This window comes from Litoreibacter ascidiaceicola, from assembly GCF_900129235.1.
Classification (GTDB): domain Bacteria; phylum Pseudomonadota; class Alphaproteobacteria; order Rhodobacterales; family Rhodobacteraceae; genus Litoreibacter; species Litoreibacter ascidiaceicola.
Genome location: NZ_FQUV01000007.1, coordinates 1 through 55,784 on the forward strand (window position 1 = coordinate 1; position 55,784 = coordinate 55,784).

Below are 55,784 nucleotides of genomic sequence, written 5' to 3' on the forward strand. Positions count from 1 at the left end.
AGCCCGGTAGCTCGTCAGGCTCATAACCTGAAGGTCGTAGGTTCAAATCCTACTCCCGCAACCAAAACTAATACCCCAGAAATACCATAGTTTACAAACCGCCCTCGGGTGGCTTGCACAGTGATGTTGGAATGATGCGTCGGGCAAGCACGCCACCGACAAAACGGTGACGCGTCCCTAACGAAACCCTGAGCGGGTTAAGCGCTAACGGCGGACAAGCCGGCGTCGAGCGCTTCCAATATGGTCGCAACTTCACCTTCGGAAATGATGAGTGGTGGTGACATCAGCAAATTGTTCCCGCCGATACGCACCATTGCACCAGCTTCATAGGCCACATTGAACACTTCCGAGACCGTGGACGGTGCGGCAGGTGATTTGGCGTTTGCATCTGACACCAACTCCAAAGCAGCCATCAACCCATGGCCACCACGCACGTCGCCAACGATATCATACTTGTCTTTCAAGGCCAGCAGGCCGTTGAACAGCTGCGATCCGCGCGGAGCCGCGTTCTCGTTGATCTTCATCCGTTGGGTTTCTCTGATGCACGCCAAAGCAGCGGCCGAACCGACGGGATGCGCCGAATATGTGTAGCCGTGGAAGATGGCCGCGAGGTCTGGGTCGCCGGACTCGAAAGTTTCGGCCACTGCTTCGGACACCATACAAGCACCGAAGGGGAAGTAGCCGGAGGTGATACCCTTGGCCATCGTCATCATGTCGGGCTGAACACCCCAGTGGCGCGAACCGGACCAGTCGCCGGTTCGACCAAAGCCGGTAATGACTTCATCAGCGATCATCAGGATGCCGTAACGGGTGCAGATGTCGCGCATCAGACCCATAAAGGTGGCATCCGGTACGATGACGCCGCCAGCGCCCTGGATCGGTTCCATGATGAAAGCCGCGATGGTGTTGGCCCCCTGAAACTCGATCTCATCAACCATCGCTGCCGCGCAAAGCTGTGCCAGATTGGTGGGGTCGCTCTCGTTGAATGGATTGCGATAGGGGTAGGGCGAGGGAATGTGAAAGCAGCCCGGCAAAAGGGGCTCGTAATTGATGCGGAAACGATTGTTGCCGTTGACCGAGGCACCGCCAAAATGCGTGCCATGGTAGCCCTTCTTCAAGGACAGGAATTTGGTGCGGGACGGCTCTCCACGCACCTTATGATACTGTCTCGCCAAACGTAGCGCGGTTTCCACAGCGTCGGACCCACCTGAGGTAAAGAACGCCCGCCCCATTCCATCGGGCGCGAACATTTCGCGCAGCTCGTAGCTTAGTTCAATGGCTGGCTCGTTGGAGGTTCCAGCGAAGGCGGAGTAGTAGGGAAGCACCTGCAATTGATCGGCGATGGCCTTCTTGATCGGATCACATGAGTAGCCGACATTCACGCACCAAAGGCCCCCAACGCCATCCACAACCGTCTTCCCGCTCATGTCGGTAATGGTCGAGCCTTGCGCCGATGAAATGATGCGCGGCGGGTGAGCTTGCATGGCGCCCGGGTGGCCCATTGGATGCCACATGTGGCGCGCGTTGTTTTCGTTGAGGAAGTTAGAGTCTTTCATTTGGCGTCTCCCGAAGCTGTTGGCCAAGGGTTGCGCCAAAAGGCAACGCCTGCAAGCCCGTTTCCGACATCGCCCTTGTTTGGAACGGAGGGGGGCTCTACATGGCTAGGAATGAAACGTTTTATTCCTTTTGTGAAGTCGCCGCCGACGGTCAACGTCGTCGCGATGAGCGGTGTGATCGCGGCTGGCGGTCGGGGCGGCAATCTTAACGACGCGGGGTTGGCGTCGATCCTGCACAAAGCCTTCAAAAAGGGTAAACCGGCTGCTGTTGCCCTGCAGTTAAACTCACCCGGTGGCTCTCCCGCTCAAAGCTCTCTGATCGGCGCGCGCATCCGGCGTTTGGCCGATGAAAACGATGTACCCGTCTTCGCGTTTGTCGAGGACGTGGCGGCGTCGGGGGGATACTGGCTCGCCGCGAGTGCGGACCACATCTATGTGGATCACAGCTCTATCGTCGGTTCTATTGGTGTGATCTCTGCAAGCTTCGGGTTTCACGAGTTGATGCAACGCCAAGGCGTCGAGCGTCGCGTGCATACAGCGGGCAAGGACAAATCGATGCTTGATCCGTTCCGGCCGGAGCGGCCCGCCGACATCAAGCGCTTGAAGGCGTTGCAGGCGCAAATCCACGACACATTCATCGCGCATGTCAAATCCCGCCGGGCGGCCAAACTGTCCGACGATAGCGACTTGTTTACGGGTGAGATTTGGGTGGGCGAGAGAGCGATAGAGGTTGGCCTTGCAGACGAAGTCGGCCACTTGGTGCCGGTGATGAAAGATCGGTTTGGCGACAATGTCCGCTTCAACACCTTTGGGCCAAAACGCTCCCTGTTTCAACGGTTTGGGGCGCGGGTTCTGACGGACACGATTGATCAGCTCGATGAAAAAGCGCTTTGGGCGCAGTTCGGGCTTTGACCTCATGATATTCAAGATCATCACATTGTTTCTTGTCGGCATGGCTGTGTTGGCGATGTTTGGTAAGCTTAAGTTCCCAAAAATTGGCCCGAAACTGGGAGCGAAAACCGCGTTGAAATGCAGCAAATGCGGAAGTTACAGAATAGGCAAGGGTCCGTGCCCCTGTCAGAAAAAGGGCTAAGGCATGCTTGAAGTTCTAGGGGCGCTCGGCGGGCTGATTATCCTGCTGTTGGCTGGCGATGCCCTTGTGCGTGGCGCGGTAAACTTGTCTTTGCGGCTTGGCATTCCGGCATTGATCGTAAGCCTTACCGTCGTTGCCTTCGGCACGTCAGCGCCAGAGCTTCTCATTGCAATTCAAGCGGTGATTGACGGTGTTCCCGGTTTGGCTTTGGGCAATGTTGTAGGCTCGAACACGGCCAACGTGTTGCTGGTGTTGGGTATACCCGCGTTGTTTTACGGGCTTCCGTCAAGCCAGTCACGTACGCAAAAAAGCTACCTCCAGATGATCGCGGCGACACTCCTCTTCATTGCTGTCAGTTTCTTCGGACCAATCACATGGGTGCACGCTTTGGTGCTGCTAGCGGGTATGGCGCTGATTCTGACGGATCAGTTCCGCGACGCGCTTAGTGGCCGTGCCGCCGCAGCGCAGGAGGAACCGGAGGGTGCAGACCCTACGATGCGCGGTTGGAAAATCGCGGCCTACCTGATTGTGGGCCTTATTGGACTTCCGCTCGGGGCGAGTCTTTTAGTTGAAAACGCCAGCGCGATCGCGACCCGTATGGGGGTGTCTGATACTGTCATCGGCCTGACCCTCGTCGCCGTTGGCACCTCACTTCCGGAACTCGCGACCACTGTGGTTGCCGCAATGCGCAAGCACGCCGATGTGGCTTTGGGCAACGTGATCGGGTCCAACATATTCAACCTACTTGTGATTATCGGCATTGCTGGTTTGGTTGGCCCGCTCCCTGTTCCACCCGCGTTCCTACGCTTTGATTTGTGGGTGATGTTGGCCTCATCATTGATCCTGTTTCCAGTTGTGTTCTGGCACAAAGATCTGGGCAAACGTTGGGGCTTCGCGCTGTGCGCGTTATATGTCATCTACATTGTGATTGTGTTGGGCGCAGAGGCGTAAATGACGAACGGGCGGGCATTGGTAACAGGGGCATCGGACCGGCTGGGTCGCGCTATGGCGCTGAAGCTGGCCGATATGGGGTTTGATGTAGCGGTGCACTACGCCTCGTCCTCCGAAGCCGCCGCAGAGACTGTCGCGCTGATAGAGGCGAAGGGGCGCAAAGCCGTGGCTTTGCAAGCAGACCTGCTGGACATGGACGCAGCAGAGGAGTTGGTTCCCGCCGCTGCCAAAGCAGTGGGGCAACCGCTGACAGTCCTCATCAACAACGCCTCGATATTCGAGTACGACACTCTTCACTCTGCCACCCGCGAGGGGTGGGACCGCCACATGGGGTCCAACTTTCAGGCGCCGTTTCTTCTGACGCAGGCCTTTGCCAATCAGGCACCGCAAGTGGGTGAAGATCAAAACGGTGAACGGATAGCGCAGGCAGTGATCATAAACATGATCGACCAGCGCGTTGAGAAACTGACACCTGAATTCATGACCTATACGCTCGCCAAGATGGGGTTGTGGGCACTCACACAGACCAGCGCACAGGCACTAGCCCCGGCGATCCGCGTCAACGCGATTGGACCCGGACCGACATTGCAAGGCGCACGGCAGTCGGATGATCACTTCGCGCGTCAGCGTGCTGCAACCATTCTGGAGCGCGGATCAAACACCGACGATATCACGTCTGCGGTGGAATATATTGTCAGATCACCGGCGCTGACGGGGCAACTTTTATGCATCGACGGGGGCCAACATCTTGGATGGCGCACTCCCGACGTTCTGGGCGTTGAATAGAGGAAAAGTACTAGCTTTTTGCCGTATCGGGATTGACTTGTCCACGTCAGCGATTGCCGTCACGAATCTGTTACTAAAAGCTTAATGTTTTCAGATGTTTGCCAAAGTTGATAAAAAATAACATTTAAAAACAATGCCTTAATTTACTGCCTAATTTTTGTGCAACTAGCTGGTGGCCCCGAAAACTAACGATAATTTCCAGCTCACCGCATTTCCCCCACAAGGTTATCCACAGGAACAGTGGAAACCTTTTATCTTGAACCCATCTGCGCGACATTGCAGCGAAGGTAAGGAATCACGCAGTACTCATGACTGACGCTAAGTCACCCTCAGACGCCACCCCCGAAGCTTCCGTAACGTTAACGGGGCATGCCTGCGTGCAGTCCTATCTCAAGACGCTCGACAACTCTCCGGGCGTGTACCGAATGCTCGATGCGCAGCAACGCGTGCTTTACGTTGGCAAAGCGCGGTCACTGAAGAAGCGCGTGTCCAACTACGCCAATCCCAACGGCCACAGTCCGAGGATCGAGCGGATGATTTCGGAAACATCGTCAATGATGTTTCTGACGACAAAGACCGAAACGGAGGCGCTGCTGCTGGAGCAGAACCTGATCAAGCAGCTGAAGCCGAAATTCAACGTGCTGCTTCGTGACGATAAAAGCTTCCCGAATATTCTGGTGACCAGCACGCACAAGTTTCCGCAGATCAAAAAACATCGCGGCGCTAAACGCGAGAAGGGGGATTATTACGGCCCCTTCGCGTCTGCCGGCGCGGTGAACCGGACGTTGAACCAATTGCAGCGCGCGTTTTTGCTGCGCAATTGTTCCGACAGCGATTTCGAGACGCGGTCGCGTCCGTGCCTGCAATACCAGATCAAGCGGTGTTCAGCGCCCTGTGTTGGGAAGGTCAGCGAGGCTGATTACGAAAAGCTGGTGCGCGATGCGCAGAAGTTTCTTTCAGGTCGCTCTACCGACATGCAGGAGACCTTGGCAAAACAGATGCAACAAGCTTCCGAGGATATGGAGTTCGAACGCGCCGCCGCCCTGCGCGACCGCATCCGCGCGTTGACCCAAGTGCAGACCACACAAGGCATCAATCCGCAAACGGTGGCCGAGGCCGACATCATCGCCCTGCATCTGGAACACGGGCAGGCCTGCGTGCAGGTCTTCTTCATTCGCGCCAACCAGAACTGGGGCAATCGCGACTTCTATCCCAAGACCGCAAACGCGGCGGAGCCCGAGATTTTGCAAGCCTTCTTGGGGCAGTTCTATTCTGACAAAGAGCCACCTCGCCAGATCATCCTGTCGCACGGGATCGAAGACCCTGACCTGATGGCGGAGGCCTTGGGGCAGAAAATCGGGCGCAAGGTTGAAATCTTGGTCCCGCAACGTGGCGAGAAGCAGGAGCTGGTCACCAGTGCCCTGCGAAATGCGCGCGAAAGTCTGGCGCGCAAGATGTCCGAAAGCGCGACCCAAACGAAACTTCTGAAAGGCGTGGCCGAGGCGTTCGATCTGCCGGAGCCACCGAAGCGGATCGAGGTCTACGACAACTCGCACATCCAAGGAACCAATGCCGTCGGCGGCATGATCGTCGCGGGCGAGGAGGGCTTCCTGCGCAACCAATATCGCAAGTTCAACATCAAGGGAGAGGAGCTGGTGCCTGGCGACGACTTTGGCATGATGAAGGAAGTGCTGCAAAGACGCTTCAAGCGCCTGCAAAAGGAAGACCCGGAGCGTAAGACCGACATGTGGCCCGACCTCCTGCTTATCGACGGTGGCGCGGGGCAGGTGTCAGCTGTTCGCGAGATCATGCGAGAAATGGATGTAGAGGATATCGCCATGATCGGCGTCGCCAAAGGCGTCGATCGCGACGCTGGCAAAGAGGAATTCCACCGCACCGGCAAGCGCCCCTTCGCGCTGCGCCACAACGACCCCGTGCTTTACTTCATCCAGCGTCTGCGCGACGAAGCGCACCGTTTCGCAATCGGAACCCACCGTGCCAAACGCGCCAAGTCGCAATTGAAGAATCCGCTAGACGAGGTCGAAGGCGTGGGACCGAAGCGTAAGAAAGCACTGCTTTTGCATTTCGGATCCGCCAAAGCAGTGGCCCGCGCGAACTTGAGCGATCTGACAAGTGTTGAGGGCGTGTCGGAAGCGATGGCCCGCGCAATCTACGATCATTTCCACGAAAAAGGATAAGGGGCGGGTCGCGCGCACTTGGCAGACACTCCGGTTCTCCATAGCTTGTCAGGTATGAAGACTGACACAGCATTGAGCACCCGTATCGACGCAAAGCGTGACGATCTAATTGCGCTCACCCAAGAGTTGGTGCGCATCCCGACCTTGAACCCGCCGGGCGAGAACTACCGCGAGATTTGCGAATACCTAAAGCAGCGGCTAGAGGCGCGCGGATTCACCTGCGACCTGATCCGCGCCTTTGGGACCCCCGGCGACAGCGAAAAATATCCGCGTTGGAACATTGTCGCCCGATATGACGGCAAGCGTGCTGGCGATTGCGTCCATTTCAACAGTCACACAGATGTGGTCGAAGTCGGGGCCGGCTGGACCAAGGACCCGTTTGGCGGCGAGCTGTTTGACGGAAAAATCTACGGACGCGGCACCTGCGACATGAAAGGCGGCCTTGCCGCATCTATCATCGCGGCCGAGGCGTTCATCGAGCAGCACCCCGATTTTTCTGGCAGCATCGAGATCAGCGGTACCGCCGACGAGGAAACCGGCGGCTACGGCGGCGTGGCCTATCTGGCAGAGCAGGGCCACTACAAAAACGTCCAGCATGTGATCATCCCGGAGCCGCTTCAAAAGGACCGGATTTGCCTAGGCCACCGTGGCGTCTGGTGGGCGGAGGTCGAAACTCATGGCGAGATCGCCCATGGCTCCATGCCCTTCCTTGGCGACTGCGCCGTGCGCCACATGGGCGCGGTCCTGCACGAGATGGAAGAGAGCCTGTTTCCTGCCTTGGCGCAGAAAAAGACGGCGATGCCTGTGGTACCGGTCGGCGCGCGGTCGTCCACGATGAACATCAACTCGCTGCATGGCGGGCAGGCGGAACCTGAGGCGGACTTTACCGGACTGCCCTCTGCTTGCGTCCCCGACCACGCCAAGATGATCATCGACCGCCGCTACCTCATGGAGGAAAGCAAGGGCGAGGTGGAGAGCGAGATACGCGCGATCCTTGAGAAGGTGAAATCAGAGCGCGAAAACTTCCGCTATGACTTGAACGAGATCTGGTCTGTGGAGCCGACCATGGCCCCGAAAGATGCACCGGTAGTGACGTCCGTGGCGAAGGCCATCGGTGATGTTTTGGGGGTCGAAGCCGAATACGTAGTGTCACCCGGTACCTATGACCAGAAACACATCGACCGGATCGGCAAGCTTGATAACTGCATCGCCTACGGGCCGGGCCTGTTGGAACTGGCGCATAAACCTGACGAATACGTCGGGGTAGACGACATGCTCGACAGCGCCAAGGTCATGGCGCTGGTTCTGGTGGATTTGCTGGTGCCCAAGGCGTAGCTAGGAATTCATCCGTTTGTCCTGCGGACGAAGCACAGTTTTGCTATGCCTTTTGTCCACGTCGAATTTCACCGCGCCAAAAAACCAATATTGGCATCAGTATCGCTGTGACCACTTCAGCAAGCATAATCAGAAAAAACAGACCAATGTTCGCTCCGCCCGTGCGATTCTGGGTTTGGTAGAAATAGCCGTCTATAGAGAGCCACACAAAGAACGCCGTCAGAATGGCTAAGCCAATTCCGGCGATGCGCCATGCAGTTGCCCGTGGCAAATCTACAAACAGTGTTGCTATCGCGCCTAGAATAAATGGGACGGCGGGGGTCGACATTCTTTGCAACAATGCATCGTCCATCCATGATCGGTCTGTATCTCCGATAGCGATCCATGTCAGCACATCAAGGGCGAGAACGATGGCTGCTGCTATGATTGCAGCAAAGACGAATATCTTAGTTTCAGATCGCACGTGTCAACTCCTTGAACGCCGTTCATATTTTACTAATCCAGATATGGGCTTTGGCAGAAATATAAAAGGGTTACCCCAGAAATAGCTGCCATGGCTGCATCGCATGGTTTTGGAAAAGCTGATCCCGAGGCAAATTCCGGCACTCCAACTACCCCACCGCAATATTGTCGATTAATCGCACTCCGGCCAGCCATGCGGCGGCCAGCAGTCGTGCGGGGCGGGTGGGGGAGGTCAGCTCCTCCAACGTATCGCAGGCGCGCAGGTCTAGGTATTCGACGTCGGTAAAGCCCGCCCGCTCGATACGGGCCACAGCCTGCGCGCGCAGATCGGCGGCATCTCCTCCGGCCAACAACCCTTCGGCCAATTCCTCCATCGCTGCATTCAGCTCTGGTGCCCAAACGCGGGCGCGGTCGGACAGTAGCAGGTTGCGTGACGACATGGCCAATCCATCCTCCTCGCGGATGGTCGGGCAACCTACAACTTCAATCGGAATATCCAAGTCAGCGGCCAAGCGTGTGACCACCTGCAATTGCTGGAAATCCTTCTCGCCAAAATAGGCGCGGTCGGCTTGGGTTTGCAGGAACAGCTTGCTGACCACAGTCGCGACGCCGTCAAAATGGCCTGGCCTGTGCGCGCCGCACAGCACATTCGTCAGCCCGCCAACAGATACATTGGTGGCAAAACCGTCAGGATACATTGTCGGCCCATCGGGAACATAGACGGCATCAACATCAAGAGGCCCAAGCTTGCGGGCGTCGTCTTCCTCCGTACGCGGATAGTTCTCGTAGTCCTCGGGGTTATTGAACTGCTTGGGGTTGATGAAAATAGTCACGATCACGCGGTCGCAGCCTTCCTTGGCCGCGCGCACAAGGCTCAGATGCCCCTGATGCAACGCTCCCATGGTCGGCACCACGCCCACGGTTTCACCGCTCTGTTTCCATCTCGCAACCATCCCGCGCAAGTCGCTCAGGGAGCGGACAATAGGCGCGCTCATGTCAATTGCTCCGGTGCTGTCTTCGTAAATATGCACCCCGACGCAGGGTCGCTGCGGGGGGCATCTGCGTGGGCTTTACGGGCAGTGGCGCTCATGAGGGCGGGCTTTCTCGCAACAAAGTTGCGCAGGGCCTAGCAATTTAGCGTCTGTGTTACCAGTGGCTTGCGCTTGATTACCTTGCAAATCCGTTACAGACTTCTACCAACGGCGCGGCTGTCGCGTTTACCCGAACGGAGGATACCCCCATGACCCGCTGGATTTTAGGAACCGTGGCAGCAACTGCGCTGCTAACAGGGGCGGCCATCGCCAAAACCGATGTAACCATCGGGCTGCAACTGGAGCCGCCGCATCTTGACCCGACTTCTGCCGCAGCAGGTGCAATCGACCAGGTGCTGTATTCCAACGTGTTCGAGGGGCTGATGCGCTTCGCGTCCGACGGCTCGGTCATTAATGGCTTGGCCGAAGACTGGGACATTTCCGAGGACGGCAAAACCTATACCTTCAAACTGCATCGCGGCGTGAAATTCCACGACGGCACGGATCTGGATTCTGCCGATGTTAAATTCTCGCTCGACCGTGCGCGGGCCGAAGATTCGGTGAACGCTCAAAAGGCGCTGTTCGCCAATATCGCCAGCGTCGAAGCCGTGGATCCACTGACCGTCAAAGTCACGCTGACTGCGCCGCAAGGCAACTTCCTGTTCAACATGGCTTGGGGCGATGCCGTGATTGTGGCCCCCGAAAGCATCGACGACATCAAGATCAAGCCTATTGGCACCGGCGCGTTCAAGTTCGATGATTGGAAGCAAGGCGACAGTATCACCTTGGTGAAGAACGCAGATTACTGGGGTGATGCGGCCAAGCTGGACAAAGCCACGTTCAAGTTCATCTCCGAACCGACCGCCGCCTTCGGCGCTATGATGGCCGAAGACGTGGACGCATTTTACAGCTACCCCGCGCCGGAGAACCTGGCCCAGTTTGAAGCCGACCCGCGCTTTACCGTGCTGGCAGGGAACACCGAGGGCGAAACGATCCTTGCGATGAACAACAAGCAGGCCCCCTTCGACAACAAACTGGTGCGCGAGGCCGTCAGCCATGCCATCGACCGGCAAGCCATCATCGACGGGGCGATGTTCGGATACGGCACGCCCATCGGCTCCCACTTCGCGCCGCATAATCCGGCCTATATCGACTTGACGGGGAACTCTGAATACGACCCCGAGAAAGCCAAAGCCTTACTGGCCGAGGCGGGCATGGCGGACGGCTTCAAGACCACATTGAAACTGCCGCCGCCCTCCTACGCGCGCCGCGGCGGCGAGATCATTGCGGCGCAACTGCGCGCCGTGGGCATCGAGACGGAAATCAGCAACCTTGAATGGGCGCAATGGCTGGAACAGGCTTTCCGTGGCAAGGATTTCGGCCTGACCATCGTGTCGCATACAGAACCGATGGACATCGGCATCTATGCGCGGCCCGACTACTACTTCCAGTATGACAATGCCGACCTGCAAAAGCTGATGGCCGATTTCGATGTCGAGGCGGATGGCGCTAAACGCACCGAGATGCTGCAACAGGCGCAGACCATCATCTCTGAGGATTACGTCAATGCCTACCTTTTCCAGCTGGCCCTGACCTCGGTGGTCAATGCTAAGCTGCAAGGTATCTGGCCAGACGCACCGACGCAGGCGATTGATCTGACCGCCGTCAGCTGGTCCGAGTAAGCGCGGGGCATAGCGCACCATAATGCTACGCTATGCCATCAAAAGAGTAGGCTCGCTCGCGATCTCGCTGATCGTGGCGAGCCTTGTCATTTTTGCCTGTATTGAAGTGATCCCCGGCGACCCCGCATCCTTCATGCTGGGCCTTAACGCGCAGCCCGACACGGTCGCAGCGCTGCGTGAAGAACTGGGGCTGAACGCGTCCCTCGCCACGCGCTATCTGTCGTGGGTAACCGGAATGCTGTCGGGCGACTTTGGTACCTCCTACACGTATCGCTCACCAGTGGCCGAGATCATCGGTGACCGTCTCTGGATATCCCTTCCGCTTGCGCTTATCGCGCTGGGCCTCACGGTCCTCATCGCCTTTCCGGTCGGCATCCTCGCCGCCACCAAACGCGGCTCTTGGGCAGATATGTCGGTGATGGGGGCCACACAACTGGGCATCGCCATCCCGAATTTCTGGTTCGCCATGCTGATGGTCCTGCTCTTTGCCATCAACCTGCGCTGGTTCTCGGCGGGTGGCTTCCCCGGATGGGAAAATCCCGCCGCCGCTTTGAAAGCCTTAACCCTGCCCGCAATCGCGCTGGCCCTGCCGCAAGCCTCGATCCTTGCCCGCGTCATGCGCTCCGCTCTGCTGGATACCTTGTCGGAGGATTACATCCGCACCTGCCGCGCCAAGGGACTAACCCAACGCCAAGCGCTCTGGCGGCACGCCCTGCGCAACGCCATGATCCCGGTTCTGACCATCATCGGCCTGCAATTCTCGTTCCTGCTGGCAGGCGCGATCATCATTGAAAACGTCTTCTACCTGCCGGGCCTTGGGCGCCTTGTCTTCCAAGCCATTTCGCAGCGCGATCTGATCATGGTGGAAAGCGTGGTCTTCCTGCTGGTTTTCGCCGTCATCATGGTCAATTTCGCCGTCGATCTGGCCTATGCGTGGGTGGACCCCCGCCTCAGGGGGCGCGCATGAGGAGTCTCATCTTCGGCCTCGCGCTCACTGTTATGTTTGCGCTGGGCGCGTTGGTTTCCTTCGTCTGGACGCCCTACGACGTCACCGTTCTGGAAATCGCCAACAAGCTGAAGCCCCCCACCGCCGACCACTGGTTCGGCACCGACCATTTCGGGCGCGACATCTTCTCGATGATCATGGTCGGCGCACGCACTTCCATCGCCGTGGCAATCGTCGCGGTCGTCATTGGCATGGGACTTGGCGTGCCCCTTGGCCTTGCCGCCGCTGCCCGCAAAGGCTCGCTTCTGGACGAGGTTATCATGCGCGGCAACGACTTGATCTTCGCTTTTCCCTCGCTGCTGATCGCCATCCTGATCACTGCCATCTTCGGCCCCTCCGCCGTCAACGCCATCATCGCCATCGGCATCTTCAACATCCCCGTTTTCGCCCGCCTGACGCGTGGTGCTGCGCTGTCTCTTTGGACCCGTGACTATGTGCTTGCGGCAAGGGTCGCGGGCAAAGGTGCCACCCGTATCTCGGTCGAACACATCCTGCCCAACGTCGCCAACCTACTGATCGTGCAAGGCACCATCCAGTTCAGTTTGGGCATTCTGGCCGAGGCTGCCCTATCCTATGTCGGCCTCGGCGCGCAGCCCCCAACGCCAAGCTGGGGCCGGATGCTCGCCGACGCGCAAACCCTGATAGCACTTGCGCCCCATGTCGCCCTGTTCCCCGGCTTCGCCATCCTGTTCACCGTCTTGGGCCTGAACCTTGCAGGCGACGGGTTGCGTGACGCGCTGGACCCGAAGCTGAGGGTGATGCGATGACACTCCTGTCCATCGAAAACCTGTCCCTGTCGATCCGCGGCACTCCGATATTGCGGGACGTGTCCCTGTCCGTCGGTCACGGTGAAATCCTTGGCGTCATCGGCGAAAGTGGTTCCGGCAAGTCGCTGACCGCGTTCTCGGTCCTGCAATTGCTGCCAAGTGGCGCGAGCTGCGAAGGGCGCATCAACCTGCTTGGCGAGGACGTGCTGGCCAAATCGGAGTCTGCCCTCTGCGCCATGCGGGGCCGCGACGTGGGTATGGTGTTTCAAGAGCCGATGACTGCGCTGAACCCCGTGCAAACCATCGGCGCACAGGTGGCTGAAACCATCCTGATCCACGAGCCGGACACCTCCAAGGTGGACGCAATGAAGCGCGCCGCCCATGCCCTGACCCGCTGCGAGTTGCCGCAAGACAAGTTCCCCCTCAGCCGCTATCCGCACGAGATGTCCGGTGGCCAGCGCCAGCGCGTGGTGATCGCCATGGCGATTGCCTTACAGCCGAAACTGCTGATCGCGGACGAGCCGACAACGGCCCTCGACGTGACCACACAAGCCGAAATCCTCGACCTGTTGGCCCGACTTGTACGCGAGGATGACATGGGCTTGATGCTCATTTCTCACGACCTTGCCGTTGTCACCGACATGGCCCACCGCATCGCCATCATGAAGAACGGCGCGGTAGTGGAGGAAGGCGGCGCGGACCTGCACCGCACCATGAGCCACCCCTACACCAAGGCCCTGTTCAAGGCGTCCAGCCACCAGCCCGACCGCAACGTAACTCCGCAAGACACGCCACTTTTGCAGGTCCAAAGCGCCACCCGTGACTACACGTTGCCGCGCAAATCCCTGTTCGGTCAGGCGGACAAATTCCGCGCCGTGGACAACGTGAGCTTCCAGATCAAGCGCGGCGAAAGCCTCGGCCTCGTGGGCGAAAGCGGCTGCGGAAAATCGACCTTGACGCGGGCGATCCTCGGGCTTGAACCATTGCAAGGCGGCACAATCCTGCTCGACGGCCAACCCGTCGGCCCAGAGGTGCGCCGCAAGATGCAGGTCGTGTTCCAAGACCCCTATGGCAGCTTCAATCCCCGTCACAAGGTCGCCCGTCTGGTGTCTGAGCCGTTCCATCTGCTGGGCCGCAAAGCCACCGAAGCGGAGATCGACGAAGCGCTCATCTCCGTCGGCCTCACCCCCGCCGACAAGACCAAATACATCCACGAGTTTTCCGGCGGCCAGCGCCAACGCATCGCCATCGCACGCGCCCTGATCATCAAGCCCGAACTCATCGTACTGGACGAGGCCGTATCGGCCCTCGACGTGTCGATCAGGGCGCAAATCCTCGATTTGCTGGCCGATCTGTCCGACCGGTTCGGCCTGACCTATCTGTTCATCTCCCACGATCTGTCCGTGGTTCGCGCCATCACCGACCGTTGCCTTGTGATGCAATCGGGGAAAATCGTGGAGGAGGGCGACACTGAACACCTGTTCACCGCGCCCTCACACCCCTACACTCAAACCCTGATCGCCGCCGCACCGACGCTGCCCGACTTGTAGAAAGGCCCGAACATGAGCATCCAAGACATCTGGTTCGACACTGCCCTGTGCTTCATCGGCGGTGCATGGGTCGACCCCGCCGCAGGGCAGACGCTTGAGCTTGGCAACCCCTCCACGGGCGAGGTCATCTGCCTGATTGCCCGCGGTCAGCAGGACGATATCGACCGCGCGGTGACCGCCGCGCAGGAGGCCCTGCAAGGCCCATGGGCCCGCATGACGGCCCCTGAACGCGGACGCATCCTCGCCAAGATCGGCCTGTTGGTTCTGGAAAACGCCGACAGACTCGCGCGGCTAGAGGCCATGGATGTCGGCAAACCGCTGAAACAGGCGAAAGCCGACGCTCTCGCGCTGGCCCGTTACATGGAATTTTATGGTGGCGCTGCTGACAAGCTGCACGGCCACACGATCCCCTATCTCGACGGCTATACGGTCTACACCCTGCGCGAGCCGCATGGCGTCACCGGCCACATCATCCCGTGGAACTATCCGATGCAGATCATCGGTCGCTCCGTTGGCGCGGCATTGGCCATGGGCAACGCCGCCGTGCTGAAACCGGCGGAGGAGGCCTGCCTGACCGCGTTGGCTTTTGCCGACCTCGCTCGCCAAGCGGGTCTGCCCGAAGGGGTGCTGAACGTGGTTCCCGGCCTAGGCATCGAAGCAGGCGCGGCGCTGTCGGGCCATGCGGGCGTCAATCACGTGTCTTTCACCGGCTCCGTCGGTGTGGGCAAGCTGATCCAGCGCCAAGCGTCCGAACACATCGTCCCCGTCACGCTGGAGCTTGGCGGCAAGTCCCCGCAACTGGTCTTTGACGACGCCGACATCGAGGCGGCCTTGCCGTTCCTCGTGAACGCGGGTGTGCAAAACGCGGGCCAGACCTGCTCTGCCTCGTCACGCATCCTCGTGCAGCGCGGCGTGTTTGACGAGGTGCTGGACCGCATGGCGGCCCGCTACGGCGAGCTACAAGTCGGCCCCGCCATGTCGGACCTTGATGTCGGCCCGCTAATTTCCGCCCGCCAAAAAGAAATCGTTGAAGGCTTCCTCGCCCAAGGCGCATCACTGGAAAAAGCCGCCCAAGGTCAGATCGTTAGCGACGCCCCCGCAGGCGGACACTACGTTGCCCCCACACTATTCGCAGGCGTCAGCCCTGGCCATATCCTCGCCCAAGAGGAAATCTTCGGCCCCGTCCAAGTAGTCATCCCCTTCGATGACGAGGCCGAGGCGCTGTCGATCGCCAACGGCACCCAGTTCGGCCTTGTGGCCTCCGTCTGGTCCCGCGACGGCGCGCGTCAGATGCGGCTGGCAAAAGCGCTGCGCTCGGGTCAGGTATTCCTGAATAACTATGGCGCAGGCGGCGGGGTGGAGCTTCCGTTTGGCGGCACAGGCCTGTCCGGCCATGGACGCGAAAAGGGTTTCGAGGCGCTTTACGGCTTCTCGACCCTCAAAACCGTGGCCGCCCTGCACGGCTGAACATAACATAAGGGAGACACCACATGCGTCTTGAAGGAAAAACAGCAATCGTCACCGGTGGCGCGTCGGGCTTCGGCGCAGGGATCGCGCGTAAGTTTGTGGCCGAAGGCGCGAATGTCATGATCGCAGATTTGAACATGGCGGATGACTTGGTGGCAGAGCTTGGCCAAAACGCCCGCGCGGTAGAGACCAACGTCGCCCAAGACGCCAGCGTTCAAGCCATGGTGCAAGCCACGCTCGACGCCTTCGGGCGCATCGACATCCTGATCAACAACGCAGGCACCACGCACCTGCCGACCCCGATGGAAGACGTCTCCGAAGACGACTTTGACAAGGTGTTCGCGGTGAACTGCAAGTCCGTCTACCTGACCGCCAAACACCTTGTTCCGCTGCTCAAGAAACAGGGCAGCGGGGCCATCCTCAACGTGGCCTCCACCGCTGGCGTCAGTCCGCGCCCGCGCCTGAACTGGTACAACGCCTCCAAAGGCTGGATGAACACCGCGACCAAGGCAATGGCGGTGGAGCTTGCCCCCGAAGGCGTCCGCGTCAACGCGATCAACCCCGTGGCGGGCGAGACGCCCTTGCTCAAAAGTTTCATGGGCGAAGACACACCGGAAATCCGCGCAAAATTCCTGTCCACCATCCCCTTGGGCCGCTTTTCCACGCCCGAGGACATGGCCAACGCCGCCTGCTTCCTCTGCTCCGACGAGGCGTCGATGATTACCGGCGTCTGCATGGAAGTCGACGGCGGGCGGTGCATCTGATGAAAGCCGGTCCGCGCAACCTGATCACCGATGTGGTGGGCCTGAAAGTCGGCAACGCCCAAGACGCCACGCTGAAATCCGGCGTCACCGTGTTGACTGCGGACGTGCCTTTCATGGCGTCGGTGCATGTCATGGGCGGCGCACCCGGCTCGCGGGAAACGGACTTGCTCGACCCTGATAAATCCGTCGAAGGCGTGGACGCGCTGGTCCTCTCTGGCGGCTCTGCTTTTGGGCTGGACGCCGCCTCTGGCGTGACTGCTGGCCTGCGTGAGCAAGGGCGCGGCTTTACGGTGGGCGATATGCGCGTGCCGATCATTCCCGCCGCGATCATATTCGATCTGCTCAATGGCGGGCGCAAGGACTGGGGCGAGAACCCCTACGCCAAACTGGGCCGCGCAGCACTCGACAACGCAACGGCAGATTTCGCTTTGGGGTCGGTCGGAGCTGGCACAGGTGCGACCTCCGCCACCTACAAGGGCGGACTGGGTTCCGCCTCCATCATCCTCGACGACGGCGTGACCGTTGCTGCCATCGTTGCCGCCAACCCCATCGGCTCAGTCGTCACGCCCGCCGGAAAGTTCTGGGCGGCACAGTCCGAGATCGACGCTGAATTCGGCGGTCTTGGCGGCGATCCCGCGTCTTATGGCGCGGTCAGGCTGCCGCTGAAAACCGACGCGGGCGAGGGCGCAAACACCACCATCGCCATCGTCGCCACCGACGCCAAGCTGACCAAGCCGCAGGCCAAACGCATGGCCGTCGCCGCCCATGACGGCATGGCGCGGGCCATCGTTCCGTCGCACACGCCGATGGACGGGGACTTGGTTTTCGCCGTCTCCGCAGGCGAAAAGCAAGGTGATCCACTGATGATCGGTCACGCCGCCGCGACCTGCCTTGCCCGCGCCATCGCCCGCGCGATCTTTGAGGCGACCCCCGCCGAAAACGATCCGCTGCCCTGCTTCAACCCCAATACATAAGCGCTTTTCGGCACGCCGTTTTTCGTGCCACAATACCAGCACTCACACATCAAGGATGACACCATGACCAAGGGCGCCGCTCTTTTCGACCTCACAGGCAAGCGCGCGCTTGTCACCGGCTCCTCTCAGGGCATCGGCTACGCCTTGGCGCAAGGGCTGAAAGACGCAGGGGCCGAGATCATCCTGAACGGGCGTGATGAGGCCAAGCTCGCCGCCGCCGCCAAGGCGCTCGACACGCCGCACACGCTGGCATTCGATGCAACTGACCACGAGGCCGTGCGCAAAGCCGTTGACGACTTCGAGGCCAAAACCGGCCCCATCGACATCCTGATCAACAACGCCGGCATGCAGCACCGCACGGAGTTGGAAAACTTCCCCGCCGAGGCGTTCGAGAAGCTGCTGCAAACCAATATCGCCTCGGTCTTCCATGTCGGCCAAGCCGTCGCGCGCCACATGATCGAACGGGGCGCGGGCAAGATCATCAACATCGCCTCCGTGCAAACTGCCTTGGCCCGTCCCGGCATCGCGCCTTACACGGCGACCAAGGGCGCGGTTGGCAACCTGACCAAGGGCATGGCGACCGACTGGGCCAAACACGGGCTGCAATGCAACGCCATCGCGCCGGGCTATTTCGACACGCCGCTGAACGCTGCACTGGTCGCCGACGCGGACTTCTCCTCTTGGCTGGAGAAACGCACCCCCGCAGGCCGCTGGGGCAACGTCGACGAGCTCGTCGGCGCGGCGGTGTTCCTGTCCTCGCCTGCGTCCAGCTTCGTCAACGGCCACATCCTCTATGTCGATGGTGGCATCACGGCCTCGTTGTAAATGCTGAAAGTCATCGTCATGGGCGTTGCCGGATGCGGTAAGTCCTCGGTCGGGCAAGCCGTTGCAGCCAGGCTCGGCGCGCAGTATTTCGATGGCGACGATCTGCACCCGCAAAGCAATATCGACAAGATGGCCGCAGGTACGCCGCTCAACGACACCGACCGCGCGCCATGGCTCGACAAGGTTGGGATGGCGTTGGCAGAGGCCACCGAGCCGACGCTGATCGGCTGCTCCGCCCTCAAACGCGCCTACCGCAACCGCATCCGCGCGGCCTGCCCGCAAACGCAATTCGCGCACCTTATGGGGGACCGCGCGGTGATCGAGGGGCGCATGTCCGCGCGCAGCGGCCATTTTATGCCCGTCAGCCTGCTCGACAGTCAATTCGCGACGCTGGAACCGTTGCAAGCTAACGAGGCAGGCTTCGCCGTCGACATCGCACAAGACCTGGACGCCGTGGTGCAGCAAATGATCGCCTGCCTGAGCTATCCGAACTCGTGACTTCCCCCCGACGCGACCCTCGGCTACATATGGCGCATGACGTGGAATATTCCTAATATCCTGACGCTTCTGCGTTTGTTGGCGGCCCCGGGCGTGGCTGTCATGTTTCTGTATTTTCAGCGACCGTGGGCCGACTGGTTTGCGCTCATTTTGTTTGTAACGGCGGCGCTGACGGATTGGATCGATGGCTACCTCGCGCGCGCATGGAAGCAGGAAAGCAAGTTCGGCGCGATGCTGGACCCGATTGCCGACAAGGCGATGGTGATCATCGCGTTGCTGGTCATCACAGGCTTTTCCGGCATGAACCCGTGGGTGCTGCTGCCCTCGACCCTGATCATGTTCCGCGAGGTCTTCGTCTCGGGCCTGCGCGAGTTCCTTGGCGACACGGCTGGCCTGTTGAAGGTGACCAATCTGGCGAAGTGGAAAACCACGGCGCAAATGACCGCCATCGCGGTGCTATTCGCCACCGGCTTGTTCGAGCACGAGTTTTTAGACCGCACCTCCGGCATGGATAACGAAACGCTGGACGCCATCATGTCGGGCGCGGCCGAAGACCCGCTTGGCCTGACATGGTTCGCGGGTGCCGCCGAGATCACCTTCAACATTGGCGCTGTTTTGCTCTGGGCAGCTGCGCTTCTGACTTTGATCACCGGATGGGATTATCTGCGCAAGGCGATGCCCTTTCTGCGAGAGGAGGGTAAAACATGATCGACGTTTTGTACTTCGCTTGGGTGCGGGAACGCATCGGCATCCCGAAAGAAAAGCTCCAGACCTCTGCCGTGACGGTAATGGACCTGGTTGAAGAACTCCGCGCGCGCGAGGACCGCTACGCGCTGGCGTTCTCCGACCTGTCGGCCTTGCGCGTGGCACTGGATCAGGACTTGTCCGAATTCGATGCACCCTTGGACGGCGTGCGCGAGGTCGCGTTCTTCCCGCCCATGACGGGCGGCTGACCCATGCGTGTCGTCGTGCAGGAAGCCCCGTTTGATCCGGGCGCGGAACTCAACGCTTTCGGCAACGGCGACACTGACATCGGCGCGGTGGTCAGCTTCACTGGGGTGACCCGGGATGTCTCCGGCGGGCTATCCCGCATGCAGATAGAACACTACCCCGGTATGACCGAACGCGCCTTGATGCAGATCTGCGAAGAGGCGCAAACACGCTGGAGCCTCGCAGACGTGCTGGTGATCCACCGGTTCGGCACCATGGAGCCGGGTGATAATATCATGATGGTCGCCACGGCATCGCGACACCGCGCTGACGCCTTCGCAGCAGCAGAGTTCCTGATGGACTACCTAAAATCCCGCGCGCCGTTCTGGAAGAAAGAAATCACCTCCGACGGATCAGAATGGGTTGCCGCAAAAGACAGTGACGAGGATGCGCTCAATCGTTGGGACTAGCGCGTTTCCGGCTTCATCTTGGCAAAAATATTCCCGCCGGAGGCCCCGTCAGGCGCCTTGGTTGGCCCGCTCGATATAGCCGCGCAGCTCTTCCGCCTCGTGGCGCGCATCGCGCAACCCGTCCATTGCCGCCCTCAACTCCGCTTCGGTCTGTGACAGCTGGTTGGTCAGCTCTGCCTCACGCTGTTGCAGATAGGTGATCGCCTGATCGCGGGTCTCTTCGGCGTCGTGCAGGGCTTTGGCCATCTCGTCCAGCTCTGCCACATCCGCCGTGGTCACGCGGCTGAACCGTTGCACCAGCCAGCAGGTGAACCAGCCGACACAGAACGCCAGAAACAGGATGAATGCGGTGGCGATGATGAATTCTGATCTATTCACTTGGTGTCTCGGTTTCTGCTTCAGTTGTGTCGCCCTCAGGCTCGTCTGTGGCCGCCGCACGAGCGTCTGTCAACAGCTTGAACTCGATGCGGCGGTTGGCTTCCCGCCCGTCAGCGGTGTCGTTATCGGCAATCGGGTCAGTCTCGCCATACCCCTTGGAGGAGATGTTGCTCGTCAGAACTCTACGAGCTAGCAATGCTGCCCGCACCGCATCTGCGCGTTGTTGGCTCAGGGCCGTATTCATTTCTTCGCGGCCTTGGCTATCGGTGTAGCCGCCAATTTCCATCCTCACACGCTCGCATTGCTTTGCAATCTCCGCGATCCGGTCAACCGTGCGACCTGCGGCCTCTGTAATCTCCGAGGATGACGGCTCGAACACAATCTTGGCCGAGTTCAGGATCGTGTTTATCCGCGCCACGCATTCTTCGGGTGTCGGAAGGTCCAGGGTTGTGTCCAGCATCTCGTCATACCGGACATTTACCTCGAAATTCTCCGAGTCGCCCAATTTGTCTGCAAGCTTTCTGGAGATGGTATCCGAAGCCGATTGGTCACCGCTGACGCCGCGAATTTCGACATAGTCTTTCTGAACGACAGCGCTGCCGTTTTCCAAACTTGCCAATGCCTCAAGCGCTGCCAGCACACGTACGGGCCAGCTTTCCGGAAGCGTGGAATCGTCGCGCGTTGCCAAATAGACCTTGTCGCTGCCAAACTGCGCGCGTGCGAACGAGCCAACAATCTGTTCGACATTGTCATCGGGCAGCCTGCCGCGAAGTTGCACCAGACCTTCCGGGCTTCGGGTCGCGACGAACTCGATAGCGGCCTCTGCACCGGTGCCGTCCACAACGACTTTCTCCGGCAGCACCGCGTGCAGCGAGAACACTTCGGGCAGCGCCGCATCGACTTCACCGACCACGCGGTCAAAGGTGCCTTGGCCGGTCGTATCAAGTGCTACCATGGTGATGTCGGCATCCGAAAACGTCAAAGAGCCGCCACCAACATCTTTGAGCCCCGCAATCGCAACCTCGACAGCTTTGGCCCAGTTGGGGGATGGGACACCCAGCCCGATGGCGCATTCCGGCTTCTCGATGCGGCCTGCGGCACTGGCTGCAAGAAGAATACGGCGCTTGGTTTCTTCGGTATCGGCAGAGCAGGCGTCGAAAGCGGCCACACCTTCCGCATCCAGCGTGAACCGAAGGGTGAACGGCGTGATGACCGGTCGCGGCGCAGAAATATTCAGAGCAAGGCGCACCCCGTTTGGCGCGCTGCGGGCCAGTTGCGATTCGATGCGCCGTTTGCTGTCGGGACTATCGGAAATGGCCGTGATTTCGATCAGGTCGGCGGACACAGATATTTTCGAGCGTTCCAGATCGCGTAGCGCTTTGATCGAATACGCCAGTGCCGGCTCCCAGTTGGCGGGCACCGGGTAATTGGCGGTTTCCAGAAGGTCGGTGATCTCGGACCCTTCGGCCAGATCACGCAGCTGGTCGGCGATACTGTCGCCTTCCTCGGTAGGCGGGATCAGCCCGATCAACGAGATACCTTCGCCATTGCGCAGCATCTCGACCGAAAAACGCGGCGCTTCGATTTTTTCACGCGCCTTCACATCCATGTTGTCGACGATCCGGTCGGGATCAACCACCGCTCCAACGGCAGATACAACGCGAAAACGGGTGGCTTCGTCAGGGGCTTCCCCGCCCAAAGCAACAAGCAGTCCGTCTGTGGTGACAGTTGTCCAATCGTGCTCCCCGTCGATCAGCTTGGAGGTCACAACCTCCGCAGATCGGGTCTCCACCAGCCCAGCCGACACCCACGCGCCCCCAACGGATAGGGCGGCAGCAAAGCAGAAAGCAGCAATTGTCTTTAGTCTCATACGGTTCGTCTACCATTGAAGGTGCGGCAAGGCACTCATACCGTCTAAAGCGGACGGCTGGGTTGTTCAATCACAGCAACGCCGCAGCGGCAAGAAACAGCGCACAAATTAGACCCGCGTCGCGATTGGATCGGAACAAGCGCATGCAGACGGTCCAGTCCTCGGTATCCAGACGGCGCAACTGCCAGACCATATGCCACCCGAAAGCCCACGCCCCCGATAGGGCGAGCGTCAAAGCCATAATATTTGCATCAGGAACAAGCCCCACGATGATGGCGATGGCCATCAACAGGACCGACACTGCCATGAACAGGCGCAACCACCAAACAGAGTCCTCGCCAAACAGCCGCGCGGTTGATTTGATACCGATCAGCGCGTCGTCTTCTTTGTCTTGGTGGGCGTAAATCGTGTCGTAAAACAGCGTCCACGAGATACCGGCGAGGTACAAAATCACCGGAGCGGCACTCAAAGACCCCGTATGCGCGGTCCACGCCAGCAGTGCACCCCAGTTGAACGCAAGTCCCAGAAACACCTGCGGCCACCATGTGAACCGCTTGGCAAACGGGTAGATCGCGACTGGCAGCAGCGCCAGAATGCCCAGCACAATGGCTGCGGTGTTGAAGGTGAGCAAAATGAAGAAGGACACCAAGGCCTGCACAGCCATCCAGATCACGGCGCCCTTGACCGTCACCTGCCCCGACGGCAGCGGTCGCGACTTGGTACGCGCAACCTGCGCATCAAGGTCACGGTCGCTGATGTCGTTCCAAGTACACCCCGCGCCGCGCATCAAAAACGCGCCCAAGGCGCAGCCCACGATGATCCAGAGGTCAAACCAGCTAAGTCCAGCAGGGTCGGCGGCGGCCGCCAACAAGACACCCCACCAGCACGGCAGCAGCAACAACCACGTCCCGATAGGCCGGTCGGCACGGCTCAACCGCAGATAGGGACGGGTGACAGCGGGGGCCCAAGTGTCGACCCAGTTCTGATCGACAGCATCAATGACTTGGCCCTCTGGCGTTTGGCGTGTCTCGCTCATATGTTCAGCCCCATGGAACGCGCAAAAATCAGGTTGTTTGTAGAGCAGCCATTGGGGCAGGGCAATTCCGTCCCGATGACGCAGCCGCAGGCGAATTATCTTTTCAACGTCATGCGCCTTGGCGTCGGTGACGTGGTCGCCCTGTTCAACGGTCAGGACGGCGAATGGACCGCTCGCGTCGTCGACGCCGCCAAGCGGCGCGGCATGGTGGTCTGCGAGCAGCAGACCTTGCCCCTGCAAACGCCCCCCGACCTGTGGCTCCTGTTCGCGCCGATCAAAAAGGCCCGCACGGATTTCATCGTGGAAAAAGCTGCCGAAATGGGGGCCGCCAAGATTTTTCCCGTAAACACCGACTACACCAATTCAGACCGCATCCGGCAGGACAAGCTGCAAGCCCACGCCATCGAGGCCGCAGAACAATGCGGCGGCACTTATGTGCCGGAGGTGGCGAATATCCAGAAGCTGTCCGCCATGCTCGACACATGGCCCGAGGATCGCCACCTTCTGTTCTGCGACGAATCCATGGCGGGGGAGCCGTCCCGCCTGAATGATTTGCCCCAAGGACCGTGGGCAATCGTCATCGGTCCCGAAGGCGGCTTCTCCGAACGCGAACGGGACATCCTCCGCAACCACTCCAACAGCCACGCCATCAGCCTCGGCCCGCGCATCCTGCGCGCTGACACAGCCGCCGTCGCGGCCTTGGCACTTTGGCAAACAGCCCTCGGGGACTGGGTGTGATCCGTCCCGAACTGCAAGACCTGTTCTGGCGCTATTTCGAGCTGCTGGTCGGCGCGGCAATCACTGTGGTTGGCGTGATGATCTTCAATCTTCACGGCCTGCTCTGGCAGGGCATCGGCGGGGTGTTTGCTGTCGCAGGCCTCGCAATCTCATGGACGGCATGGCGTCGCGCACGCCTAACTTCCAAACGCCATGACGGCCCCGGCGTGGTCGAGGTGGACGAGCGCCAAATCACCTATTTCGCCCCCCTTGGTGGCGGTGCCGTGTCGATTAATGATCTGGCGCGCGTGACCATCCTGACCAACGACCAAGGGCCGTTTGCCGAAGACATCCATTGGCTACTGGAAGAAAACGGCGGACCCCGCCTGCTGATCCCCAACTCTGCCGAAGGGGCGGCCCAGCTGTTTGACGCGCTGGCACCATTGAAGGGTGTGGATTTCGAGGCCGCGATCCGCGCCATGGGGTCGACCACCCCTGACAGCTTTGTGATCTGGGCCAAAGAGCCGGTTCGCCTGCATTGACATCCCCCGCAAATCGCCTCACCCCTAGACGTCAAACCAGTTAGGCGGAGCCTCCGACATGTCCATTCCCCAATCCGGCGGCGGCCTGATCACCGACCATTCCCAACTTGCGCAACTGCTGGCCGACGGCTGCAAGCCCAAGGAAGATTGGCGCATTGGCACCGAGCACGAGAAATTCGGCTACTGCCAAGACACCCACAAACCGCTGCCCTATGAGGGCGACCGCTCCATCAACGCCGTCCTGTCCGGCTTGCGCGACCGCTTCGGCTGGGCACCTGTTGAGGAAGGCGGGTACCTGATCGGCCTGACCAAGGATGGCGCTAACGTTTCGTTGGAACCCGGCGGTGCGCTTGAGCTGTCCGGCGCACCTTTGGAGACCGTCCACCAAACCTGCGATGAGGTAAACATCCACTTGGCCGAGGTGAAGTCCGTCTCCGACGAGATTGGCGTCAAATTTATCGGCCTCGGGGCCGCGCCGGAATGGAGCCATGAGGAAATGCCCCTCATGCCCAAGGGCCGCTACAAGCTGATGAACAACTACATGGAAAAAGTCGGCACCATGGGCACCGCCATGATGCGCCGCACTTGCACCGTGCAAGTGAACCTCGATTTCGGCTCCGAGGCCGACATGGTCCAAAAGATGCGCGTCGCCTTGGCATTGCAACCCGTGGCCACGGCCCTTTTCGCCAACTCGCCTTTCTTTGAAGGCAAGCTCAACGGCCACAAATCATGGCGCTCCCGCATCTGGCGCGCGCTGGATGACGACCGCACCGGCATGCTGCCTTTCGTCTTCGATGAAGGCATGGGGTTCGAGGCATGGGTGCAATGGGTGCTCGATGTGCCGATGTATTTCGTCTACCGCGACGGCAAATATATCGACGCGCTGGGCATGTCCTTCCGCGACTTCCTGAAAGGTAAATTACCTGCTTTGCCGGGTGAAAAGCCGTTGCTGTCAGACTGGGCCGACCACTTGACCACAGTATTCCCCGAAGCGCGGGTCAAGCAGTTCATCGAAATGCGCGGTGCGGATGGTGGTCCGTGGCGCAGGCTTTGCGCGTTGCCTGCGTTCTGGACGGGGCTTTGTTATGACCAAACCGCGCTCGACGCCGCGTGGGACGTCGCCAAAGGCTGGGACGCCGAGACCCGCGAGGCATGGCGCGTTGCTGCCTCCGTCGACGGTTTGGCGGCGGAAGTGAACGGCATGAAGATGATCGACCTTGCCCGCGAGGTGGTCGCGATCTCCGAAGCCGGCCTGAAAGCCCGCGCCAAACCCGGCGCCGGTGGCTTGGTTCCGGACGAGACGCATTTCCTGAACGCCTTGAAGGAAAGCATCGAGACGGGCCAAACCCCTGCGGATGAATTGCTGGCAAAGTATCACGGCGATTGGAACGGCGACCTCAGCCGTATCTACGACGAGTACAGCTACTAGTCGTTGTCGCGGACCAACGGAACGCGGGAGCTACCATAGGTCAGCCCCTCCGGCTTGGCGCGGCCCAGCGGGTCGTCGCCATACCCGTTCGGTCCCTCGTCACCCGGCAAGACCGCAAGGATCAGCAGGGCAAGCTGGCCGAAAGGCACAACACCCAAAAGCACCAACCACGTGGTCAGCCCTTTGTCATGCAACCGCCGCGCCATCACGGCGAGGGATGCCGGAAACAGCCCCAGCAGGAAGACCACTGGCGGCCAAAGCACATCATCGCCGGATTCCACCGAGAGAATGGTGTAGATGGCGGTGACAATCAGGCCCCCGTAGAAGATCACGAAAAACCACCAGAACTCCGCCCGCGCTGCGCGCCCGCGCCACTGAAAGCTTTTTGAAAGGCAGGAGCGGAGGGCTGCGACCGGTCCCATCAGCTTTTCCTAAGTTGGATTTTTTTCTCAGTACCGCTCAGAATTCGACGAATATTGCCCGCATGGCGCATCCAGATCAGCGCGCCCAGCAACGCCGCCAGCATCACGTAACTTGGCAGGCCCATGAAGTGCAGCCAAAGTGGCATCAGCGCCGCTGCGGCTAATGCGGCGAGCGACGAAATCCGGAAAGCCAGCGCGAAGGCCAGCCATGTCAGGCAAGCCGCCAGCCCCGCGAAGAACGACAGCGCCAGCAGGGTGCCAAGGTATGTCGCGACGCCCTTGCCGCCGTTGAAATTCAGCCAGACGGGGAAGATGTGGCCGATGAAGGCGGCCAGCCCTGCCAGCTGCGCGGCATCCTCACCGATGAAGAACCGTGCCAGCAAAACCGCGATGCCGCCCTTGCCCGCGTCCAGCAACAACGTCGCCAAAGCGGCGCTTTTGGAGCCGGTGCGCAGCACGTTTGTGGCCCCGATATTGCCCGATCCGATCTGGCGCAGGTCGCCGAGGCCCATGGCCTTGGCAATGACCAACCCGAAGGGGATGGAGCCGAGCAGGTAGGACGCGACGGCGACGAAAACCAGAAGGTAGGGGGCGGTAACGATCTCAGGCACGGGCATACACCTCCGTGCCACCAACGAAGGTGCGCAGCACGCGGCCTTGCATCCGTTGCCCGTCAAACGGGGTGTTCTTGGATTTGGACCGGAGCGTTTCGCGATCCATCACGAACGGTGCATCAGGGTCGAACAGCACCAGATCGGCGGGCGCACCGACGCTTAGGCGACCCCCTTCCAAACCTAGCCGCTTGGCGGGGTTCAGAGACAGCGCGCGCCACAGAGTCGGCAGGTCTATCGCACCGACATGCAACAGACGCATTGCTGCGGGCAGTAGGGTTTCCAAGGCAACTGCGCCTGACGCGGCTTCCTCGTAAGGCAGGCGTTTGCTTTCCTCGTCCTGCGGCGTGTGCATTGAGCAGATAATATCGATCAGGCCGGACGCCACGGCCTCCACCATCGCCACGCGGTCATCTTCGGACCGTAGCGGCGGCTTGACCTTGAAGAAGGTACGGTAGTCGCCGACGTCCAGATCGTTCAGCGTCAGGTGATGGATCGACACGCCAGCGGTTACGTCCAGACCGGCCGCCTTGGCGCGTTCCAGAACCGGCAGGGCCACGGCCGTGGATATCTGGTCGGCGTGGTAGCGCACGCCGGTCATCTCGACCAAGGCTAAGTCCCGCTCCAGCCCCATCCGTTCCGCCATGGGGGAAACGGCGGGTAGCGCGCGTAGCGAGGCGAACTTGCCCGACGTCACGGCGCTGCCTTTCGACAATCCCGGGTCTTGCGGGTGGCCCATGACCAGCGCGCCAAGGCCGCGGGCATAGGTCATCGCGCGGCTGAGAACTTTGTTGTCGGTGACCACGTTGTCGCCATCGGAAAACGCCACCGCGCCTGCGTCCATCAGGAAACCCATCTCGACCATCTCGCGGCCTGCGCGGTCTTTGGTCAGCGACGCCATCGGCGCGATGCGGACGGGGGCCATCTCCGCGCCGCGACGTTTGGTGAATTCCAGCGTTTCGGGGGTGTCGACCGTGGGAATGGTGTCGGGGCGGGTGACCATGGTGGTGACCCCACCTGCTGCTGCCGCCAGCCCTGCCGTGCGGAAGCTTTCTTTATGCCGCTCGCCGGGTTCGCAAACCTTCACGCCGATATCCACGATGCCGGGGGCAAGGCACTTGCCGCCGCAGTCCACACGGTTCCCCGCGGGGAACCTTTTGTCATTCAGATCAACATCTTGCGTTAATATTTCGTTTATCCGCCCGTCCTTGACGAGCAAAGCGCCAAGAGTCAGCGTTCCGGCCTCGGGGTCGATCAGTCGCGCGTTGGTTAAAAGCAGGTCAGCCATCAAAGCCCCGTGTAATAAAAGTACATGATTGCGGCGGCCGAAACCATCGCCGCCATCGCGATCACCGCCAGTCGCGCCCCAAATCCACGCCCTTGCTTCGCATCGGCCGCGGGGCCCTCGAGCACACCTTTGGCGGCGTCGCTGTCCAGCGGGGTAAACTTCGGCGCGGGGGCGCGGCCTTCGGTGAAGGTGGCGACCAGCTTGGCGTTTTCAGTTAGCTTCAACAGCACAGGTTTTTTCTCAAACGCGGCGCTGCGGATCAGCATCAACGCGGATGTGGTATGTGGAATTTTCGACATGTTGACGGCTTCCGGAGCGATGTCATAGCCCTCGACCAGCAGGCGTCTCAATTCATCCTCGGAAAGCTCACCTGCATTTAGGCTCTGCATTTCTTGTGGGTCCAGACGTGTGCCCCCCAAGGCGCGCTCCAAGTTTTCGCTGTCACCCTTCAACGAATAGGGGAGCGCCACGTCGTCGGTGATTTGGAATACGCGTAGCAAACCGGTTTCGTGTTTCGATATCTCGAGTGGATTGTCCATTGGTCAGCCCCCCAGCCAAATCATAAGACCCGTGAACGCAAAGATGCCGAGCAGGGCATACATGGCCACCTTGCCAGAGGTGCGCGGGTCTTTGGGTTCGTTCACACCATCACCCCTTGCTCTTGCGCGGCCTCGCGCCGCGTTCGCACGAGCAGCTCCATGGCGGCCATGCGGACGGCGACGCCCATTTCGACCTGCTCTTGGATTACGCTTCGGTTGATGTCGTCGGCCAGCACGCCGTCAATCTCTACGCCGCGGTTCATCGGGCCGGGATGCATAATGATGGCGTCGGATTTGGCGTAGGACAGCTTTTCCGGGTCCAGCCCGTAGCGGTGGTAATACTCGCGCTCGGACGGGATGAAGCCGCCATCCATGCGCTCCTTCTGGAGGCGCAGCATCATCACCACTTCCACGTCTTTGAGGCCCTTGCGCATGTCCTCGAACACTTCGACGCCGAACTCCTCCATGCCTGATGGCATCAGGGTTGGCGGGCCGATCAGGCGGACGCGGTTTTCCATTTTGCCCAGCAGCAGGATGTTGGAGCGCGCGACGCGGCTATGGGCGATATCACCGCAAATGGCGATAGACAGGCGGTGCAGGCGCCCCTTGGCGCGGCGGATGGTCAGGGCGTCCAGCAAGGCCTGCGTGGGATGTTCGTGCCGCCCGTCGCCCGCGTTCAGCACGGCGCAGTTGACCTTCTGGGCCAGCAAATCCACCGCACCCGAATGCGGGTGGCGCACGACCAAAAGGTCGGGGTGCATGGCGTTCAGCGTCAGGGCGGTGTCGATCAGGGTTTCGCCCTTCTTCACCGAAGACGCCTGCATCGCCATGTTCATCACATCGGCGCCTAGGCGCTTGCCTGCGATTTCGAACGACGCCTGCGTGCGGGTGGAGTTCTCGAAGAACATGTTGATCTGGGTCAGGCCCGCCAGCGTGTCGGAATGTTTCACGTCGCGGCGGTTCAGGTCGACATATTGGTCGGCCAGATCAAGCAGGGTGGTGATTTCATCGGGGGCAAGATGTTCAATCCCTAGCAGATGCTTCGCGCGGAATGTCATGGAGGCCCTCTCGTGATTTTATCGGGTTATAAGGGGGAGCGTTCAGTCGGGCAAGGCCGCCCTGCGACGGTTATGCCATTGTGGGGCCAGTGCGGCCAGACTAGGTTTACCCCCATGGAATCGGGACTGGACTTTCATACGGCCAAAGCGCTGTTGGACTGGCATGTGGACCTTGGCGCTGACGAGGCGATCGGGGACGTGCCGATCAACCGCTATGAGGTGCCCAAAGAAGCCCCGAAAGCCGCCAAGCCCGAACCTGCCGCCGCCGCGCCTGTTGTGACGCAGCAAGGCCCCGACGCTGTGGGCATCGCCCGCCAGCTGGCTCAAGGCGCGCAAGATCTGGAAGGGTTGAAGGCGGCAATGGCGTCCTTTCCGCATTGCGACCTGAAAAACGGCGCCCGCAATCTGGTGTTCAGCGATGGGATTGTCGGTGCGCGGGTTATGGTGATCGGCGAGGCCCCCGGTCGCGAAGAGGATCAGCAAGCCAAGCCGTTTGTCGGGCCTGCCGGTCAGCTGCTGGACGCGATGTTTGCTGCCATTGATCATGGTCGCGACCATGCCGAGAACCCGATTTATATCACCAACGTCCTGCCGTGGCGCCCGCCCCAAAATCGCGACCCGAAGCCCGACGAGGTGGCGATGATGCTGCCGTTTCTGGAGCGTCACATCGCGCTCGCCGATCCGGATTTTCTGGTGTTGATGGGCAACCATTCCTGTCAGGCGCTTTTGGGCCGCAAAGGGATCACTAAAATGCGCGGCCAGTGGGACGAGGTGTTTGGCAAACCGGCGCTGCCAATGCTTCACCCCGCATATTTGCTGCGGATGCCCCATGCCAAACGCGAGACATGGGCGGATTTGTTAAGTTTAAAGGACAGGCTGCGCGGCTGAAGATCTGTGCCGTGCTTCGAAAGGAGCCCCTATGAGCCGCATTGACGAAAGCAAGGACTTTGTGCCGGTCCGGATTGCAGTGATGACCGTGTCGGATACGCGCACGCCCGACGACGACAAATCCGGCTCGACGCTGGTGGACCGGTTGGAAGCCGCGGGCCACAAGCTGGCGGACCGCATGATCTTGCGCGATGAGCGGGCCGAGATTGCCGCACAGCTTCGCACGTGGTGTGCGCACCCTGAAATTGACGTGATCCTGACGACGGGCGGCACGGGGCTGACGGGCCGTGATGTCACCGTTGAGGCGCATCGCGATGTGTATGAGAAAGAGATCGAGGCTTTTGGAACCGTGTTCACCATCGTCTCGATGAATAAGATCGGGACATCCGCCGTTCAAAGCCGAGCCACAGGCGGAGTCTCGAACGGGACATACCTGTTTGCGCTGCCGGGCAGTCCCGGCGCTTGCAAGGATGCGTGGGATGAGATTCTGTCGCTACAACTGGATTATCGTCACCGTCCTTGCAACTTTGTGGAGATTTTTCCGCGATTGGACGAGCACAAGCGACGGAAATGACGGAACGACACGTTTAAGTCAGTGGAGTTGGACGTGCGCATGTTTGCGCTCTACATGTTATAAGTGATTTTTCGGAGCCCGATCGCCCATGCGCTTTTTCCGCCGTAGCCTTGTCGGCTTGTTTCTGATGGCCCTGACAGTGGGCCTGCTCGCTGTGGGCGGCAACACGATCTATAGCTCCTTGCAGGAGCGTTGGGCGCGGGAAGGTGTGACGCGACCGGCCCGCGAACGGGTATTCTCGGTCAATGTCGTCGCACTTGAGCCTGCAACCGTTACCCCCGTACTGACCAGTTTTGGCGAAGTGCGGTCCCGCCGCACGCTGGATTTAAGGGCACCGGTCGGTGGTACTGTGGTTGAACTGTCACCGGATTTCCAAGAAGGGGGCACCGTACGCAAGGGACAGCTTCTGGCGCGTATTGATCCTGCGGATGCCCAGACAGCCGTAGATGTGTCCCGCACCGATTTGGTCGAAGCCGAGGCTGACCTGCGCGAAGCACGCAACGCTTTGGCGCTGGCACAGGACGATTTGGCGGCTGCGCAAGAACAACTGGCCTTGCGCGCGCGCGCGCTTCAACGCCAGCGCGACCTGAAAACGCGCGGTGTCGGTACTGAAGCGACCGTCGAGACGGCGGAACTTGCGGAAGCCAGCGCCAAGCAATCGGTCCTGTCGCGCCGGCAAGCCATCCAACAGGCCGAAGCGCGGGTAAGCCAGACGCAAACCCTGATCGAGCGACGCCGCATCAACCTGACGAATGCGGAGCGTCTGTTGGCAGACACCGAAGTGTTCGCAGCCTTTGACGGGCGGCTGTCCGGCGTGACTGCTACCGAAGGCGGGCTTGTCGCCAATAACGAGCAACTGGCGGAACTGATTGATCCTGACGATCTGGAAGTGTCTTTCCGTGTGTCCACCGCGCAATATGCACGGCTTTTGGATAGTGAAGGAAAGCTTACTGTCGCGCCCGTTACCGTCACGCTGGATGTGCTTGGCACTGACCTGAGCTTTCAGGGCCGTATGACCCGCGAAAGCGCCGCTGTCAGTGAAGGCACCACGGGACGGCTTCTGTTTGCGGAACTGACTGACACAGGCGGGCTGCGCCCCGGCGACTTTGTGACGGTCGCGATTGAGGAGCCCGCGTTGGAACGCGTGGCGGTTGTGCCGTCTGCTGCCGTCGATGCGGCTGGCACAGTGCTGGTCTTGGGCGACGAAGACCGGCTGGAGAACGCAGAGGTCACCGTTCTGCGGCGGCAGGGTGATGATGTGTTAGTGCGCGCGCGCGGCCTTCAGGGTCGTGAGATTGTCGCCGAACGCTCGCAACTGTTGGGGGCCGGCATCAAGGTTAAACCGCTGCGCGGTGATCGCGCGGCTCCCGAGGAGCCGGAAATGGTCGAATTGGACCAAGATCGCCGCGCTAAGCTGATTGCATTTGTCGAGGCGAATACCCGCATTCCCGACGAGGTTAAAACCCGCATGTTGGTTCGACTGGCCGAACCGCAGGTGCCTGCTGACATGATCGAGCGGCTTGAAAGCCGGATGGGAAGCTAGGCCATGAGGGATGTCATCGCATCCAAAACCGGTGGTGTGCTTTCGTATTTTACGCGCCACCGCACTGCCGCGAACCTATTGCTGGTGATGATGATCGCGATTGGCGCTGCCGCCGTACCGCGCATGAACACGCAGTTTTTTCCTGATGTTGTAATTGATAACGTCTCGGTCAGCGTTCAGTGGGACGGGGCCGGCGCGGACGATGTCGATGGGGCGATTGTCCAGCTGCTTGAACCTGCGTTGTTGTCGGTTGAGGGGGTGGAAAGCTCCAGCTCCCAATCGCGCGAAGGCAGCGCCAATATCAGCCTTGAGTTCGAGCCTGACTGGGACATGTCGCGTGCCGCGGATGACGTGCAAGTGGCTGTCGACAGCGTATCGAACCTGCCTGACGACGCCGAAGAGCCGAATGTGCGACGGGGGGCGTGGCGTGACAGGGTGACGGATGTCGTCATTACCGGCCCTGTCTCCGTCGACCAGTTGGGGCGGTTTGCCGACGAATTTGTAACGCGACTGTTTGCGGCTGGTGTGACGCGGGCCACTATTCGGGGCGTGGCTGCTCCCGAAACGATTGTCGAGGTGTCCTCGCTGTCGCTGATCCGCAACGACGTCACGATGGCCGAAATTGCCGAAGCCATTCGCGGCGAAGCCTCTGCCGATCCGGCGGGCGACGTGGACGGGGCGAATGCCCGTGTGCGCACGGGGGTGGCCAAACGCAGCGCAGACCAGATTTCAGGGATTGTTCTGCGGTCCAATGCTGACGGCTCCAAGCTGACAATTGGCGATGTGGCGAGCATTTTTGTTGAAGGAACCGACCGCGAGCGGGCCTATTTTGTGGGCGAGAATCCTGCGGTCTCTGTGCGGGTCGACCGTAGCAACCGCGGTGACGCCATTGCCATTCAGGAGACGGTTCAGAAGGTTGCGGAAGATCTGGAGCTGACGCTGCCCGAAGGCACCAAAGTCGACCTGATCCGCACCCGCTCAGAGGCTATCACCGGACGCTTGAACATCCTGCTTGATAACGGGCTTGTCGGGCTTGGGCTGGTGGTCTTGCTGCTGTTCCTGTTTCTCAATGCCCGCACCGCGTTCTGGGTGGCTGCGGGGGTTCCCGTTGCGATGCTCGGGGCCATTGCGCTGATGTATGCGGCGGGAATTACCATCAACATGATTTCGCTTTTTGCGTTGATTATCACGCTCGGGATCGTGGTCGATGATGCCATCGTGGTGGGCGAACACGCCGATTTTCGGGCCTCAAGGCTGGGCGAAGATCCGGCCACCGCCTCTGAAAACGCGGCGCGGCGCATGGCACAGCCGGTGTTTGCGGCGACAATCACCACGGTGATCGCGTTCTTCGGCTTGGTCGCTGTTGGCGGGCGTTTCGGCGATCTGATCGCAGACATTCCGTTTACAGTGATCGTGGTGTTGCTGGCGTCGCTGGTGGAGTGCTTCCTGATATTGCCGAACCACATGTCGCACGCCTTGGCCGCGCAAGCGAAGGAACGCTGGTATGACTGGCCGTCGCGCACGGTGACGCGCGGGTTTGACTGGGTGCGGGAAAATGTCTTTCGTCCCTTCATCGCGGGTGTGATCTGGGCGCGCTATCCGGTGATGGCAGGTGCGTTGCTTTTGTTGATGTCGCAGGCCGCGTTGTTCATCAAAGGCGACGTGACATGGCGGTTCTTCAACGCGCCTGAACAAGGCTCCATTTCTGGTAACTTCGCCATGCTACCCGGGGCAACCCGCGACGACACGATCGAGATGATGCGCGAGATGCAGCGCGCCACGGACGAGCTGGCTGCAAAATACGAGGCCGAGCACGGGCGCAATCCCATCGACTATGTGCTGGCCGAGGTTGGCGGCACCACAGGGCGCGGCTTGGCCGGACAGGAAACCAAGGACAGCGACCAGCTTGGCTCGATTGCGATCGAGTTGATCGACGCCGACCTGCGGTCCTATTCCAGCTTCCAGTTCGTGGGCGAGTTGCAGGATGCTGTGCGCCGCCATCCGATGCTGGAGACGGTCAGCTTCCGTGGATGGCGCTCCGGTCCGGGCGGTGATGCGCTGGACGTGCAGATTTATGGCGCCGATGCGGAAACCTTGAAACAAGCGGCTGAGAGGTTGAAAACCGCGCTCGCTAAATTCTCGGAGGTCTCGGCGCTTGAGGACAATCTTGCCTATGACAAGGAAGAATTGATCCTTGATTTGACCGCACAAGGCCAAGCGTTGGGCTTCACCATCGACGACTTGGGGCGCGTGTTGCGCAACCGGCTAAATGGCATTGAGGCCGCGACCTATCCCGACGGCCCGCGATCTGCCGCGATCCGCGTTGAGTTGCCAAGGGGAGAGCTGACAGCCGACTTCCTAGAGCGGACATTCCTGCGCGCGCAGTCCGGCGAGTATGTCCCGCTGAGCGACATCGTGGCCGTTGTCCGGCAATCGGGGTTCTCCACTGTGCGGCGGGAGAACGGCATACGTCTGGTGACGGTGACGGGCGACATTTCCGAGGACGATCCCGTGCGTGCCGAGGAGATCATGGCAAGCCTCGAGGACACCATTTTGCCGATGATCGAGCAGGATTTTGGCGTGGCCACCAACATGTCCGGCTTGGCCGAACAAGAAGCGGAGTTTCTGACGGATGCCGGCCTTGGCTTCCTGTTTTGCCTGATCGGCATATACCTGACACTGGCGTGGGTATTCTCCAGCTGGACGCGGCCCATCGTCATTATGCTGATTATCCCATTCGGGCTCGTCGGGACGATTTACGGCCACAACGCTTGGGATATTCCGTTGTCGATGTTCACCGTGGTCGGGCTGATCGGCATGACAGGCATCATCATCAACGACTCGATTGTTCTGGTCTCGACGGTGGATGAATACGCTCAGGAACGGGGCCTGATTCCCGCGATCATTGACGGGGCAGCGGACCGGTTGCGGCCTGTTCTTCTGACGACCTTGACGACGGTTCTGGGTCTTGCGCCGCTCTTGTTTGAAACATCGTCACAGGCGCAATTTCTGAAGCCGACTGTGGTCACGTTGTGCTACGGGCTTGGCTTCGGGCTGGTGCTGGTGCTGTTGGTTGTTCCGTCCTTGATGGCCATGCAGGCGGATGTGTCGAGGCAGGTGAAGGCGCTGCGCCGCGCGGTTCAATCCGCGGGTGGCCTTCGTTGGGTGACTTTCGGGCTGGTCGCTGCTGTCGTCGGGCTTTTTGCCGCGACATTGGGCAGCGCAATTTTCAGCGGTTCTCTTCCGGGCCCGCTTGCCAGTGTCGCGGGGGAAGGCTCTCAAGTGTCCTCGGCGCTTTTGCTGTTTTTGGCGGGGACCGGCGTATTGCTGGCAATCAGCTGGCTGGTTGCTGCGGTGGCGCATGGCGCTCTGCGTCGAAAACAGACCTAGGAGCAGCCGTGGATGTCGACCGCGCGTTGGGTCGTCAGAACGGTTAGTCGCAGGCGTTCCAAATTCAGGCGAAACGGCTTGCCGTTGCGGGTGATCACCTCGGCTGTTGCGCTTAGGGTGTCGCCAACCCGTGTGATGAACGGCTCGCTGATCCAAAGGCTTGGGTCTGACGCTTCGATCACCATCGCTTCGCCCTTACCCCCGAGCGGCGGCATGAGCAGTTCTACGTCAATCCACGCGCGGCCGTCACGGACGGAGGCCCGGCACCTGACCTGCCGCACCATGGCCTGCGCTGCGCTGATCGGCTGCTTGCCTAGGGCTGCCGCGATTTCCTCAACGGGAGTTGTTTGCTCGGGCGGCAACATCAGGTGCAGGTCGAGCGTCACCGGAAGGCAGAATTCGTCGCAAACACCGAAATTCAGTTGGCCGTCGACGAAGATGGGACCATCAGAGGTTGCCTGAAAAGACAGCGGCAGAACGAATTCAGTGTGATACCCGATGGAGCGCAAACCGTTCTGGCGAAACACCTGCGGCTTTGGCCAAAGGATCGTCACGTCCTTAAGGTTTTGCGATGATGACCAGTTCAACCGCGTGGGGAAGCCGCCATCCCCTGGTGCGCGCCAAAAGGTCTTCCAGCCGGGGGCCAAATCGAATTTGAGCGCGGCGAAATGGCGCCCGCCATCTGCGCGCCACCCGTTCAGCATCGTCACCTTCACCACATCGGAAGCATCATATTGCACCACCTGCGCTGTCGCGGGGGTAATCAACGCGAGGCTGGTGGCGCAAGTGGCTAGGAACTGGGTGATGCGGTTGAGTGTCATTGCAACGTCGATAGCCGTTCCGAATATGACAATAAACTCACGTTTAGGCGATGCGCTGACACAAGTTGCGACCTGCGCTCTTAAGGTCGCTTGAATGAGCCGTCGCTTGCCGCCACCTTGAGGGCATGAGTTTTGATTCGACCAAGCTGGCAGGCAAGCTGCTGATCGCGATGCCGGATATGGGCGACCCGCGCTTCGAGCGGTCCGTGATCTTCATGTGTTCCCACTCCGAGGAGCGGGCGATGGGGCTTATCGTCAACAAGCCAGCTCGGGATTTGAAGTTTAACGACCTGCTGAAGCAGTTGGACATCCCCGAAGCGCCGCGGTCCCGCGAGATCAGGGTACATGTTGGTGGGCCGGTGGATTATGGGCGCGGGTTCGTGCTGCATTCGCCGGATTATCACAGCGACGATAGCACTTTGACGATCGAAGGCGGCTACGGGCTGACAGCGACGCTTGATATTCTAGAAGACATCTCGCTTGGCGAGGGGCCGGAGCGGTGCCTGCTGACCATGGGCTATGCTGGCTGGGGGCCGGGGCAGCTGGAAGACGAAATTCAGCGCAATGGCTGGCTGATTTGTGATGCAGACAGCGATTTGGTGTTCAAGGGCGCTAACGAGGCCAAATGGGAGGGTGCGCTTGACCTGTTGGGGATCAACCCGTTGCTCTTGTCACCGGGCGGCGGGTCAGCCTAATCTTGGTGCTGCGGCACGCGTCAAGCGGTCATTGATCGCGAGGCCAAGCCCCGTCATCGGGATCGGGGCGACGCGGATTGTGTCAGTGTCGGAGGCCAACTCGTCCATCTGTCGCAACATCGCAAACAGATTGGCGGCCGCCTCATGCAGATCACCAGAGGGCGAGAGGTTGAGCTGCCCGTTGACTGCCCCGAACCCCAGCATGAAAGCACCGTCGGTTTGATTGAGCGCCACGCGGGCATTCGGGGCGTAATGCGAGACCAGCTGACCGGGCGCGCTGGGCGTGTCGGGGTTGGTGTCTTCGGCGAGAGGGCTGCCCAAAGCGGCGTTCAACGCTTCCACGGGCAAGCCGCCGGGGCGCAGCAGGCGAAGGGGGGAGGTCGCGACGATGGTGCTTTCCACGCCAACCTTGCATGGGCCGCCATCCAACACAGCGTCGATCCGGCCTGACAGGCCCGCCAACACATGCGCTGCGGTTGTAGGGCTGATCTGTCCGGACGGGTTGGCCGAAGGGGCGGCGACGGGGCAGTCGGCCAGTGCAAGCAAGTCCCGAGCCAAGAGCTGCGCGGGCATCCGGATGGCGACGGTATCAAGACCTGCGGTAACCAGTGACGACAGCCCGTGCCCGTCCTTCAGGGGAAGGACCAATGACAACGGGCCGGGCCAGAACGCTTGTGCCAAAGCGCGGGCGTCATGGTCGAAATGGGCCAGCGCTTCGGCTTGTTCCATGCTGGCAACATGGACGATCAGCGGGTTGAAACTGGGCCGCCCTTTGGCGGCGTAAATGGCGGCGACGGCGGAGCCATTTCGCGCATCAGCGCCCAAACCGTAGACCGTTTCTGTGGGGAAAGCGACAAGCTGTCCCGACTGCAACATCTTGGCGACCTTGGCCAAATCGGCGGGGCCAAGTAAAAGCGTGTCGAGGTCGGTCATAAGGGATGGCCCAATTTTGACGTTGCGTTTCGCTTGATGCCTTGGCGTCGGAGCGGCACAGTGAACGGTATTGATGATGGACCCCTTATCTGATCCGACGGCCCGTTGCAAAGCCGTGTGACACCTATTCGAGGACTGAATATGCCTTATCGTGCCCCCGCCGCTGACTACCAATTCCTGCTCGACCATGTCGTCGGGTTCGACAAAGTCGCTGCAACCGAACGCTTTGCGGAGGCGACACCGGACATGGTTTCGGCAATTCTTGATGAAGCAGCCAAAATGTCGAACGAGGTCCTTGCGCCGTTGAACCGCAATGGCGACTTGCACCCCGCAAAGCTGGAAAACGGTGTCGTGCGTACATCGCCGGGCTTTGCGGACGGCTACAAAGCCATCGCGGAAGGGGGCTGGATCGGCATGGCCGCCAGCCCCGAATACGGCGGCATGGGGCTGCCGTTTTCCATTCAGAATGCGGTAAACGAAATGATGGGAGGCAGCTGCCTTGCGTTGCAGCTGAACCCGCTGATGAGCCAAGGCCAGATCGAGGCGCTCGAGCATCATGCGTCCGACGCGATCAAGGACCTTTACCTGCCCAAGCTGATCTCGGGCGAGTGGTGCGGCACGATGAACCTGACGGAGCCGCAGGCGGGCTCTGACGTGGGGGCGTTGAAGTCGAAGGCCGAGGACAATGGCGACGGCACTTACGCGATCTCCGGTCAGAAAATCTACATCAGCTGGGCAGATAACGACTTCAGCGAAAACGTGTGCCACTTGGTGCTGGCCCGTTTGCCAGACGGTGTACCCGGCACGAAGGGCATTTCGCTGTTCATGGTGCCCAAACTGATCCCTGACGAGAACGGCAAGCCTGGCGTGGCGAACTCGCTGAAAGTGGTATCGCTGGAACATAAAATGGGCCTGCACGGCTCGCCCACTGCCGTGATGCAATATGACGGCGCGACGGGCTGGCTGGTGGGCAAGCCTCATGGCGGCATGGCCGCGATGTTCACCATGATGAACAACGCACGCGTGGGCGTTGGCGGTCAGGGCGTTGCGGTGGCGGAAGCCGCCTATCAACATGCGCTGACCTACGCGCAGGAGCGCAAGCAGGGCAAAGCGGCCGAGGGCGAGACGATCTTGGGCCATGCCGACGTGCGCCGGATGCTGGCGCAGATGAAGGCGGATGTCTTCGTGGCCCGCGCGATCGCAGCGGCCTGTGCGGCGGCGATTGATATGCAAACGGCCACAGGCGCCCCTGAATGGACTGCCCGCGCCGCCTTGCTGACACCAATTGCCAAGGCGTTTGGCACGGACACCGGTATCGAGGTCGCGCAACAAGGCATTCAAGTCCATGGCGGCATGGGATTCATCGAGGAAACCGGCGCGGCTCAATACCTGCGCGACGTGCGGGTGACGGCGATTTACGAGGGCACTAACGGCATTCAGGCGATGGACCTTGTGGCCCGCAAGATGATGGATGGCGGTGAGGCGGCTTATGCTTTGATCGACGAGATCGAGGCATATGCGGAAAGCTGCAAAGCGACAATGCCAGAGCTGGCAGGCCCTGTCTTCACCGCAGCTGAAACCTTGCGCGAAACCACGGAATGGTTGGTTGAGCAGGAGATGAATGACCGGTTTGCAGGCGCTGTTTCCTATCTGCGGATGTTCGCGCGTGTTCTGGGGGGCTACTACCACCTCTGTGCCGCGAACGCTGCGGGCTTGGACAGCGCGCGCGGGCGTTTGGCGACGATCTTCATTCAGCGTCTTCTGCCAGAGCATGGAAGTCTGGCTGATCAAGCGCGCCAAGGGGCAGATGACTTATACGCCTTGAGCGAAGAGGATTTGGTGGCTTGAGCGGAACGCTCCGCTACCCGTTCCCCGATATCCCCGCAGAGGGCGAAGCCATAGAGGTCGCGGAAGGCATCCTTTGGATGCGCCTGCCGCTGCCGATGAAGCTGGACCACGTCAATATCTATGCGCTGGATGACGGGGATGCGTGGACGATTGTTGATACGGGTTTCCATTCCAAACGCGGCGTCGCGATCTGGGAAAAGCTGCTTGCCGGGCCTCTGGCGGGCAAGCCGGTTCGCCGCGTGATCGTGACCCATCATCACCCCGACCACATTGGCATGGCGGGTTGGTTCCAGTCCGAACATGGTGCGGAACTGGTGACAACGCGCACCGCGTGGCTCATGGCACGGATGCTGGTGCTGGACGAGCAGGATCGCCCCACGGCGGAATCTCTACAGTTCTGGAAACGCGCCGGTATGGAGCCTGCGATTTTTGCGCAACGGGCAGCTGAGCGACCATTCAATTTTGCCGATTGCGTTGCGCCAATGCCGCTTGGGTATCGTCGTGTCCGTGAAGGTGACACGCTGAGTGCAGGCGGTCGGGGCTGGACAGTGCGTATGGGCAATGGCCACGCACCGGAACACGCGACCTTGTGGGCGGATGGTGTCGTATTGGGCGGCGACCAGCTGCTGCCTTCAATCAGCCCGAACCTCGGTGTGTATCCGACCGAGCCGGAGGCCGACCCCGTTTCAGACTGGCTGGAGGCCTGCGAGCGGCTTGGGGCCTATGCGACGCCGGACCAGCTGGTTTTGCCCGGCCACAAACTGCCGTTTACTGGCCTGCCACTGCGGATGCGACAATTGATCGACAATCATCACGGCGCGTTGGAGCGGCTATTGCAGCACCTCGACACCCCCAAAACCGCTCATGAGTGTTTCCTGCCGCTGTTCAAGCGTGAAATCCGTGGCGGTGAGTACGGGTTGGCCTTGGTCGAAAGCGTGGCGCATTGTGCTCACCTATATTTGGCTGGACAAGCGACCCGGTCTTTGCGCGAAGATGGGGCATATGTTTACCAGCGCAAAGGGGCTTGAGGCATGGATGACAAAATCGAGACCACTGCCGAGGCAGTTGAAGCCTATGCATTGCGCCGTGCGGGTGTCGTTCACGTAAATGAATGTAGCCCGACGCCCGAAGAAGAGCCGCTCCCCGAGTCGATGTGCAAAACGCCGATAGAGCAGAAATCACCGGCGGAATGGGCATACGAGCGGATAATCCTCTACATCAAGAACTTCGAAGAAAAGCTCGATAACGACCATGAGATCGCGATGGGTTTCGTGGGTGGCGATACAGGCGTCATGCGCATCGAGGGAATCGGATTTTACGCACCTGATGTCATTACTTTTTATGGCGCTGATTTGGGCGGCGCGCGGACGCAACAAATCCAGCATGTCAGCCAGTTGAATGTGCAATTGAGGGCGCTGCCCAAGCATGTGGATCAGCCTGAACCCAACCGCATCGGGTTCAGGCTGGCGGAAGTTCTGGAAAAAGCATGATCTTGCTGCGCCCGCGTCTCCCTGACGCGTGACAGCGGTGAGAGAATCCGCTACTTCACCCAAAACGCCAACAACGGAGAAGACCAATGGCTGAGCACAAACATGGCTCCATGGATACCAGCGACCACGAGAAGACCTTCGCAGGTTTCGTAAAATTCACCACATACGCGGTCATCGGCATCCTGATTTTTCTGGTTCTGCTGGCGATGGTGAACGGGTAATCCGGTCACAAATGAAACGATTGTTTTTATCAATTTGGCTGGTTGCTTTTGTAGCAGCTTGCGGGGCCGAACCTGTTTGGGCGCCGGAAGAAGAAGTCCGTGCCAAGGCTTACCGGCATAGCGGCCCAGCTTCGATTACTTTGATCACGGTGATAAACAACCGGTCGGGTGCGGGTGGCCATACTGGCTTGTTGATCAACGGGTCTCAACGGGTCGTTTGGGACCCCGCAGGAACATGGTGGAGCCCCAACGCGCCGGAACGCAATGACCTGCATTACGGGATGACCGACCGCATGGTCGACGTCTACGTGGATTACCACACCCGCGAGACCTATCACACGGTGCTGCAAGAGCTGCAGGTTTCGCCAGAAGTCGCAGAGCAGGCGATCAAAGAAGCGGCGGCCTACGGCGCGGTGCCAAAGGCATCCTGTTCGCAATCAACCAGCGCCATTCTTGGCCGTTTGCCCGGTTTCGAGAGCATCAAATCCACGTTTTTCCCTGTGAAGACGATGGAAGCCTTCGCCAAGTTTCAGGGTGTAAAAACCCGCAAGGTGTTTGACGACGATCCGGACGACAATTCTGCCAAACTTCCGGACGGCGCTTAAGCGCGCAGACGAAACTCACAGTTTTTGCACACCTCGGATCGCTAAATTGCTGTCATAGAGGGGCATTGGTAGAGTTGTGAGTATCTGAGTTGTTTCACTTTTTGCATGGTCTCATCGGGAGTCCGCTTCATTTCCAGCAGGTGATGCGACAGCTTCGGCCGTCCGGTGTTGCCCTATGTGCACCCACGCTGGATTACCTTTCCCATGATTTGCTCAGCTTAGCCCGGAAGGTTGCAGGCGACGCGAACAGCTCCTCGGCGGTTATTGTCGGGAATTCAATCGGATGCCAGCTGGCGCTGCAGTTGCCGACAAAAGCCCGCGCCTACGTCCTGACCGCGCCGCCATTCGACTATTCCAGAGGCTCAGTACCGCTGAGACGCGCACAGATCGAGCCTTGGGTGGACGATTTGTATCAGGGTAAAGGACATATTACCGACGAAGCCGAAATTCGTGCCGAAGCCTGCACGCAGTTGGCGCAGCTTCTTGCCAACAGGCACAACATCGGCAGGATCCGTTCGCTCAAGGCGCAATCACAGGACTTTCTTTCAAATCCCAAGCTGAAGCAGGCGCAGGCACGCATCCATTTCGTCATTGGCGAGGATGATTACACAACTCCGGTCGATGCGTTCCGGGCGTTCGTTGCGGAAAATGCACCCGGGGCAAGGGTCACTGTAATTCCAAACTGCGGTCACGCGGTGCCAGTGGAGCGTCCCGATGTCGTCGCCAAGATTATACGCGAAGAGGCATGTCTTCACGCCGAGGCGTAGTTGCGCTGTTCCCCAAAAACAAACCCCCGCGGCTTGCGCTGCGGGGGTCGTTATTCTTGTGCTGAAAAGTCGGGGTTTACCCGCCGTTTTCGCGCTGGAGCTTCTTACGAGCCAGCTTGCGGGAACGGCGAATTGCTTCGGCTTTCTCGCGTGCTTTCTTCTCAGACGGCTTTTCGAAATGTTGCTTGAGCTTCATTTCCCGAAAAACGCCTTCGCGCTGAAGTTTCTTCTTCAGAGCGCGGAGAGCCTGATCGACGTTGTTGTCGCGAACGCTTACCTGCATGTGGTGTCACCACCTTCCTAGGTTAGATTTTGCAAGATTGCAGGAAGTGGCGATATAGCAAAGCCGCTCTAACTTGTCTACCAAGGAAGTATGCACCCGAAAGGAGCCCGCTATGGAAGACCTGAAGACCAAAATCCTTGACGCAAGCCTGCCGCACGTCGCTTTTGACGGCTGGTCGAAAGAGACATTCGACGCAGCAATTGAAGACTGTGACATTGATCCGGGGTTGGCGAAGTCAATTTACCCGCGCGGGGCTCTGGATCTGGCAATTGCGTTCCACAAACGGGGCGACGCGCAGATGGTGGCGCGACTGAAATCGGAAAACCTGATGTCGATGCGGTTCCGCGACCGAATCGCGGCTGGTGTGCGCTATCGTTTGGAAGCGGCAGCCGTCGATAAGGAAGCGGTCCGCCGCGGCTCTGCGCTGTTTGCGTTGCCAACGAACGCGGCCGAGGGGGCCAAGCTGATATGGGGCACCGCTGACGCTATTTGGACGGCCTTGGGTGACCAATCCAAGGACCACAACTGGTACACGAAACGCACGATACTCTCGGCGGTGTATGGTGCGACGGTCTTGTTCTGGTTGGGTGACGAAAGCGAAGATAACGCGGCGACTTGGGAGTTTCTTGACCGGCGCATCGACAACGTGATGCAATTCGAGAAGGTCAAAGCACAAGTGAACGCGAACCCTGTGGCCTCCAAGCTGATGGCAGGACCGAACTGGCTGTTGTCGCAACTCAAAGCGCCGGGGTCCGGCTTTGTTTCAGACCTGCCCGGTCACACCAACTCTAAATAAGGACTGCATATGTCGCTTCCAGAAATGATGCGGGTTGTGGAGATCACCAAGCCCGGTGCGCCAGAAGTCCTGCAATCGGCGATGATGCCGCTTCCCAGCCCACGTTATGGCGAGGTGCTGATCAAACTGGCCTATGCAGGCGTAAATCGGCCCGACGCCCTACAGCGCGCTGGCATGTATGATCCGCCGAAAGGGGCCTCGCCCCTTCCCGGACTTGAGGGTGCGGGGATTATCGCAGCGCTTGGGGACGGGGTCACGGGATTGAGTGTCGGGGATGAGGTTTGCGCGTTGCTGCCGGGCGGTGGCTACGCGGAATATGTTCGGACGCCCGCCGCGCATTGCCTGCCGGTTCCGTCTGGGCTGAGCATGGCCCAAGCGGCAGCGCTGCCAGAGACGTTCTTTACGGTCTACTCCAACGTCATCATGCGGGGTGGCCTAAAAGCGGGGGAGCGGTTCCTGGTGCATGGCGGATCGTCCGGCATTGGGACCACGGCTATTCAATTGGCGAACGCCATGGGCGCGCGCGTTTTTACGACCGCCGGATCAGATGAGAAATGCAACGCCTGTTCGAAGCTGGGCGCAGAACAGGCGATGAACTATCGCAACGTCGATTTTGTCGAGGTGTTGAAAGCCGAAGGTGGTGCAAACCTGATCCTTGATATGGTCGGCGGAGACTACCTGCCGCGAAACATTCGCGCGTTGGCGGATGACGGACGATTGGTGCAGATTGCGTTTTTGCAGGGCCCGAAGATCGAACTGAACTTTGCGCAGGTGATGATGCGACGCCTGACCATCACTGGCTCGACCTTGCGCCCGCAAAGCGACCTTGCGAAGGCGCGGATAGCTGAGGAGTTGAAGCACAAGGTTTGGCCGCTGATCGAAGCGGGCCGCATTGCGCCGGTTATGGATAGTGAGTTTGCTTTGGATGACGCAGCAAGGGCGCATGCGCACATGGAAAGCTCTGCGCATATCGGAAAAATCGTGCTGAAGGTTTGAGGAATTAAGCCGGGTCGGGGGCGACCCGGCTTGAACCGCCTAAATCTTTGGTTGCCCAAAGAGCTACAAAACTCGTGACCATCCCTGACAGTAGATGCCAAGTTCCGGATTGAGGTGACGCACTATACTCGAGCGCAAGTTTCAACCAAATCCGATGTTTAAAAAAAAACAATGATTCCTTCCCCCAGGAAGTAACGCACAGGTATGGAATACCATACCTAGAGCAAAATTAATAAGGGGGATTTTAGAAACAGTCCGTTTTTTGCGTCATCCAGTTAAGCGTGAAGCAGTAAATACCATTTACTTTCAACGGATTGGATCGAATAGCGCGTCTTTTATAGAGCAGTCTCCAACTACATCTTCTCCGCAGATTCTAGGTTCCAGATCCTTGTTCAGGCAGAGGCGCACCTCCTGAATGCGGCGATTCTTGCAGGTTATTGTGATCATATCCGGAGACAATCGCGGGTTTGATTCTAGAAATGCTTCCTCAACGACCTTTGCCGGCAATTTGACGGGTTTTTCTAGATTTCGAAACACCGCAGGGCGGGTAAGCGACGCATAGGCGCGGCGCGAAATCTCGAAATACGCGTCAGATGACAACCCAGAGCACCGCCCGTGCTTTTTCCATTGATGCCACGCAAGCCCTCCCGACCCCATGATGTCAGCCATGGCTTTGGTCTGCCCGCGGGAAGGATCACGTTCCACGGTGCGGCAATAGGATGGCCAGCCGCGTTCGTTCTGGGGCCAAAGCCCGTGCAGGGTCCAGCCGAAGTCGTGCCGATCATCGCATTGATCTGCCCCACGTGCGTCGCCTTCCAAGGCGCACCATGTGGGCGACCAGCTGAGCGAAAGGACATAGTAGTCAAACTTACCGGCGCGCTCTTCTTCGGCCCATAGAGGTGCGCCCCAGATCAGCAGACCGAGTAACAAGATGCGCATTTTCTCTTTCCCTACGATCAATCCGCCCCTATATAGCCTCCAAGTTCCCCAACATCACGAACTTGTTCCAAACGGGACAGCCCCTAAGCCGGGTGACGGGGAAGATGTGTCCGCAGATGCGGCAATTAGGAGAAAGCAAAATGGCACTACCCATTATGGCGAAAGCCACCGCCGTCTGGCTCGTGGACAACACCACATTGACCTTCATTCAAATCGCCGAGTTCTGCGGCCTGCACGAGCTGGAAGTTCAAGGCATTGCTGACGGCGATGTGGCGCAAGGTGTGAAGGGTTTTGACCCGATTGCGAACAACCAGCTGACGCAAGAAGAAATCGACAAGGCCGAGGAAGACAAAAAGTACCGCCTCCAGCTGAAATACAACGCTGCTGCCGAGGGCGAAGAAGTCCGCCGCGGCCCGCGCTATACGCCACTGTCAAAGCGTCAGGACCGCCCTGCGTCGATCTTGTGGTTGGTGAAGTTCCACCCCGAATTATCGGACGGTCAAGTGTCCAAACTGGTCGGGACCACCAAGCCAACGATCAACGCGATCCGCGAGCGGACGCACTGGAACATCTCGAACATCCAGCCGATTGATCCGGTCGCCTTGGGCTTGTGCAAACAGTCCGAGCTGGATGCCGCTGTGCAAAAGGCCAACGCCAAGCGCCTGAAAGAGGGCACCGCCCTGTCCGACGAGGAGCGCCGCAAGCTGGTGTCCACCGAGCAATCGTTGGGGCAAGCGCCCGAGCCGGAGCTGCCTACAGCGATTTCGGGTCTTGAGACATTTACCTTGTCTGGCAATGACGATGCGGATGAGGAAGAGGATGACAACCTGTTGGTGGATGCCGACAGCCTGTTCAATCTGCCAGACGCACCAAGCGCGGATGAAGACGACGACTGATCTTCTTCAGCGATGCTGACGATTGCGCCGCTGCCCCATGGGTGGCGGCGTTTTTCGTGGTGGCTTATGTGCCGGTAAACAGGGTGTCGAACTGATCGCGCAGAATGTTCTTTTGCACCTTGCCCATGGTGTTGCGCGGTAAATCCTGCATTACCACCAGCTTGCGGGGGAGTTTAAACTTCGCGAGTGACTGGCTTAAGGCGTCCAGTATTCCGTCCAGATCCGGAGATTGGTCTGCCTGGGGGATGATGACCCCCAACACGGTTTCGCCAAAATCTGGGTGTGGCACTCCGATCACCGCGCTTTCCGCGACACCGGGCTGCTCGTCGAGAACCAGCTCAATTTCCTTCGGGTAGATGTTGTAGCCACCCGAGATTATCAAATCCTTGTTGCGACCGACGATGTGTACATACCCGTCAGGATCAACCTTCCCAAGATCGCCGGTGATGAAGAAGCCATCTTCGCGAAGCTCGGCGGCAGTTTTCTCCGGCATGTGCCAGTAGCCTTTGAACACATTGGCCCCACGCACCTCGATCTGGCCAATCTCGCCTTCTGGAAGCGGTTCACCATTTTCAGGGTTGGTGATTTTCAATTCTACGCCGGGCAGGGGGAAGCCGACCGTGCCCGCGCGCCGATCGCCGTCATAGGGGTTGGACGTATTCATGTTGGTTTCGGTCATGCCATAGCGTTCGAGAATACGGTGACCGGTCCGGTCCTCGAACTGGACATGCGTTTCCGCCAACAAAGGGGCGGAGCCGGACACAGACAGGCGCATATGCTGGGTTAGGTCTCGCGTGAAGCGGGCGTCGGACAGCAGCCGTGTGTAGAAGGTCGGGACGCCCATCAGGGTGGTCGCCTCGGGCAACAGGTCTATCACCTCGTCGGTATCGAACTTCGGTAGGAAGATCATGCTGCCACCTGCGATCAGTGTCACATTGGTGGCCACAAAAAGCCCGTGCGTGTGGAAAATCGGCAAGGCGTGCAGCAAGACGTCGTTGGCGGTGAATCGCCATTCCTCAACCAGAGTTCTGGCATTTGACAACAGGTTGTCCTGCGTCAGCATCGCCCCTTTGGAGCGGCCAGTTGTGCCGGACGTGTAGAGCAGCGCCGCCAGATCATCAGATTTGCGGTCCACCGTTGCAAAATCCTTTGGCATCGAGGCGGCTTTCGCCATCAGGCTACCGGACCCGTCGCCGTTCAGCGTTTCAACCTGCGCGCCCAAGCGTGAAGCCAAGGTGGCTAGCTTCTCATGGTTCGCACCATCACAGACGATTAGCGCCGCGCCGCTGTTCTCGATGAAATAGGTCAACTCATCGACGGTGTAGGCGGTATTCAAAGGCAGGAAGATCAGCCCGGCTTGGACGCAGGCCGCATAAAGGGCAAGCGCCTCTGGGGATTTCTGGACTTGCACGGCGACCCGGTCACCCGCTTTCAAGCCGATCAGCGCGGTGAGTGACGCGATGCGTGCTGCGATGGCGAGGAAATCCGTGTGGGTGATAATTGTACCGTCAGGGAGGTGCAAAAAGGGTGTGAGCTGCCCGGCGTGAATCCCGAAAAGTTCGTCATAAAGAGGATTTGCCATCATATTTCCTTTCGCACGGTTGTCGCCAATGGGGATCGAACACCAAATGCCTCCACCTCAGCAGCGGCTGCAACCATTTTCCGGAATTTGCCGCCTAGGGTTGCGCCCCGCATTGGCATGTCCGGCGACGGGCAACAGGCCAATTTGGGCGCAAAACACCGGCCATGTTAGAAACTTGTTGTGAGACTCAGGTAATCCGTTGCTCAATCGGAGACTTACAAAGGGGATACTGACATGACCAAATTTACGCTTGATCGCCGCCACTTCTTGATGGGCACCGCCGCCCTGATCGCAGTTCATCCGTTCTCGGCCCGCGCGGCTGCCAATCAGGCGCATCTGCGGATTATGGAGACGACCGACCTGCACGTGCATGTCTTCCCTTACGACTACTATGCCGACAAGCCCATAGACACGGTGGGGCTTGCGCGCACGGCGACCATTATTGATGGCATTCGCGCCGAGGCGACGAATTCCATGCTGCTCGACAATGGGGACTTCCTGCAAGGCAACCCGATGGGCGACTACATCGCCTATGAGCGCGGGATGAAGGAAGGCGACATGCATCCTGTTATTCAGGCGATGAATGCCGTCGGCTTTGATGCGTCGACCTTGGGCAACCATGAATTCAACTACGGGCTGGAGTTCCTAACGAAAGCACTGGCAGGGGCGGACTTCCCCGTGGTGTCAGCCAACATCGTCAAGGAAATGGGCGCGGAGCCGACCAAGGATAAAACCCTGCTGCCGCCGTTCGTCATTTTGGACCGGACCGTTAAAGACGGCGAGGGCAACAGCCATCCAATCAAGGTCGGCCTGATCGGCTTTGTGCCACCGCAGGTGATGAACTGGGACCGCAAGCATCTGGAAGGCAACGTGCAGACGCGCGATATTGTGGACACTGCCAAGGCCTATGTGCCGATGATGAAAGAGCAGGGGGCGGATATTATCATAGCGTTGAGCCACTCTGGTATTGGGTCGGCGGATCACACGGACGGGATGGAGAACGCCTCCGTGCCGCTGGCGATGGTCGACGGAATCGACGCGATCATGACGGGGCATAGCCACCTGGTCTTCCCTGGCCCGAAATATGAGGAGTTTGCAGGCGTCGATGCCGAGAAAGGCACGCTACACGGCAAACCCGCCGCGATGGGCGGCTTCTGGGGGTCGCATCTTGGGGTGATCGACCTGATGCTGGAGCGGTCTGGTAACGAGTGGAAGATCGTCTCGCATATGTCGGAGGCACGACCGATTTCGCAGCGCAACGAGGACCGTTCGGTCACCGCGCTGGTCGAAAGCGACGAGGCGGTGCTGGCTGCGGTCGCAAAAGAGCACGAAGAAACGCTCGCCTATGTGCGCCGCGCGGTGGGCAAGACTGACGCGGCCTTGCACAGCTACTTTGCGCTGGTGGCGGATGATCCGTCAGTGCAGATCGTGTCCAATGCGCAGGTTTGGTATATCGCGGATCAGCTGAAAGGCACCGAGCATGAAGGGCTGCCGATCCTGTCAGCGGCAGCGCCTTTCAAGGCTGGTGGCCGTGGCGGGCCGGAGTATTTCACTGACGTGCCAGTGGGTGACGTTGCTATCAAGAACGTGGCGGATTTGTACCTGTACCCCAACACAGTGCGCGCTGTGCGTGTGACAGGCGCGCAGGTGAAGGACTGGTTGGAGCGCTCTGCGGGCATGTTCAATCAGGTGGAGCCGGGGCAGCCGGATCAGGTGCTGCTGAACCCCGAATTCCCAAGCTACAATTTCGACGTAATCGACGGGGTGGAATACCAGATCGACCTTTCCCAGCCGTCCAAGTTTACCTCCAAGGGGGAGCCGCAGAACCCGGACGCCAACCGCATTGTGAACCTGACTTTCGAGGGCGCGCCGATTGACCCCGCGCAGGAGTTCATCATCGCCACGAACAACTACCGTGCGTCCGGCGGGGGCAGCTTCCCCGGCACCGGAGATACCATCGTGTTTGAGGGGCCGGACACCAACCGTGACGTGATCGTGCGCTACATCGTTGACAAAGGCACCGTCAGCCCGCGTGCTGATGCAAACTGGACCTTCGCGCCGCTGGAAGGCACGTCGGTGCTGTTCGACACAGGGCCCGCGGCTTCAAAATACATAGGTGACGTAACCAGCGTGAAGATAGAGCCAGCAGGTGACGGTCCTGACGGGTTCGCGCGGTTCCGCATCACATTGTAGTACGGCGAAACACTTGACGGGAGCGGGGGGAGTGGTCTGTTTGGGCCTATGAAATATCTCACCCTGCTCCTGATCGCCCTAATCCCTTTACCTGCGTTGGCGGATGACCCATGTGCGGACCTCTGGTGGTCACGCAATCATCTGTTTGATCAAGCGGGGTATTGCTTTGCCTCGCCACTTGGGCAATCGGCATTCTACAATGGCGATTGCACGACCTCGACCGCTCCCACATTGTCGCCGGGGGCGACAAACACCGTCTCCGCGATCCGCGAGGAAGAGGCGCGTTGGGGCTGTGATGTCGACACGAATAACACTTATCTTGATCTGGACCGAATTGATCTACGCCGCAAGCTGGTTGATGTCGCCGTGAATGACGGTTTGGAGAGCAGCTGTTTGGGTTATCGCGGCGCGGATATTGCTGTGTTCGCGGGGGCCAACGAGCAAACCGCACAAATTGGGCGCATCCGCGCTGGCGACACTATCGGGCTGGCCCATTACTCGATGTTCGAGGGCTGGCAGTTTGTGTCTTATGGCAGCGTTGACTCTGGGTCACCCAGCCCGCTGCTTGGATGGGTGAACGTCGATTTCTGGGCGCAGTGTGAAGCTGTGGCCGGTTAGTGCGCTGCGGTTCCGACCGGATCCAGAAGCGCGCGGCCACCGTCGACAGTCATGATTTCGCCGGTGATGAAGCTTGCGCCGGGGGAGCAGAGAAACTGCACAGCCTCAGCGACTTCATTCGCCGGTGCGATGCGTCCCAACGGTGTGTGTTCGATGATGTCTTCCCGAAGGTCGGAGGTTTCTTTCAACGAGCTTTTCAAGCTGGCGCTCATCACCGAGCCGAAGGCGACGGCATTGACCCGAATACGGTTCGGGGCCAGCGCAATCGCAAGGGTTCGCGTCATCTGGTCGAGAGCGGCGCAGGAAATCGAGTATCCCATCAGTCCGGGCCGTGATCTGCGGGCCGCAATGGACGACAAATTCACGATGGAGCCGGCCATCTCCCCTTCATCCGCACCCTCGGCTTGCTTGATCATGCGCTTGGCGATCAGCTGGCTAAGCCGCAAGCCGGACATCAGGTTTTGTTGCAGCAAATGCTCTACGGAATCGTCTTCGTCGTCCATCGGGTCTGTGGGCAGCACCTGACGCGACGCATTGACCAGAATGTCGACGCGATCAAAGGCGTCGATGGTGGCGGACAGCAGGTTGGCCTGACTTAGCTTTTCGCGCAGGTCACATGAAAAGATCCGCGCGCTGCCGTCGTCATCGGCAATATCACCCATCTCGGCGCGCAGATGCTTTTCATCGCGGTCAGCCATCATGACATTGGCCCCCTCGGCAATGAAGTGCCGGGCAATCGCGAGACCGACCCCGTTTGCGGCACCAGTGATGATGGCAGTCTTACCAGCGATGGAAAATGACATGGAAATGTCTCCGGTTGGATTCGGTCAAACTAGGGTGATTCAGCGCTTAGCGCGAGCGCTTTGCGATGCCTTCATCGGACGGCGGGCGCAGATCACCTTGAAACCCGCCGTTTGGGCAATGGTGTCGACCTGCCCGAACCGCTCGTTCAGGGTCTGCTCGTAGGGGAGGTTGCGGTTGGCAACCATCCAGAATTGTCCCTTGGGCATCAGCATGTCCGCGGCGCGGCGGATGAACATTTGCCCAAGCTCCGGCGCGGGTTTGCGGCCAAGGTGAAACGGCGGGTTCGACACCACGGCGGCATAGTTGCTGCCCACATGGTAGGTCACATCGCCCCAATGGAACGCTGCGCGCGGGTCGGTGATGTTAAGCTTGGCGGCTTCCAGCGCGGGGTGATCTGCCTCGACCAAATCAACAGATGTGACACCTTCGGAGGTCAGAATTTTGCGGGCGAGGTAGCCCCAGCCAGCGCCAAGGTCGGCGACGGGGCCTTTGAAATCGGGTAGGTGTTGCGCAAGCAGCGCAGAGCCTTTGTCGATGCCATCAGACGAGAACACGCCCGGATAGGTAGTGAAGCCATCGTCAAGGGTGATGGGTTTGGCGATCCAGTCAGACAAGTCGGGCAATGTCTCGGGGCGCGTGAACCAGAACAATTTGCCGTGGGCCTTGGAATAGGTCTCCACCCCGTCAAACCGCGCGCGCACAGATTTGAGCACCGATTCCGCGCCATCGGTCTTGGCACCTTCAATGGCGACGATGCCGCCTGTGGCCGTTTGGCTCAAAGCGCGGGCGATCAAATCGAACGTGGCGGGTTTGGAGCGGTGGCACATCACCAAGCTGGCCGCCACAGGTGTGGCATCCTCAACGCTGACATTGAACCCGCGCGACGACAGCGACTGGTGGTCTGGATAGAAGCTTTGGGTCAGATGCAGGCGGTTGGTGTCTGCAAAGCCAAAGTCCATATCGCCCGCTGCGTTCAGCACGGCGACATCCCCTTCGGGCAGGCTCAGGAGGTCTTGGTCCAGCGCCAGTGAAAAACGGGTTTCTGTCATAGGGGGCGGTAGGCGCGGGGCCTACTCTTTCTCCATGGTGCATTGCAGCGGATGCTGGTTGCGGCGGGCTGATTCCATGACCTGCGCCACTTTGGTTTCCGCGATTTCGAACGCGAATACGCCAACAACCGCCAGTCCCTTTTTATGGACCGTCAGCATAATCTCGACCGACTGCGCGTGGTTGAGGCCGAAAAACTTCTCCAAAACCAACACGACAAACTCCATAGGAGTATAGTCGTCATTGAGCAGCATCACCTTATACATAGGTGGCCGCTTGGTTTTTGGCTTTGTCTTGGTGACAACAGAGGTGTCCCCTTCCGGGTTGTCATCCTTGTCAGACATGGTGATCTCAAACGGGGTCACTTTTGGCTTTCCCTTGCGGCGACAATCTTTCGGTTGGCGAGGCCTACTATATAAGAGGCATATAAGTCCAGAAAAGGGGGCAAAACGCCAAATGAGTCAAAAGATTACGACGATCGGTTTTGATGCGGACGACACGCTTTGGCAGAACGAGGAATTCTTCCGGCTGACTCAAGACGTGTTTTACGACCTGCTGCGCGACTATGCCGACCCGGATCATCTGGCTGAACGGCTGTTGCGGTCCGAGCGGAAGAACCTTGGGCAATACGGCTTTGGCATCAAGGGGTTCATGCTTTCGATGATCGAAACCGCAATTGAGGTCACGGATCAAAAGGTTCCGGTGTCCGTGATCCAGACGATTATTGAAGCCGGACAGGAGATGCTAAGCCACCCCGTTCACCTGCTGCCTCATGCGCGTGAGGTGGTGGAAGCGCTTGGGCAAGACTTCCGGCTGGTTCTGATCACCAAGGGTGACTTGTTGGATCAGGAACGCAAACTTGCCCAGTCAGGGCTGGGCGAGATGTTCGATGCAGTAGAGATTGTCGCCGACAAAACGCCGGAGACCTATATTCGCGCGTTTATGCGTCACGGGCATGGGCCCGACCGTGCTATTATGGTGGGCAACTCGATGAAGTCCGACGTGGTGCCCGCCATTGAAGCAGGTGGTTGGGGCATACACGTTCCAGCGAAGTTCGAGTGGGAAGTGGAGAGGGCGGAGGCACCGGTGGATCACCCGAGATTTCGGGTGATGAAGGATTTGGGCGAGCTTGAGGCGCTGGTCGCTCAGTTGGTCTGAGGCAGAACCTTTCCGGGGTTCATGATGTTGTCGGGGTCGATTGCGGCCTTCACTGACCGCATGATTGCCAACGCCACCTTGTCTTTGCGCCGTGCCATGGACGGCTTTTTGGTTAACCCGATCCCGTGCTCCGCCGAGAAGCTGCCGCCCAAAGACAAAACAACATCTTCAACGGCTTCAGTCAGCACGTCTATGTGCTGGGCGTCGTCCTTTGTCGGGAACAGCAGGAAGTGAATATTGCCGTCACCGAGGTGGCTAACGGAAGAATGCAATGCCTTCGGGTCCAGTTCTGCGAGCCGCGCGTCGATGCGTTCAAAGAAGTCGTCGACCTTGTCTACCGGCACGCAGATGTCGTTGTTGATCATCGTTTTGCGCAGCAACATGACCTCGCCCGCCGCTTCGCGGCGTTCCCACATCTCGCGACGTTGGGCGTCGTTTTGGGCGACGACAGCATCGACGATA

At 59.6% G+C, this 55,784-nt stretch carries 57 protein-coding genes (1 of these 57 running past the window's edge); 37 read left to right on the forward strand and 20 right to left on the reverse strand.

Going from position 1 to position 55,784, the window contains the following annotated elements:
• Positions 1-197: 197 nt before the first annotated feature.
• Positions 198-1,556 carry an aminotransferase class III-fold pyridoxal phosphate-dependent enzyme gene (locus tag BUB72_RS14080; RefSeq protein ID WP_073144972.1) on the reverse strand — a complete coding sequence of 453 codons (1,359 nt, stop codon included), beginning with the start codon at positions 1,554-1,556 and terminating at the stop codon, positions 198-200.
• 111 nt (positions 1,557-1,667) lie between these two features.
• Here BUB72_RS14080 and BUB72_RS14085 point away from each other — a divergent pair, with 111 nt between their 5' ends.
• The 5 genes from BUB72_RS14085 to BUB72_RS14105 all read left to right on the forward strand — a co-directional run bounded on the left by BUB72_RS14085 (position 1,668) and on the right by BUB72_RS14105 (position 7,919).
• A complete protein-coding gene (locus BUB72_RS14085) occupies positions 1,668-2,468 on the forward strand; it encodes a S49 family peptidase (protein WP_073144975.1) in 801 nt (266 codons plus the stop codon).
• A gap of 184 nt (positions 2,469-2,652) precedes the next feature.
• Positions 2,653-3,600, forward strand: a complete 948-nt coding sequence (locus tag BUB72_RS14090) for a calcium/sodium antiporter (protein WP_073144977.1) — start codon at positions 2,653-2,655, stop codon at positions 3,598-3,600.
• Positions 3,601-4,386, forward strand: coding sequence for an SDR family oxidoreductase (locus BUB72_RS14095; RefSeq protein WP_073144979.1), 786 nt, complete (start codon positions 3,601-3,603; stop codon positions 4,384-4,386).
• Positions 4,387-4,694: 308 nt separating this feature from the next.
• Complete coding sequence (uvrC, locus tag BUB72_RS14100; protein WP_073144981.1) at positions 4,695-6,584, forward strand: excinuclease ABC subunit UvrC; 1,890 nt, start codon at positions 4,695-4,697, stop codon at positions 6,582-6,584.
• Between the two features lie 54 nt (positions 6,585-6,638).
• Positions 6,639-7,919, forward strand: coding sequence for an acetylornithine deacetylase/succinyl-diaminopimelate desuccinylase family protein (locus BUB72_RS14105; RefSeq protein WP_073144983.1), 1,281 nt, complete (start codon positions 6,639-6,641; stop codon positions 7,917-7,919).
• A 43-nt stretch (positions 7,920-7,962) separates the two neighbouring features.
• Here the strand turns inward: BUB72_RS14105 and BUB72_RS14110 are convergent, their stop codons facing one another.
• Both BUB72_RS14110 and panC read right to left on the reverse strand, forming a co-directional pair.
• Entirely contained in the window at positions 7,963-8,382 is a 420-nt protein-coding gene (locus BUB72_RS14110) for a hypothetical protein (RefSeq protein ID WP_073144986.1), read from the reverse strand.
• A gap of 148 nt (positions 8,383-8,530) precedes the next feature.
• Positions 8,531-9,376 carry a pantoate--beta-alanine ligase gene (gene panC, locus BUB72_RS14115; protein WP_073144988.1) on the reverse strand — a complete coding sequence of 282 codons (846 nt, stop codon included), beginning with the start codon at positions 9,374-9,376 and terminating at the stop codon, positions 8,531-8,533.
• Between the two features lie 245 nt (positions 9,377-9,621).
• On the opposite strand from panC, the gene BUB72_RS14120 reads away from it, so the two are divergent.
• The 12 genes from BUB72_RS14120 (at position 9,622) to BUB72_RS14175 (ending at position 20,345) form a co-directional block, all read left to right on the forward strand.
• The gene (locus tag BUB72_RS14120; RefSeq protein WP_073144991.1) at positions 9,622-11,094 is read left to right on the forward strand and encodes an ABC transporter substrate-binding protein; all 1,473 of its coding nucleotides are present in this window, start codon (positions 9,622-9,624) and stop codon (positions 11,092-11,094) included.
• Between the two features lie 22 nt (positions 11,095-11,116).
• On the forward strand, positions 11,117-12,061 hold the full coding sequence (locus BUB72_RS14125) for an ABC transporter permease (protein ID WP_073144993.1): 945 nt from the start codon (positions 11,117-11,119) through the stop codon (positions 12,059-12,061).
• Positions 12,058-12,867 (forward strand): ABC transporter permease, encoded by an 810-nt coding sequence (locus BUB72_RS14130; RefSeq protein WP_073144996.1) that lies wholly within the window; start codon positions 12,058-12,060, stop codon positions 12,865-12,867. Before BUB72_RS14125 ends, BUB72_RS14130 begins: the two co-directional genes overlap by 4 nt.
• Entirely contained in the window at positions 12,864-14,417 is a 1,554-nt protein-coding gene (locus BUB72_RS14135; RefSeq protein WP_073144998.1) for an ABC transporter ATP-binding protein, read from the forward strand. Before BUB72_RS14130 ends, BUB72_RS14135 begins: the two co-directional genes overlap by 4 nt.
• A 12-nt stretch (positions 14,418-14,429) precedes the next feature.
• A complete protein-coding gene (locus tag BUB72_RS14140) occupies positions 14,430-15,884 on the forward strand; it encodes an aldehyde dehydrogenase family protein (RefSeq protein WP_073145000.1) in 1,455 nt (484 codons plus the stop codon).
• A 23-nt stretch (positions 15,885-15,907) separates the two neighbouring features.
• On the forward strand, positions 15,908-16,648 hold the full coding sequence (locus BUB72_RS14145) for an SDR family oxidoreductase (protein WP_073145002.1): 741 nt from the start codon (positions 15,908-15,910) through the stop codon (positions 16,646-16,648).
• Positions 16,648-17,622 carry a P1 family peptidase gene (locus tag BUB72_RS14150; RefSeq protein ID WP_073145005.1) on the forward strand — a complete coding sequence of 325 codons (975 nt, stop codon included), beginning with the start codon at positions 16,648-16,650 and terminating at the stop codon, positions 17,620-17,622. The genes BUB72_RS14145 and BUB72_RS14150 overlap by 1 nt, the downstream gene beginning before the upstream one ends.
• A gap of 63 nt (positions 17,623-17,685) precedes the next feature.
• Positions 17,686-18,447: an SDR family oxidoreductase gene (locus tag BUB72_RS14155; protein ID WP_073145008.1), complete on the forward strand. Its 762-nt coding sequence runs from the start codon at positions 17,686-17,688 to the stop codon at positions 18,445-18,447.
• Positions 18,448-18,945 carry a gluconokinase gene (locus BUB72_RS14160; protein ID WP_073145010.1) on the forward strand — a complete coding sequence of 166 codons (498 nt, stop codon included), beginning with the start codon at positions 18,448-18,450 and terminating at the stop codon, positions 18,943-18,945. It abuts the gene before it with no gap.
• A 36-nt stretch (positions 18,946-18,981) separates the two neighbouring features.
• Positions 18,982-19,653, forward strand: a complete 672-nt coding sequence (gene pgsA, locus BUB72_RS14165; RefSeq protein WP_073145013.1) for a CDP-diacylglycerol--glycerol-3-phosphate 3-phosphatidyltransferase — start codon at positions 18,982-18,984, stop codon at positions 19,651-19,653.
• A complete protein-coding gene (gene moaD / locus BUB72_RS14170; protein WP_139250691.1) occupies positions 19,650-19,898 on the forward strand; it encodes a molybdopterin converting factor subunit 1 in 249 nt (82 codons plus the stop codon). Before pgsA ends, moaD begins: the two co-directional genes overlap by 4 nt.
• A gap of 3 nt (positions 19,899-19,901) precedes the next feature.
• Entirely contained in the window at positions 19,902-20,345 is a 444-nt protein-coding gene (locus BUB72_RS14175; protein WP_073145015.1) for a molybdenum cofactor biosynthesis protein MoaE, read from the forward strand.
• Between the two features lie 48 nt (positions 20,346-20,393).
• Here the strand turns inward: BUB72_RS14175 and BUB72_RS14180 are convergent, their stop codons facing one another.
• From BUB72_RS14180 to ubiA, 3 genes are all read right to left on the reverse strand, one after another.
• A complete protein-coding gene (locus BUB72_RS14180) occupies positions 20,394-20,723 on the reverse strand; it encodes a hypothetical protein (RefSeq protein WP_073145018.1) in 330 nt (109 codons plus the stop codon).
• Positions 20,716-22,593, reverse strand: a complete 1,878-nt coding sequence (locus BUB72_RS14185) for an OmpA family protein (RefSeq protein WP_073145020.1) — start codon at positions 22,591-22,593, stop codon at positions 20,716-20,718. The genes BUB72_RS14180 and BUB72_RS14185 overlap by 8 nt, the downstream gene beginning before the upstream one ends.
• Before the next feature lie 70 nt (positions 22,594-22,663).
• Positions 22,664-23,629, reverse strand: coding sequence for a 4-hydroxybenzoate octaprenyltransferase (gene ubiA / locus BUB72_RS14190; RefSeq protein WP_073145022.1), 966 nt, complete (start codon positions 23,627-23,629; stop codon positions 22,664-22,666).
• A 12-nt stretch (positions 23,630-23,641) separates the two neighbouring features.
• Between ubiA and BUB72_RS14195 the strand changes: the two genes are divergently transcribed.
• Genes BUB72_RS14195 through BUB72_RS14205 form a run of 3 tightly spaced genes read left to right on the forward strand, consistent with a single transcriptional unit; the run spans position 23,642 to position 26,317 of the window.
• Positions 23,642-24,367, forward strand: a complete 726-nt coding sequence (locus BUB72_RS14195) for a 16S rRNA (uracil(1498)-N(3))-methyltransferase (RefSeq protein WP_073145472.1) — start codon at positions 23,642-23,644, stop codon at positions 24,365-24,367.
• Complete coding sequence (locus BUB72_RS14200) at positions 24,364-24,888, forward strand: hypothetical protein (RefSeq protein ID WP_073145024.1); 525 nt, start codon at positions 24,364-24,366, stop codon at positions 24,886-24,888. The genes BUB72_RS14195 and BUB72_RS14200 overlap by 4 nt, the downstream gene beginning before the upstream one ends.
• Positions 24,889-24,946: 58 nt before the next feature.
• A complete protein-coding gene (locus BUB72_RS14205) occupies positions 24,947-26,317 on the forward strand; it encodes a glutamate--cysteine ligase (RefSeq protein ID WP_073145026.1) in 1,371 nt (456 codons plus the stop codon).
• On the opposite strand, the gene BUB72_RS14210 is transcribed toward BUB72_RS14205, so the two are convergent.
• From BUB72_RS14210 to BUB72_RS14230, 5 genes are all read right to left on the reverse strand, one after another.
• Positions 26,314-26,739, reverse strand: coding sequence for a DUF805 domain-containing protein (locus BUB72_RS14210; RefSeq protein WP_073145028.1), 426 nt, complete (start codon positions 26,737-26,739; stop codon positions 26,314-26,316). The genes BUB72_RS14205 and BUB72_RS14210 overlap by 4 nt on opposite strands.
• Positions 26,739-27,350 carry a glycerol-3-phosphate 1-O-acyltransferase PlsY gene (gene plsY / locus BUB72_RS14215; RefSeq protein WP_073145475.1) on the reverse strand — a complete coding sequence of 204 codons (612 nt, stop codon included), beginning with the start codon at positions 27,348-27,350 and terminating at the stop codon, positions 26,739-26,741. The genes BUB72_RS14210 and plsY overlap by 1 nt, the downstream gene beginning before the upstream one ends.
• Entirely contained in the window at positions 27,343-28,638 is a 1,296-nt protein-coding gene (gene pyrC / locus BUB72_RS14220; RefSeq protein WP_073145030.1) for a dihydroorotase, read from the reverse strand. Before pyrC ends, plsY begins: the two co-directional genes overlap by 8 nt.
• A complete protein-coding gene (locus BUB72_RS14225; RefSeq protein WP_073145033.1) occupies positions 28,638-29,177 on the reverse strand; it encodes a hypothetical protein in 540 nt (179 codons plus the stop codon). The genes pyrC and BUB72_RS14225 overlap by 1 nt, the downstream gene beginning before the upstream one ends.
• A 101-nt stretch (positions 29,178-29,278) precedes the next feature.
• Positions 29,279-30,235 (reverse strand): aspartate carbamoyltransferase catalytic subunit, encoded by a 957-nt coding sequence (locus BUB72_RS14230; protein WP_073145035.1) that lies wholly within the window; start codon positions 30,233-30,235, stop codon positions 29,279-29,281.
• 114 nt (positions 30,236-30,349) lie between these two features.
• Here BUB72_RS14230 and BUB72_RS14235 point away from each other — a divergent pair, with 114 nt between their 5' ends.
• From BUB72_RS14235 to BUB72_RS14250, 4 genes are all read left to right on the forward strand, one after another.
• Positions 30,350-31,123, forward strand: coding sequence for a uracil-DNA glycosylase (locus BUB72_RS14235; protein WP_073145038.1), 774 nt, complete (start codon positions 30,350-30,352; stop codon positions 31,121-31,123).
• Between the two features lie 31 nt (positions 31,124-31,154).
• Positions 31,155-31,697, forward strand: coding sequence for a molybdenum cofactor biosynthesis protein B (gene moaB / locus BUB72_RS14240; protein ID WP_073145040.1), 543 nt, complete (start codon positions 31,155-31,157; stop codon positions 31,695-31,697).
• An 88-nt stretch (positions 31,698-31,785) separates the two neighbouring features.
• Positions 31,786-33,240: an efflux RND transporter periplasmic adaptor subunit gene (locus BUB72_RS14245; protein WP_073145042.1), complete on the forward strand. Its 1,455-nt coding sequence runs from the start codon at positions 31,786-31,788 to the stop codon at positions 33,238-33,240.
• 3 nt (positions 33,241-33,243) lie between these two features.
• A complete protein-coding gene (locus BUB72_RS14250) occupies positions 33,244-36,630 on the forward strand; it encodes an efflux RND transporter permease subunit (RefSeq protein ID WP_073145045.1) in 3,387 nt (1,128 codons plus the stop codon).
• On the opposite strand, the gene BUB72_RS14255 is transcribed toward BUB72_RS14250, so the two are convergent.
• On the reverse strand, positions 36,627-37,451 hold the full coding sequence (locus BUB72_RS14255; protein ID WP_073145048.1) for a protein-disulfide reductase DsbD domain-containing protein: 825 nt from the start codon (positions 37,449-37,451) through the stop codon (positions 36,627-36,629). The two genes, BUB72_RS14250 and BUB72_RS14255, sit on opposite strands and share 4 nt — an antisense overlap.
• 125 nt (positions 37,452-37,576) lie before the next feature.
• Between BUB72_RS14255 and BUB72_RS14260 the strand changes: the two genes are divergently transcribed.
• Positions 37,577-38,146, forward strand: coding sequence for a YqgE/AlgH family protein (locus BUB72_RS14260; RefSeq protein WP_073145051.1), 570 nt, complete (start codon positions 37,577-37,579; stop codon positions 38,144-38,146).
• Here the strand turns inward: BUB72_RS14260 and BUB72_RS14265 are convergent.
• Entirely contained in the window at positions 38,138-39,079 is a 942-nt protein-coding gene (locus BUB72_RS14265; RefSeq protein ID WP_073145053.1) for an L-threonylcarbamoyladenylate synthase, read from the reverse strand. The genes BUB72_RS14260 and BUB72_RS14265 overlap by 9 nt on opposite strands.
• 141 nt (positions 39,080-39,220) lie before the next feature.
• Here BUB72_RS14265 and BUB72_RS14270 point away from each other — a divergent pair, with 141 nt between their 5' ends.
• The 6 genes from BUB72_RS14270 (at position 39,221) to BUB72_RS14295 (ending at position 44,010) form a co-directional block, all read left to right on the forward strand.
• The gene (locus BUB72_RS14270; RefSeq protein ID WP_073145056.1) at positions 39,221-40,927 is read left to right on the forward strand and encodes an acyl-CoA dehydrogenase; all 1,707 of its coding nucleotides are present in this window, start codon (positions 39,221-39,223) and stop codon (positions 40,925-40,927) included.
• The gene (locus tag BUB72_RS14275) at positions 40,924-41,955 is read left to right on the forward strand and encodes an MBL fold metallo-hydrolase (RefSeq protein WP_073145059.1); all 1,032 of its coding nucleotides are present in this window, start codon (positions 40,924-40,926) and stop codon (positions 41,953-41,955) included. Before BUB72_RS14270 ends, BUB72_RS14275 begins: the two co-directional genes overlap by 4 nt.
• Before the next feature lie 3 nt (positions 41,956-41,958).
• Positions 41,959-42,417: a DUF6173 family protein gene (locus BUB72_RS14280; RefSeq protein ID WP_073145061.1), complete on the forward strand. Its 459-nt coding sequence runs from the start codon at positions 41,959-41,961 to the stop codon at positions 42,415-42,417.
• Between the two features lie 86 nt (positions 42,418-42,503).
• Positions 42,504-42,638 (forward strand): aa3-type cytochrome c oxidase subunit IV, encoded by a 135-nt coding sequence (locus tag BUB72_RS14285; protein ID WP_073145064.1) that lies wholly within the window; start codon positions 42,504-42,506, stop codon positions 42,636-42,638.
• Between the two features lie 11 nt (positions 42,639-42,649).
• Positions 42,650-43,243: a hypothetical protein gene (locus BUB72_RS14290; protein WP_073145067.1), complete on the forward strand. Its 594-nt coding sequence runs from the start codon at positions 42,650-42,652 to the stop codon at positions 43,241-43,243.
• Between the two features lie 101 nt (positions 43,244-43,344).
• Positions 43,345-44,010 (forward strand): alpha/beta fold hydrolase, encoded by a 666-nt coding sequence (locus BUB72_RS14295; protein WP_175549171.1) that lies wholly within the window; start codon positions 43,345-43,347, stop codon positions 44,008-44,010.
• 76 nt (positions 44,011-44,086) lie between these two features.
• Here the strand turns inward: BUB72_RS14295 and rpsU are convergent, their stop codons facing one another.
• Positions 44,087-44,293 carry a 30S ribosomal protein S21 gene (gene rpsU / locus BUB72_RS14300; RefSeq protein WP_073145071.1) on the reverse strand — a complete coding sequence of 69 codons (207 nt, stop codon included), beginning with the start codon at positions 44,291-44,293 and terminating at the stop codon, positions 44,087-44,089.
• Between the two features lie 112 nt (positions 44,294-44,405).
• Here rpsU and BUB72_RS14305 point away from each other — a divergent pair, with 112 nt between their 5' ends.
• Together BUB72_RS14305 and BUB72_RS14310 are read left to right on the forward strand one after the other, a co-directional pair.
• Entirely contained in the window at positions 44,406-45,089 is a 684-nt protein-coding gene (locus tag BUB72_RS14305) for a COQ9 family protein (protein ID WP_073145073.1), read from the forward strand.
• 9 nt (positions 45,090-45,098) lie between these two features.
• Entirely contained in the window at positions 45,099-46,085 is a 987-nt protein-coding gene (locus BUB72_RS14310) for an NAD(P)H-quinone oxidoreductase (protein WP_073145075.1), read from the forward strand.
• Positions 46,086-46,391: 306 nt separating this feature from the next.
• On the opposite strand, the gene BUB72_RS14315 is transcribed toward BUB72_RS14310, so the two are convergent.
• Entirely contained in the window at positions 46,392-47,024 is a 633-nt protein-coding gene (locus tag BUB72_RS14315; protein ID WP_073145078.1) for a ribonuclease T2 family protein, read from the reverse strand.
• Positions 47,025-47,164: 140 nt separating this feature from the next.
• Here BUB72_RS14315 and BUB72_RS14320 point away from each other — a divergent pair, with 140 nt between their 5' ends.
• Positions 47,165-47,920: a DUF1013 domain-containing protein gene (locus tag BUB72_RS14320; RefSeq protein ID WP_073145080.1), complete on the forward strand. Its 756-nt coding sequence runs from the start codon at positions 47,165-47,167 to the stop codon at positions 47,918-47,920.
• A 64-nt stretch (positions 47,921-47,984) separates the two neighbouring features.
• Here BUB72_RS14320 and BUB72_RS14325 read toward each other — a convergent pair whose 3' ends face one another.
• Positions 47,985-49,502: a malonate--CoA ligase gene (locus BUB72_RS14325; RefSeq protein WP_073145082.1), complete on the reverse strand. Its 1,518-nt coding sequence runs from the start codon at positions 49,500-49,502 to the stop codon at positions 47,985-47,987.
• A 234-nt stretch (positions 49,503-49,736) separates the two neighbouring features.
• On the opposite strand from BUB72_RS14325, the gene BUB72_RS14330 reads away from it, so the two are divergent.
• Both BUB72_RS14330 and BUB72_RS14335 read left to right on the forward strand, forming a co-directional pair.
• A complete protein-coding gene (locus BUB72_RS14330; RefSeq protein WP_073145084.1) occupies positions 49,737-51,695 on the forward strand; it encodes a bifunctional 2',3'-cyclic-nucleotide 2'-phosphodiesterase/3'-nucleotidase in 1,959 nt (652 codons plus the stop codon).
• A gap of 48 nt (positions 51,696-51,743) precedes the next feature.
• On the forward strand, positions 51,744-52,313 hold the full coding sequence (locus BUB72_RS14335) for a DUF4453 domain-containing protein (RefSeq protein WP_073145086.1): 570 nt from the start codon (positions 51,744-51,746) through the stop codon (positions 52,311-52,313).
• Here BUB72_RS14335 and BUB72_RS14340 read toward each other — a convergent pair.
• From BUB72_RS14340 to clpS, 3 genes are read right to left on the reverse strand one after another with little or no spacing between them, the layout of a single operon-like run.
• Positions 52,310-53,116: an SDR family NAD(P)-dependent oxidoreductase gene (locus BUB72_RS14340; protein WP_073145088.1), complete on the reverse strand. Its 807-nt coding sequence runs from the start codon at positions 53,114-53,116 to the stop codon at positions 52,310-52,312. The genes BUB72_RS14335 and BUB72_RS14340 overlap by 4 nt on opposite strands.
• Before the next feature lie 39 nt (positions 53,117-53,155).
• Positions 53,156-54,166, reverse strand: a complete 1,011-nt coding sequence (locus tag BUB72_RS14345; RefSeq protein ID WP_073145091.1) for a class I SAM-dependent methyltransferase — start codon at positions 54,164-54,166, stop codon at positions 53,156-53,158.
• A 21-nt stretch (positions 54,167-54,187) separates the two neighbouring features.
• Positions 54,188-54,508, reverse strand: coding sequence for an ATP-dependent Clp protease adapter ClpS (clpS, locus tag BUB72_RS14350; protein ID WP_073145093.1), 321 nt, complete (start codon positions 54,506-54,508; stop codon positions 54,188-54,190).
• Positions 54,509-54,620: 112 nt separating this feature from the next.
• On the opposite strand from clpS, the gene BUB72_RS14355 reads away from it, so the two are divergent.
• A complete protein-coding gene (locus tag BUB72_RS14355; protein ID WP_073145095.1) occupies positions 54,621-55,322 on the forward strand; it encodes an HAD family hydrolase in 702 nt (233 codons plus the stop codon).
• Here the strand turns inward: BUB72_RS14355 and BUB72_RS14360 are convergent.
• Positions 55,310-55,784: the end of an FAD-binding oxidoreductase gene (locus tag BUB72_RS14360; RefSeq protein WP_073145097.1), read on the reverse strand. It continues 941 nt past the right edge of the window; 475 of the gene's 1,416 nt are visible here — the last part of the coding sequence; its start codon lies off the right edge, out of view — the gene reads right to left on this strand; it ends in the stop codon at positions 55,310-55,312. The two genes, BUB72_RS14355 and BUB72_RS14360, sit on opposite strands and share 13 nt — an antisense overlap.

Coding starts and splice junctions, on each gene's coding strand:
- BUB72_RS14080 (WP_073144972.1), bottom strand. CDS start 1,556: ATGAAAGACTCTAACTTCCTCAACGAAAACAACGCGCGCCACATGTGG.
- BUB72_RS14085 (WP_073144975.1), top strand. CDS start 1,668: ATGAAACGTTTTATTCCTTTTGTGAAGTCGCCGCCGACGGTCAACGTC.
- BUB72_RS14090 (WP_073144977.1), top strand. CDS start 2,653: ATGCTTGAAGTTCTAGGGGCGCTCGGCGGGCTGATTATCCTGCTGTTG.
- BUB72_RS14095 (WP_073144979.1), top strand. CDS start 3,601: ATGACGAACGGGCGGGCATTGGTAACAGGGGCATCGGACCGGCTGGGT.
- uvrC (WP_073144981.1), top strand. CDS start 4,695: ATGACTGACGCTAAGTCACCCTCAGACGCCACCCCCGAAGCTTCCGTA.
- BUB72_RS14105 (WP_073144983.1), top strand. CDS start 6,639: ATGAAGACTGACACAGCATTGAGCACCCGTATCGACGCAAAGCGTGAC.
- panC (WP_073144988.1), bottom strand. CDS start 9,376: ATGAGCGCGCCTATTGTCCGCTCCCTGAGCGACTTGCGCGGGATGGTT.
- BUB72_RS14120 (WP_073144991.1), top strand. CDS start 9,622: ATGACCCGCTGGATTTTAGGAACCGTGGCAGCAACTGCGCTGCTAACA.
- BUB72_RS14125 (WP_073144993.1), top strand. CDS start 11,117: ATGCTACGCTATGCCATCAAAAGAGTAGGCTCGCTCGCGATCTCGCTG.
- BUB72_RS14130 (WP_073144996.1), top strand. CDS start 12,058: ATGAGGAGTCTCATCTTCGGCCTCGCGCTCACTGTTATGTTTGCGCTG.
- BUB72_RS14135 (WP_073144998.1), top strand. CDS start 12,864: ATGACACTCCTGTCCATCGAAAACCTGTCCCTGTCGATCCGCGGCACT.
- BUB72_RS14140 (WP_073145000.1), top strand. CDS start 14,430: ATGAGCATCCAAGACATCTGGTTCGACACTGCCCTGTGCTTCATCGGC.
- BUB72_RS14145 (WP_073145002.1), top strand. CDS start 15,908: ATGCGTCTTGAAGGAAAAACAGCAATCGTCACCGGTGGCGCGTCGGGC.
- BUB72_RS14150 (WP_073145005.1), top strand. CDS start 16,648: ATGAAAGCCGGTCCGCGCAACCTGATCACCGATGTGGTGGGCCTGAAA.
- BUB72_RS14155 (WP_073145008.1), top strand. CDS start 17,686: ATGACCAAGGGCGCCGCTCTTTTCGACCTCACAGGCAAGCGCGCGCTT.
- BUB72_RS14160 (WP_073145010.1), top strand. CDS start 18,448: ATGCTGAAAGTCATCGTCATGGGCGTTGCCGGATGCGGTAAGTCCTCG.
- pgsA (WP_073145013.1), top strand. CDS start 18,982: ATGACGTGGAATATTCCTAATATCCTGACGCTTCTGCGTTTGTTGGCG.
- moaD (WP_139250691.1), top strand. CDS start 19,650: ATGATCGACGTTTTGTACTTCGCTTGGGTGCGGGAACGCATCGGCATC.
- BUB72_RS14175 (WP_073145015.1), top strand. CDS start 19,902: ATGCGTGTCGTCGTGCAGGAAGCCCCGTTTGATCCGGGCGCGGAACTC.
- BUB72_RS14185 (WP_073145020.1), bottom strand. CDS start 22,593: ATGAGACTAAAGACAATTGCTGCTTTCTGCTTTGCTGCCGCCCTATCC.
- ubiA (WP_073145022.1), bottom strand. CDS start 23,629: ATGAGCGAGACACGCCAAACGCCAGAGGGCCAAGTCATTGATGCTGTC.
- BUB72_RS14195 (WP_073145472.1), top strand. CDS start 23,642: ATGGAACGCGCAAAAATCAGGTTGTTTGTAGAGCAGCCATTGGGGCAG.
- BUB72_RS14205 (WP_073145026.1), top strand. CDS start 24,947: ATGTCCATTCCCCAATCCGGCGGCGGCCTGATCACCGACCATTCCCAA.
- BUB72_RS14210 (WP_073145028.1), bottom strand. CDS start 26,739: ATGGGACCGGTCGCAGCCCTCCGCTCCTGCCTTTCAAAAAGCTTTCAG.
- pyrC (WP_073145030.1), bottom strand. CDS start 28,638: ATGGCTGACCTGCTTTTAACCAACGCGCGACTGATCGACCCCGAGGCC.
- BUB72_RS14225 (WP_073145033.1), bottom strand. CDS start 29,177: ATGGACAATCCACTCGAGATATCGAAACACGAAACCGGTTTGCTACGC.
- BUB72_RS14230 (WP_073145035.1), bottom strand. CDS start 30,235: ATGACATTCCGCGCGAAGCATCTGCTAGGGATTGAACATCTTGCCCCC.
- BUB72_RS14235 (WP_073145038.1), top strand. CDS start 30,350: ATGGAATCGGGACTGGACTTTCATACGGCCAAAGCGCTGTTGGACTGG.
- moaB (WP_073145040.1), top strand. CDS start 31,155: ATGAGCCGCATTGACGAAAGCAAGGACTTTGTGCCGGTCCGGATTGCA.
- BUB72_RS14245 (WP_073145042.1), top strand. CDS start 31,786: ATGCGCTTTTTCCGCCGTAGCCTTGTCGGCTTGTTTCTGATGGCCCTG.
- BUB72_RS14250 (WP_073145045.1), top strand. CDS start 33,244: ATGAGGGATGTCATCGCATCCAAAACCGGTGGTGTGCTTTCGTATTTT.
- BUB72_RS14255 (WP_073145048.1), bottom strand. CDS start 37,451: ATGACACTCAACCGCATCACCCAGTTCCTAGCCACTTGCGCCACCAGC.
- BUB72_RS14260 (WP_073145051.1), top strand. CDS start 37,577: ATGAGTTTTGATTCGACCAAGCTGGCAGGCAAGCTGCTGATCGCGATG.
- BUB72_RS14265 (WP_073145053.1), bottom strand. CDS start 39,079: ATGACCGACCTCGACACGCTTTTACTTGGCCCCGCCGATTTGGCCAAG.
- BUB72_RS14270 (WP_073145056.1), top strand. CDS start 39,221: ATGCCTTATCGTGCCCCCGCCGCTGACTACCAATTCCTGCTCGACCAT.
- BUB72_RS14280 (WP_073145061.1), top strand. CDS start 41,959: ATGGATGACAAAATCGAGACCACTGCCGAGGCAGTTGAAGCCTATGCA.
- BUB72_RS14285 (WP_073145064.1), top strand. CDS start 42,504: ATGGCTGAGCACAAACATGGCTCCATGGATACCAGCGACCACGAGAAG.
- BUB72_RS14290 (WP_073145067.1), top strand. CDS start 42,650: ATGAAACGATTGTTTTTATCAATTTGGCTGGTTGCTTTTGTAGCAGCT.
- rpsU (WP_073145071.1), bottom strand. CDS start 44,293: ATGCAGGTAAGCGTTCGCGACAACAACGTCGATCAGGCTCTCCGCGCT.
- BUB72_RS14305 (WP_073145073.1), top strand. CDS start 44,406: ATGGAAGACCTGAAGACCAAAATCCTTGACGCAAGCCTGCCGCACGTC.
- BUB72_RS14310 (WP_073145075.1), top strand. CDS start 45,099: ATGTCGCTTCCAGAAATGATGCGGGTTGTGGAGATCACCAAGCCCGGT.
- BUB72_RS14315 (WP_073145078.1), bottom strand. CDS start 47,024: ATGCGCATCTTGTTACTCGGTCTGCTGATCTGGGGCGCACCTCTATGG.
- BUB72_RS14320 (WP_073145080.1), top strand. CDS start 47,165: ATGGCACTACCCATTATGGCGAAAGCCACCGCCGTCTGGCTCGTGGAC.
- BUB72_RS14325 (WP_073145082.1), bottom strand. CDS start 49,502: ATGGCAAATCCTCTTTATGACGAACTTTTCGGGATTCACGCCGGGCAG.
- BUB72_RS14330 (WP_073145084.1), top strand. CDS start 49,737: ATGACCAAATTTACGCTTGATCGCCGCCACTTCTTGATGGGCACCGCC.
- BUB72_RS14335 (WP_073145086.1), top strand. CDS start 51,744: ATGAAATATCTCACCCTGCTCCTGATCGCCCTAATCCCTTTACCTGCG.
- BUB72_RS14340 (WP_073145088.1), bottom strand. CDS start 53,116: ATGTCATTTTCCATCGCTGGTAAGACTGCCATCATCACTGGTGCCGCA.
- BUB72_RS14345 (WP_073145091.1), bottom strand. CDS start 54,166: ATGACAGAAACCCGTTTTTCACTGGCGCTGGACCAAGACCTCCTGAGC.
- clpS (WP_073145093.1), bottom strand. CDS start 54,508: ATGTCTGACAAGGATGACAACCCGGAAGGGGACACCTCTGTTGTCACC.
- BUB72_RS14355 (WP_073145095.1), top strand. CDS start 54,621: ATGAGTCAAAAGATTACGACGATCGGTTTTGATGCGGACGACACGCTT.